55 protein-coding genes and 1 tRNA gene (1 of these 56 running past the window's edge) are annotated in these 55,697 nt (G+C 71.4%); 14 read left to right on the top strand and 42 right to left on the bottom strand.

Going from position 1 to position 55,697, the window contains the following annotated elements; translation table 11 throughout:
- Together FDA94_RS22940 and FDA94_RS22935 are read left to right on the top strand one after the other, a co-directional pair.
- A protein-coding gene (locus tag FDA94_RS22940; protein WP_137249148.1) for an ABC transporter ATP-binding protein crosses the window boundary here: on the top strand, positions 1–425 show its 3' portion. Its footprint begins 355 nt before the window's first position; only the last 425 of its 780 coding nucleotides appear in the window; its start codon lies beyond the left edge, outside the window; its stop codon occupies positions 423–425.
- 76 nt (positions 426–501) lie between these two features.
- Positions 502–927, top strand: a complete 426-nt coding sequence (locus tag FDA94_RS22935) for a hypothetical protein (RefSeq protein ID WP_137249147.1) — start codon at positions 502–504, stop codon at positions 925–927.
- Between the two features lie 158 nt (positions 928–1,085).
- Here the strand turns inward: FDA94_RS22935 and FDA94_RS22930 are convergent, their stop codons facing one another.
- Together FDA94_RS22930 and FDA94_RS22925 are read right to left on the bottom strand one after the other, a co-directional pair.
- A complete protein-coding gene (locus FDA94_RS22930) occupies positions 1,086–2,381 on the bottom strand; it encodes an ABC transporter substrate-binding protein (protein WP_137249146.1) in 1,296 nt (431 codons plus the stop codon).
- Between the two features lie 210 nt (positions 2,382–2,591).
- Positions 2,592–3,197: an ANTAR domain-containing response regulator gene (locus FDA94_RS22925; RefSeq protein WP_137249145.1), complete on the bottom strand. Its 606-nt coding sequence runs from the start codon at positions 3,195–3,197 to the stop codon at positions 2,592–2,594.
- Between the two features lie 36 nt (positions 3,198–3,233).
- On the opposite strand from FDA94_RS22925, the gene FDA94_RS22920 reads away from it, so the two are divergent.
- Positions 3,234–3,306: transfer RNA gene (locus FDA94_RS22920), tRNA-Leu, on the top strand.
- A complete protein-coding gene (locus FDA94_RS40005; RefSeq protein WP_212735453.1) occupies positions 3,282–3,536 on the top strand; it encodes a hypothetical protein in 255 nt (84 codons plus the stop codon). Before FDA94_RS22920 ends, FDA94_RS40005 begins: the two co-directional genes overlap by 25 nt.
- Positions 3,537–3,557: 21 nt before the next feature.
- Here FDA94_RS40005 and pyk read toward each other — a convergent pair whose 3' ends face one another.
- Entirely contained in the window at positions 3,558–4,994 is a 1,437-nt protein-coding gene (gene pyk / locus FDA94_RS22910; RefSeq protein WP_137249144.1) for a pyruvate kinase, read from the bottom strand.
- A 217-nt stretch (positions 4,995–5,211) separates the two neighbouring features.
- Between pyk and FDA94_RS22905 the strand changes: the two genes are divergently transcribed.
- The gene (locus tag FDA94_RS22905; protein WP_137249143.1) at positions 5,212–5,934 is read left to right on the top strand and encodes a hypothetical protein; all 723 of its coding nucleotides are present in this window, start codon (positions 5,212–5,214) and stop codon (positions 5,932–5,934) included.
- On the opposite strand, the gene FDA94_RS22900 is transcribed toward FDA94_RS22905, so the two are convergent.
- The 4 genes from FDA94_RS22900 to gltB all read right to left on the bottom strand — a co-directional run bounded on the left by FDA94_RS22900 (position 5,898) and on the right by gltB (position 14,083).
- Positions 5,898–6,287 carry a DUF2784 domain-containing protein gene (locus FDA94_RS22900; protein WP_137249142.1) on the bottom strand — a complete coding sequence of 130 codons (390 nt, stop codon included), beginning with the start codon at positions 6,285–6,287 and terminating at the stop codon, positions 5,898–5,900. The two genes, FDA94_RS22905 and FDA94_RS22900, sit on opposite strands and share 37 nt — an antisense overlap.
- Positions 6,288–6,345: 58 nt before the next feature.
- Complete coding sequence (locus tag FDA94_RS22895) at positions 6,346–7,938, bottom strand: S8 family peptidase (RefSeq protein ID WP_246060099.1); 1,593 nt, start codon at positions 7,936–7,938, stop codon at positions 6,346–6,348.
- Between the two features lie 166 nt (positions 7,939–8,104).
- A complete protein-coding gene (locus FDA94_RS22890) occupies positions 8,105–9,571 on the bottom strand; it encodes a glutamate synthase subunit beta (RefSeq protein ID WP_137249140.1) in 1,467 nt (488 codons plus the stop codon).
- A 12-nt stretch (positions 9,572–9,583) separates the two neighbouring features.
- Positions 9,584–14,083, bottom strand: a complete 4,500-nt coding sequence (gene gltB / locus FDA94_RS22885) for a glutamate synthase large subunit (RefSeq protein ID WP_137249139.1) — start codon at positions 14,081–14,083, stop codon at positions 9,584–9,586.
- 387 nt (positions 14,084–14,470) lie between these two features.
- Between gltB and FDA94_RS22880 the strand changes: the two genes are divergently transcribed.
- Entirely contained in the window at positions 14,471–15,646 is a 1,176-nt protein-coding gene (locus FDA94_RS22880; protein WP_246060107.1) for a bis-aminopropyl spermidine synthase family protein, read from the top strand.
- Here the strand turns inward: FDA94_RS22880 and FDA94_RS22875 are convergent.
- From FDA94_RS22875 to FDA94_RS22805, 15 genes are all read right to left on the bottom strand, one after another.
- Complete coding sequence (locus FDA94_RS22875; protein ID WP_137249137.1) at positions 15,611–16,180, bottom strand: hypothetical protein; 570 nt, start codon at positions 16,178–16,180, stop codon at positions 15,611–15,613. The two genes, FDA94_RS22880 and FDA94_RS22875, sit on opposite strands and share 36 nt — an antisense overlap.
- Before the next feature lie 90 nt (positions 16,181–16,270).
- Positions 16,271–17,077: a hypothetical protein gene (locus FDA94_RS22870; RefSeq protein ID WP_137249136.1), complete on the bottom strand. Its 807-nt coding sequence runs from the start codon at positions 17,075–17,077 to the stop codon at positions 16,271–16,273.
- Positions 17,074–17,790: a VIT1/CCC1 transporter family protein gene (locus tag FDA94_RS22865; protein ID WP_137249135.1), complete on the bottom strand. Its 717-nt coding sequence runs from the start codon at positions 17,788–17,790 to the stop codon at positions 17,074–17,076. The genes FDA94_RS22870 and FDA94_RS22865 overlap by 4 nt, the downstream gene beginning before the upstream one ends.
- Entirely contained in the window at positions 17,787–18,764 is a 978-nt protein-coding gene (gene lgt / locus FDA94_RS22860; protein ID WP_137249134.1) for a prolipoprotein diacylglyceryl transferase, read from the bottom strand. The genes FDA94_RS22865 and lgt overlap by 4 nt, the downstream gene beginning before the upstream one ends.
- 146 nt (positions 18,765–18,910) lie before the next feature.
- Positions 18,911–19,669, bottom strand: a complete 759-nt coding sequence (locus FDA94_RS22855) for a DsbA family protein (protein ID WP_137249133.1) — start codon at positions 19,667–19,669, stop codon at positions 18,911–18,913.
- Positions 19,669–20,193, bottom strand: coding sequence for a MauE/DoxX family redox-associated membrane protein (locus FDA94_RS22850; RefSeq protein WP_137249132.1), 525 nt, complete (start codon positions 20,191–20,193; stop codon positions 19,669–19,671). Before FDA94_RS22850 ends, FDA94_RS22855 begins: the two co-directional genes overlap by 1 nt.
- A 369-nt stretch (positions 20,194–20,562) precedes the next feature.
- Complete coding sequence (gene trpA / locus FDA94_RS22845; protein WP_137249131.1) at positions 20,563–21,357, bottom strand: tryptophan synthase subunit alpha; 795 nt, start codon at positions 21,355–21,357, stop codon at positions 20,563–20,565.
- A gap of 13 nt (positions 21,358–21,370) precedes the next feature.
- Positions 21,371–22,612, bottom strand: coding sequence for a tryptophan synthase subunit beta (gene trpB / locus FDA94_RS22840; protein ID WP_137249130.1), 1,242 nt, complete (start codon positions 22,610–22,612; stop codon positions 21,371–21,373).
- 14 nt (positions 22,613–22,626) lie between these two features.
- The gene (trpC, locus tag FDA94_RS22835; protein ID WP_137249129.1) at positions 22,627–23,439 is read right to left on the bottom strand and encodes an indole-3-glycerol phosphate synthase TrpC; all 813 of its coding nucleotides are present in this window, start codon (positions 23,437–23,439) and stop codon (positions 22,627–22,629) included.
- Between the two features lie 115 nt (positions 23,440–23,554).
- Positions 23,555–23,959: a DUF2752 domain-containing protein gene (locus FDA94_RS22830; RefSeq protein WP_137249128.1), complete on the bottom strand. Its 405-nt coding sequence runs from the start codon at positions 23,957–23,959 to the stop codon at positions 23,555–23,557.
- Between the two features lie 28 nt (positions 23,960–23,987).
- The gene (locus tag FDA94_RS22825; protein ID WP_137249127.1) at positions 23,988–24,590 is read right to left on the bottom strand and encodes a DUF4190 domain-containing protein; all 603 of its coding nucleotides are present in this window, start codon (positions 24,588–24,590) and stop codon (positions 23,988–23,990) included.
- Positions 24,591–24,656: 66 nt separating this feature from the next.
- Positions 24,657–25,190: a Trp biosynthesis-associated membrane protein gene (locus FDA94_RS22820; RefSeq protein WP_137249126.1), complete on the bottom strand. Its 534-nt coding sequence runs from the start codon at positions 25,188–25,190 to the stop codon at positions 24,657–24,659.
- A complete protein-coding gene (gene hisI / locus FDA94_RS22815; protein ID WP_137249125.1) occupies positions 25,187–25,537 on the bottom strand; it encodes a phosphoribosyl-AMP cyclohydrolase in 351 nt (116 codons plus the stop codon). The genes FDA94_RS22820 and hisI overlap by 4 nt, the downstream gene beginning before the upstream one ends.
- 57 nt (positions 25,538–25,594) lie before the next feature.
- A complete protein-coding gene (locus tag FDA94_RS22810) occupies positions 25,595–27,388 on the bottom strand; it encodes an ABC transporter ATP-binding protein (RefSeq protein ID WP_137249124.1) in 1,794 nt (597 codons plus the stop codon).
- Positions 27,385–29,154: an ABC transporter ATP-binding protein gene (locus FDA94_RS22805; protein ID WP_137249123.1), complete on the bottom strand. Its 1,770-nt coding sequence runs from the start codon at positions 29,152–29,154 to the stop codon at positions 27,385–27,387. Before FDA94_RS22805 ends, FDA94_RS22810 begins: the two co-directional genes overlap by 4 nt.
- Before the next feature lie 209 nt (positions 29,155–29,363).
- Between FDA94_RS22805 and FDA94_RS22800 the strand changes: the two genes are divergently transcribed.
- Positions 29,364–29,999, top strand: coding sequence for a TIGR03085 family metal-binding protein (locus FDA94_RS22800; protein ID WP_137249122.1), 636 nt, complete (start codon positions 29,364–29,366; stop codon positions 29,997–29,999).
- 19 nt (positions 30,000–30,018) lie between these two features.
- Here FDA94_RS22800 and FDA94_RS22795 read toward each other — a convergent pair whose 3' ends face one another.
- Genes FDA94_RS22795 through FDA94_RS22760 form a run of 8 tightly spaced genes read right to left on the bottom strand, consistent with a single transcriptional unit; the run spans position 30,019 to position 42,591 of the window.
- Positions 30,019–31,179, bottom strand: a complete 1,161-nt coding sequence (locus tag FDA94_RS22795) for a hypothetical protein (RefSeq protein WP_137249121.1) — start codon at positions 31,177–31,179, stop codon at positions 30,019–30,021.
- Complete coding sequence (locus FDA94_RS22790) at positions 31,176–36,188, bottom strand: NACHT N-terminal Helical domain 1-containing protein (protein WP_137249120.1); 5,013 nt, start codon at positions 36,186–36,188, stop codon at positions 31,176–31,178. The genes FDA94_RS22795 and FDA94_RS22790 overlap by 4 nt, the downstream gene beginning before the upstream one ends.
- Positions 36,185–37,966 (bottom strand): CHAT domain-containing protein, encoded by a 1,782-nt coding sequence (locus FDA94_RS22785; RefSeq protein ID WP_137249119.1) that lies wholly within the window; start codon positions 37,964–37,966, stop codon positions 36,185–36,187. Before FDA94_RS22785 ends, FDA94_RS22790 begins: the two co-directional genes overlap by 4 nt.
- On the bottom strand, positions 37,966–38,364 hold the full coding sequence (locus tag FDA94_RS22780; protein ID WP_137249118.1) for a hypothetical protein: 399 nt from the start codon (positions 38,362–38,364) through the stop codon (positions 37,966–37,968). Before FDA94_RS22780 ends, FDA94_RS22785 begins: the two co-directional genes overlap by 1 nt.
- A gap of 33 nt (positions 38,365–38,397) precedes the next feature.
- A complete protein-coding gene (locus FDA94_RS22775; protein WP_137249117.1) occupies positions 38,398–39,570 on the bottom strand; it encodes a class I SAM-dependent methyltransferase in 1,173 nt (390 codons plus the stop codon).
- Complete coding sequence (locus FDA94_RS22770; protein WP_137249116.1) at positions 39,567–40,763, bottom strand: SAM-dependent methyltransferase; 1,197 nt, start codon at positions 40,761–40,763, stop codon at positions 39,567–39,569. Before FDA94_RS22770 ends, FDA94_RS22775 begins: the two co-directional genes overlap by 4 nt.
- Complete coding sequence (locus tag FDA94_RS22765; RefSeq protein ID WP_246060098.1) at positions 40,760–41,377, bottom strand: DUF1365 domain-containing protein; 618 nt, start codon at positions 41,375–41,377, stop codon at positions 40,760–40,762. The genes FDA94_RS22770 and FDA94_RS22765 overlap by 4 nt, the downstream gene beginning before the upstream one ends.
- Positions 41,374–42,591 (bottom strand): NAD(P)/FAD-dependent oxidoreductase, encoded by a 1,218-nt coding sequence (locus FDA94_RS22760; RefSeq protein ID WP_246060097.1) that lies wholly within the window; start codon positions 42,589–42,591, stop codon positions 41,374–41,376. The genes FDA94_RS22765 and FDA94_RS22760 overlap by 4 nt, the downstream gene beginning before the upstream one ends.
- Before the next feature lie 176 nt (positions 42,592–42,767).
- On the opposite strand from FDA94_RS22760, the gene FDA94_RS39375 reads away from it, so the two are divergent.
- The 4 genes from FDA94_RS39375 (at position 42,768) to FDA94_RS22750 (ending at position 44,746) form a co-directional block, all read left to right on the top strand.
- Entirely contained in the window at positions 42,768–42,929 is a 162-nt protein-coding gene (locus FDA94_RS39375; protein WP_170991080.1) for a hypothetical protein, read from the top strand.
- A gap of 122 nt (positions 42,930–43,051) precedes the next feature.
- Complete coding sequence (locus FDA94_RS39370) at positions 43,052–43,216, top strand: hypothetical protein (RefSeq protein ID WP_169806250.1); 165 nt, start codon at positions 43,052–43,054, stop codon at positions 43,214–43,216.
- A gap of 107 nt (positions 43,217–43,323) precedes the next feature.
- Positions 43,324–44,160 (top strand): SDR family oxidoreductase, encoded by an 837-nt coding sequence (locus FDA94_RS22755; protein ID WP_137249113.1) that lies wholly within the window; start codon positions 43,324–43,326, stop codon positions 44,158–44,160.
- Positions 44,161–44,233: 73 nt separating this feature from the next.
- Positions 44,234–44,746: an RNA polymerase sigma factor gene (locus FDA94_RS22750; protein WP_212735452.1), complete on the top strand. Its 513-nt coding sequence runs from the start codon at positions 44,234–44,236 to the stop codon at positions 44,744–44,746.
- On the opposite strand, the gene FDA94_RS22745 is transcribed toward FDA94_RS22750, so the two are convergent.
- A complete protein-coding gene (locus FDA94_RS22745) occupies positions 44,741–45,373 on the bottom strand; it encodes a TetR/AcrR family transcriptional regulator (protein ID WP_212735451.1) in 633 nt (210 codons plus the stop codon). The two genes, FDA94_RS22750 and FDA94_RS22745, sit on opposite strands and share 6 nt — an antisense overlap.
- Before the next feature lie 52 nt (positions 45,374–45,425).
- On the opposite strand from FDA94_RS22745, the gene FDA94_RS22740 reads away from it, so the two are divergent.
- Positions 45,426–45,833, top strand: coding sequence for a RidA family protein (locus FDA94_RS22740; RefSeq protein ID WP_137249111.1), 408 nt, complete (start codon positions 45,426–45,428; stop codon positions 45,831–45,833).
- A 115-nt stretch (positions 45,834–45,948) separates the two neighbouring features.
- On the opposite strand, the gene hisF is transcribed toward FDA94_RS22740, so the two are convergent.
- Genes hisF through hisD form a run of 9 tightly spaced genes read right to left on the bottom strand, consistent with a single transcriptional unit; the run spans position 45,949 to position 51,906 of the window.
- Positions 45,949–46,719 (bottom strand): imidazole glycerol phosphate synthase subunit HisF, encoded by a 771-nt coding sequence (hisF, locus tag FDA94_RS22735; RefSeq protein ID WP_137249110.1) that lies wholly within the window; start codon positions 46,717–46,719, stop codon positions 45,949–45,951.
- Positions 46,716–47,099: a RidA family protein gene (locus FDA94_RS22730; protein WP_062330131.1), complete on the bottom strand. Its 384-nt coding sequence runs from the start codon at positions 47,097–47,099 to the stop codon at positions 46,716–46,718. The genes hisF and FDA94_RS22730 overlap by 4 nt, the downstream gene beginning before the upstream one ends.
- On the bottom strand, positions 47,096–47,818 hold the full coding sequence (gene priA, locus FDA94_RS22725; RefSeq protein WP_030450282.1) for a bifunctional 1-(5-phosphoribosyl)-5-((5-phosphoribosylamino)methylideneamino)imidazole-4-carboxamide isomerase/phosphoribosylanthranilate isomerase PriA: 723 nt from the start codon (positions 47,816–47,818) through the stop codon (positions 47,096–47,098). Before priA ends, FDA94_RS22730 begins: the two co-directional genes overlap by 4 nt.
- 4 nt (positions 47,819–47,822) lie before the next feature.
- Positions 47,823–48,158, bottom strand: coding sequence for a hypothetical protein (locus tag FDA94_RS22720; RefSeq protein ID WP_062330126.1), 336 nt, complete (start codon positions 48,156–48,158; stop codon positions 47,823–47,825).
- On the bottom strand, positions 48,155–48,793 hold the full coding sequence (gene hisH, locus FDA94_RS22715) for an imidazole glycerol phosphate synthase subunit HisH (protein ID WP_212735461.1): 639 nt from the start codon (positions 48,791–48,793) through the stop codon (positions 48,155–48,157). Before hisH ends, FDA94_RS22720 begins: the two co-directional genes overlap by 4 nt.
- Positions 48,790–48,942, bottom strand: coding sequence for a hypothetical protein (locus FDA94_RS39365; RefSeq protein WP_169806249.1), 153 nt, complete (start codon positions 48,940–48,942; stop codon positions 48,790–48,792). Before FDA94_RS39365 ends, hisH begins: the two co-directional genes overlap by 4 nt.
- Complete coding sequence (hisB, locus tag FDA94_RS22710; protein ID WP_137249108.1) at positions 48,939–49,529, bottom strand: imidazoleglycerol-phosphate dehydratase HisB; 591 nt, start codon at positions 49,527–49,529, stop codon at positions 48,939–48,941. The genes FDA94_RS39365 and hisB overlap by 4 nt, the downstream gene beginning before the upstream one ends.
- Positions 49,526–50,602, bottom strand: coding sequence for a histidinol-phosphate transaminase (locus FDA94_RS22705; RefSeq protein ID WP_137249107.1), 1,077 nt, complete (start codon positions 50,600–50,602; stop codon positions 49,526–49,528). The genes hisB and FDA94_RS22705 overlap by 4 nt, the downstream gene beginning before the upstream one ends.
- Complete coding sequence (gene hisD / locus FDA94_RS22700) at positions 50,602–51,906, bottom strand: histidinol dehydrogenase (protein WP_137249106.1); 1,305 nt, start codon at positions 51,904–51,906, stop codon at positions 50,602–50,604. Before hisD ends, FDA94_RS22705 begins: the two co-directional genes overlap by 1 nt.
- 115 nt (positions 51,907–52,021) lie before the next feature.
- Here hisD and FDA94_RS22695 point away from each other — a divergent pair, with 115 nt between their 5' ends.
- Entirely contained in the window at positions 52,022–53,602 is a 1,581-nt protein-coding gene (locus tag FDA94_RS22695; protein ID WP_170991079.1) for a dolichyl-phosphate-mannose--protein mannosyltransferase, read from the top strand.
- On the opposite strand, the gene FDA94_RS22690 is transcribed toward FDA94_RS22695, so the two are convergent.
- On the bottom strand, positions 53,575–54,027 hold the full coding sequence (locus tag FDA94_RS22690) for a hypothetical protein (protein ID WP_137249104.1): 453 nt from the start codon (positions 54,025–54,027) through the stop codon (positions 53,575–53,577). The genes FDA94_RS22695 and FDA94_RS22690 overlap by 28 nt on opposite strands.
- A 115-nt stretch (positions 54,028–54,142) precedes the next feature.
- Positions 54,143–55,393, bottom strand: coding sequence for a S8 family peptidase (locus FDA94_RS22685; RefSeq protein ID WP_137249103.1), 1,251 nt, complete (start codon positions 55,391–55,393; stop codon positions 54,143–54,145).
- A 99-nt stretch (positions 55,394–55,492) separates the two neighbouring features.
- On the opposite strand from FDA94_RS22685, the gene FDA94_RS22680 reads away from it, so the two are divergent.
- Positions 55,493–55,697: hypothetical protein (locus FDA94_RS22680; RefSeq protein ID WP_137249102.1), on the top strand; the 205-nt coding region annotated here is incomplete at its 3' end.

Here is a 55,697-nt window from a genome sequence, read left to right as displayed (position 1 = left end):
ACCTCGAGATGGGCGCCTTCCAGGTGCCCAAGAAGTTCAAGGAGCGCTTCGAGTTCGTCTGCGAGATCTTCCCGGCCCTCAAGGACCGGCGCAAGCAGCGGGCGGGCTCCCTGTCCGGCGGCGAGCGGCAGATGGTGGCCATGGGGCGCGCCCTCATGACCGAGCCCTCCGTCCTGCTCCTCGACGAGCCCTCCGCCGGTCTGTCGCCCAAGCTGCAGGACCTGGTCTTCATCCAGGCCCAGCAGATCAACCGGGCCGGGGTGACCGTGATCATGGTGGAGCAGAACGCGCGCCGCTGCCTGCAGATCTGTGACCGCGGCTACGTGCTCGACCAGGGCCGGAACGCCTACACCGCGTCCGGCAAGGACCTCATCAAGGACCCGAAGGTCATCGAGCTCTACCTGGGGACGCTGGCCCGCGCCTGACGTCCTCCTCCTCGAAAAGGCCACCGGGTCGTCCCGGTGGCCTTTTTCGCTTCCGTACAGAAACGGGGTTCCGCCCATGGCGCCCAGCCGTCTGCTCGCCCTGGCAGCCCTCGGGCTGCTGACCGCCTGCGCCTCCGCGCCGCCGCCGCCGAAGGCGGCCTCCACCGACATGTACGTGACCGGCGCCGACGCCGCCGACGACCCCTGCCGGCGGGTGGTCTCGGCGCTCGGCTTCGCCGAGCACGTCCTGAAGCCGGCCGGGCAGGAGGAGGCGCAGGAGTTCGGCGAGGGCATGCGCGGCCGGATCGCCTATGTGGAGGGCGTGATCCTCAGCTACGGGGAGAAGCTGCCGGCCGGGCTGGCGGAGCACACGGCGACCATGAAGCGGACGATCCGCGTGCTGGTCCCGGCCGCGACGCCGCACGAGAAGGCCGTGGCGGCGCTGAAGGAGTGGCGGGCGGCGGCCACGGCGATCGAGAAGGGCTGCGCCCAGGCGGGCTGAGGTCCGCGCGGCCCTGAGAGCGCCCATGAGGCCCGAATGCGGTTCGGTGGCGGGTGATACCTCACATTGCACTCATATCGCCGTAGCGGCCACGAGAAAGCCCCCGCCGTCCTTCCGGACGACGGGGGCTTCGGTCGCTACAGGCTGAGCGGGGAAGATCAGCTGTCGACCTTACCGGCGAGGTAGGTCTCGTTGGTGTACTTGTTGTCCTTGCCGTACTTGTAGATGCCGATCGTGGCCTCGGACGGGTCGCCCGCGTCCGAGAACTCGACCGGGCCGCTGACGCCGTCGTAGTCGATGTCAGTGCCGGCCTTCAGCAGGTCGAGGCAGGCCTTGTAGTCGGTGCACTTCGTGCCACCCTTGCTGACCGCGACCAGGTTCTTCGAGATGCCGGTGCCGGAGTCGTCCTTGCCCGCCTCGGCGGCCAGGGCGATCAGGATCGTGGCGTCGTAGGACTCGGGGGCGTAGCTGAAGTCCCGCAGGTCGGGGTTGGTCTTGAGCAGGTTCTCCTTGAACTTGCCCTCCGAGGCCGCGCCGGGCAGGGTGCCCTTGACGCCCTCGAGCAGACCCTCGGGGAAGTCGGCCGAGTAGTCGGCCAGGTTGCCGTCGACGAAGTAGATCTTGACCTTGTCCGGACCCAGACCCTGCTTCTCGAGCTCGGGGATGAGCTTCTTGGTCTCGTCGAACGAGATCAGCGCGATCGCGTCGGGGTTGGCTTCCTTGATCTTCGCCACGTCGGCCGAGAAGTCGGGCGCGGCCGGGTCGTAGGCGACCTCGCCGGCGATGGTGCCGCCGCCGCCCTCGACGGACTTCTTGACCTCGGCCGCGAGGCCGGTGCCGTAGGAGTCCTGGCGGTTCAGGATGGCGATGTTCTCGCCGCCGTCCTGGATCATCAGGTCGCCGAGAACACGGCCCTGCAGCACGTCGGACGGAGCCGTCCGGAAGTAGAAGCCCTTGTCGTTGTACGACGTGAACTCCGGCGAGGTGTTCGCGGGGGAGAACTGGACCACACCGGCGTTGACGATCTTGTCGATAACGGTGAGGGACACACCCGACGAAGCCGCACCGATGATCGCGTCGGCCTTCTGCTGCAGCAGCTTGTCAACGGACTGCGAAGCGATGTCCGTCTTCGCGTCACCGGAGTCGGCGTGGATCTTGGTCACCGGCTTCCCGAGGACACCGCCGGCGGCGTTGATCTCCGAGACGGCAAGGTCGACGCCGGCGAACTCCGGCGGGCCGAGGAAGGCCAGGTCACCAGTCTGGGGCAGGATCGAGCCGATGGTGAGGGTGCCGTCGCCCGCGGCCGCCGCCGTGGTGGCGGGAGCGGCGGCGGTCGTGGCCGGCGCCGAGGTGGCCGGCGCGGCCGTCTCCTCGCCACCACCACAGGCCGTCAGGGCAAGGCTGGCGGCCGCGGCGACTGCCAGCACCCGCCCCATGGGGGCAATGCGGATCATGAAGTGTCTCCTTCATCCATGCAACGGAACGCCGGGCTTAACCAGGACACCGTCCCGTTCGAATGCTGGAAACGTACATAACTCGCAGACGCCTTGCCAGGAAAGCGTCTGAACTGTGGACACTTGGATGCGGAGTCGTAATAAGTCCTCAACACACTGCGCCTCCGGCCCTGACCTGCGGGGTCGCGAGCCGGAGGGATCTTGGGCCGGTCAGGCCGACTTGTCGGGCGGCCCCGCGGCCTCGGTGACCACGATCTGGGCGACCTGTCGCATGCTGAGACGGCGGTCCATCGAGGCCTTCTGGATCCACCGGAAGGCCTGCGGTTCCGTCCATCCGTGCTGGGCCATGAGCAGGCCCTTCGCCCGCTCGACCAGCTTGCGGGTCTCCAGCCGGTCGGAGAGCGTCGTGACCTCCTTCTCCAGGGCCGCGATCTCCTCGTGGCGGCTGACCGCCATCTCGATGGCCGGCACCAGGTCGCCCTTGGTGAACGGCTTGACCAGGTAGGCCATCGCCCCCGCGTCTCTGGCCCGCTCGACCAGGTCGCGCTGCGAGAACGCCGTCAGGATCAGGCAGGGCGCGATGCGCTCCGACACGATCTGCTCGGCGGCCGAGATGCCGTCGAGGACGGGCATCTTCACATCGAGGATCACCAGATCCGGCCGGAGCTCGGTGGCGAGCTTCACGGCGCTCTCACCGTCACCGGCCTCGCCGACGACGGCGTAACCGTCCTCCTCCAGCATCTCCTTCAGGTCGAGGCGAATCAGGGCCTCGTCTTCCGCGATCACCACTCGCCGCTGCGTTCCACTCACGCACAAGAGGTTACCGACGTCCGCTAGATTGGGACCACGCACGCCCCGATAGACCAACGGCAGAGTCAATGGCCTCAAAATCCATCAAGTGTGGGTTCGAATCCCACTCGGGGCACCCTTTCGTCATGCCCTGATTCGCGCGGTGACCGCCGCCAGGCCAGCGGCCTGCCCCGCATCGAGGGTCGCCAGCGTGGCCCGTCGGTCGAGTACAGCCTGACCGGGCTCGGCGCCTCGCTGCTCACGCCGCTGTCCGCGCCGGCCGACTGGGCCCTGGCCCATCATGGCGAGATCGCCGCGGCGCGGGAGGCCGCCGGGAACGCCGAAAGGCCGCCACGTCGTACGTGACGGCCCTTCCGGATGAGCGGATCAGCCCAGGTTGGGGTGGGCCACGGCCGAACCGATGGTGTGGACGCGCAGGGCGTTCGTCGACCCGGGGTTGCCGGGAGGCGAGCCCGCCACGATGACGATCTTGTCGCCCTTCTCGAACGAGCCGAGGGCGAGCAGCGACGCCTCCACCTGACGCACCATGTCGTCGGTGTGGTGGACGAACGGCACCTCGAACGTCTCCACGCCCCACGTCAGCGCGAGCTGGCCGCGGACCACCGGGTTGGAGGTGAACGCGATCAGCGGGATCGGGCTGCGGTAGCGGGCCAGGCGGCGCGCGGTCTCGCCGGACATGGTGAAGGCGACCAGGGCCTTGGCCCCCACGATGGCGCCGACCTCGGCGGCGGCGCGGGCGATGGCGCCACCGGTCGACTCGGGGAGCCGGTCGAGGTTGTGGGTGGCGTGGAGGGTCGCGCCCTCGGCGGCGGTGGCGATGCGGGCCATCGTCGCGACGGACTCGATCGGGTAGTTGCCGACCGAGGTCTCGCCCGACAGCATGACCGCGTCGGCGCCGTCCATGACGGCGTAGGCGACGTCGGAGGTCTCGGCGCGGGTCGGCCGGGGTGCGGCCATCATCGAGTCGAGCATCTGGGTCGCCACGATGACCGGGTGGGCCTTCTCGCGGCAGAGCTCGATGATCCGGCGCTGCACGATCGGGACCTGCTCCAGCGGGAGCTCGACGCCCAGGTCGCCGCGGGCGACCATGACGCCGTCGAACCGGTCGACGATCGCCTCGAGGGCGTCGACCGCCTGCGGCTTCTCGATCTTGGCGATGAGGGGCAGGTGGACGCCCTCTTCCTCCATGATGCGGTGGACAATGTCGGCGTCCTCCGGCGACCGCACGAACGACAGCGCGATCATGTCGAAACCGGTGCGAAGGGCCCAGCGGAGGTCCGCCTCGTCCTTCTCGGTCAGGGCCGGGGCGCTGACGGCGACGCCCGGGAGGTTGAGGCCCTTGTTGTCGGAGATCATGCCGCCGATGACGACCCGGGTGGTCACCCGGGGGCCCTCGACCTTGTCGACCTCCAGGTGGAGACGGCCGTCGTCGACGAGGATGGTGTCTCCCGGCTTCACGTCGCCGGGCAGGCCATCGTAGGTGGTGGAGACCAGGTCGCGGTCTCCGGGGACGTCTTCGGTGGTGATCGTGATGATGTCACCGACGCCGAGGCGGACCGGGCCCGAGGCGAACTTGCCCACCCGGATCTTCGGCCCCTGGAGGTCGGCCAGCACGCCTACCGCGCGGCCGAGCTCCTCGGCCGCCTCCCGCACCCGGTCGAAGACCTCTTTGTGCAGCTCATGACTGCCGTGGGAGAGGTTGAAGCGGGCGACGTCCATGCCCGCGCTGATCAGCTCCCGCAGCCGTTCCGGGGACGAGGTGGCGGGACCTAGGGTACAGACGATCTTTGCTCGACGGCTCACGAGTCCTAGCCTAATTGGTCCAGACCACTTGAATGTGACGGCGCCCATAGCTGTGGCCAAATTGTCAATGACTTCACGCGATAGCCGACGTGTCCTAACCTGTCCCGCTATGGGGTGGTTCCGGAGGTTGGCTGCCGTCTTGACGCTGATGAGCGCCCTCGCGTGCGGTGGACAGGCTACCGAATCGACCGCGCCCCCTACCGGTGTTTCGGTCGCGTTGCAGCAATGGCGTTCGGATGTCGCGGTCCATCGCATCCAGGTCTCGGTCACCAACGCCGCCGACACGCCCCTGCACATCACCGACCTGCGGCTCGACTCGGGCTCGTTCGAGCCCTCCGCCCCGGTGCGGGTCGACACCACCCTGCCGAAGACGCCCCGGACCGACTTCCCGATCACCTACGGCCGGGCCCGCTGCGACGCCACCGCCATCCCGCCCGTCAAGCCGACCGACATCGTGGCCACGATGGCCGTGGGCGACGCCCCGCCGAAGGAGGTCCGCTTCCCGATCCCGGTCACCGACGGCCTGCTGACCCGGCTCGTGAAGTACGAGTGCGGCGAGTACATCCTGAAGCAGTCGGCCACGATCGCCTTCGGGACCTTCCGCAGGCAGGGCGACGACCTCAAGGGGGTGCTGACCGTCACGAGCACCCGTCCGGTGACCGTCGACGACGTCGACGGCACCACCCACTACGTCTTGGAGCCGGAGAAGAGGCGGCCCGTCGCCGAGGTCCCCGTGGGCACCACGGAGATCCCGGTCACGATCCGCCCCACCCGCTGCGACCCGCACGCCTTCGCGGAGGCCAAGCAGGCCTACCTGTTCCAGGTCTGGGGACACACCGAGGGCGGGGAGACGTACCGGATGATCGTCACCCCGCCCAAGGACGTCCAGGAGAGACTGCTCGGCTACGCGATCGACGTCTGCGACTTCCCCGCCACGTGACGGCGGTGGCGGACGACCGCGAAGCCGACCCACGAGATCACGATCAACGCGACGACCCCGACGCGGACCTCCGCGAGATACCGCGCCGGATAGACCACGCCCGTGATGTAGGTGTCGATGAACCCGCCGGGCTCCAGCAGGTGGGCGCCGGCCCGATCACGGGCCCAGTTCTCCAGGACCGTCAGCGGGCACTCGACCACCCCGGTGAGCTGGATCGCGCCCCACCCGGCGAACCCCAGGCTGGGCCAGATCAGGCGGGGCCACCACCAGGCCAGGAAACCGCCCAGGGCGATGTACGCGAGGACGAGGAAATGGACGACCATCACGGTTTGCCATAGAACGTGATAAATCATTTTTCGAACCTAAGAAGAGAACCGGAGGCCGGAATCCGTCCGGCTACTCATCTCCTCTCTAAGTACCCGCGATCGTGACCGCCTTCTGCGCGCTGATGATGCCGTTTCCGTAGAAGCCGTTCCGCGACGTTGAGCCCACGCAGGCGTGGGTCGTGTCGGCCGAGTAGCGGTAGTTGCCCGAGGCCGGGCAGCCGCGGTCGTAGGTGGAGGCGTAGAGCAGGCTCTCCAGCCGGGCCGGGTCGAGCTGCAGGCCGCCCTTGCCGGGCTTGCCGAACCGGGCCACCAGCAGCGCGGCGACCCCGGAGACGTGCGGGGCGGCCATCGAGGTGCCCTCGAGGTACTGGTAGTAGGAGCACGTGCCGTTCTTGCACTCCCGGACGACCGAGGAGGTCAGCGGCTGCCCCTTGGCGTCGATCGAGGTCGCGGCCCGGAGCGCGTTGCGGGGTGCGGCGGCCAGGATCTCACGGGCGGCCCCCTTGAGCGAGGTGCCGGTGTCGAGAGCGTCGCCGCCGGGGGCGGCCACGTCGGCCTGCTCGGCGCCGTAGTCGGAGTAGACGGCCTTGCGCTTGCTCGGGCCGACCGAGGTCACCGTGATCACGCCGGGGAGTTCGGCCGGGATGTTCAGGCAGGTGTTGTCGATCTTCCGGGACTTGGCCGCGCCCGACGGGTAGTCGGGGCTGCCGGTGTCCTGGGTCGGGTCGCCGAGGTCGGTGGAGCCGTTGCCGATGGCGCTGATCAGGGTCACGCCGCGGGCGCGGGCGTAGGCGACCGCGCGGGTCATGCCCGCGATGATGGCCTTCTGCTCCGACTGCTGGGCCGGGGTGTCGGCCGGGTTGGCCGGGCAGTTGAAGTTCCACGGGTCGACGTAGAACGACATGTTGACCACGTCGATGCCGTTGTCGGCGGCGTACTTCAGGGCGTCCATGGTCGGCTTGAGGAAGAAGTAGCCCGAGTCGGTGCCGGCCCGCAGGTTGACCAGCGACACGCCGGGCGCGACCCCGCCGATGCCGATGCCGTTGAGCGGCGAGGCGATCGTGCTGGCCACGTGGGTGCCGTGGCCGTCGTCGTCGTGGTCGGCCGGGTCCTTGCAGCCCTTGAACTCGCACGGGCCGTCGAAGTTCTTGCCCTTGGAGTCCTTCGGCCGGTCGGTGACGAAGTTGCGCGACAGCTTCCGGTTGAAGTTGGGCGCGATGTCCGGGTGCTTGCCGTCGATCCCGGTGTCGATGACTCCGACCAGCACCTTGTGGTTGCCGATCTGCTTCTTGTACGACCCCGACGCGGTCGCCCCGATCATCCGCATGTCCCACTGGCGGCCGGCGAGCGGCTCGTTCTTCACCGCCGCGCGGCGCGGCGCGGCGACGGGCGCGGCGACGGGTTTGGCGCGGGCGATCTCGCCGATCGGCTTGTCGGACATGACGCCCACGATCGACGGTCCCGACGGGATGCGGGCGGCGCGGGCCACCAGGTAACCGAGCTCGGCGTCGTCGGACAGCACGTCGCCGCCGGTCGCCTCGACGACGCCGGTCGCGGCGCCGCCCTGGCCGGGCGTGTAGAACACGAGGTAGTCGTGGGAGACGGCCGTCTCCTGGGAGGCCGCGCAGGCCGTGGTCAGCAGGGTCAGCGCCAACCCCGCGAATACTGCCTTACGCACCGGTCCTCCTCGATCTGGAACGTCCTGATCCTCGCGAACCCCTCCGGGCGTCCGCAACTCAACGCGCATCCCACAAAAGTAGATATTCCGGAATTGCCCTAAAGGATCGGCCCAAAAACGCAGAACGGCGCCCCCTGGAATACGCAGGGGGCGCCGTTTTGACGTACTAGACCAAAGGACGCGCCGTCGGCGGGATGGCTACCGGCAGGGCGGTCGCCCCGGTGAGGTAGTCGTCGACCGCGGCGGCGGCCGAGCGGCCCTCGGCGATGGCCCACACGATCAGCGACTGGCCGCGGCCCATGTCACCGGCCACGAAGACGCCCTCGACGCCCGAGTGGTAGGTGCGGTTGCGGGAGACGTTGCCGCGCGGGTCGTAGAACTCCCCGGCCGACAGCTCCGCCAGCTCGTCGAGCAGGCCGGCGTGCTGCGGGCCGACGAAGCCCATCGCCAGGGTGACCAGCTGGGCGGGCAGCTCGCGCTCGGTGCCGGGGATCGGCTTGAAGCCGGCCGCCGGGCCCTCGACGTCCACCACCCTGATCGCCTGGAGGTTGCCCTCGGCGTCCTTGACGAACTCGGTGGTGGAGACGGCGTAGACCCGCGCTCCCCCGCCGTCGGCGAGCTCCTCGTGGGCCGACTCCATCTTGAACAGCATGGGGAAGGTCGGCCACGGCTGCCCGGCCGGACGCGCCTCCGGCGGCATCGGCATGATCTCCAGCTGGGTCACCGAGAGGGCGCCCTGGCGGATCGCGGTGCCGATGCAGTCGGCGCCGGTGTCACCGCCGCCGATGACCACGACGTGCTTGCCGTTCGCGTTGATCTCCGAGTCGGCCAGCGCCTTGTTGGCCGGGGGCAGGTACTCCATCGCCTGGTAGACGCCCACCGCGTCGCGCCCGGTGACCGGCAGGTCGCGCCAGGCGGTGGCGCCGCCGGCCAGGACGATCGCGTCGAACTGCTCGCGCAGCTCGGCGGCGGTGACGTCGACGCCGACGTTGACGTTCGTGCGGAACTCGGTGCCCTCGGCCCGCATCTGGTCGAGGCGGCGGTCGATGTGCCGCTTCTCCATCTTGAACTCGGGGATGCCGTACCGGAGCAGCCCGCCGATGGCGTCGGCCCGCTCGAACACGACGACGTCGTGCCCGGCGCGGGTGAGCTGCTGGGCGGCGGCCAGGCCCGCCGGGCCCGAGCCGACGACCGCGACCTTCTTGCCGGTCTTGCTCACCGGGGGCTGGGGGGTGACCCAGCCCTCGGCGAAGGCGCGGTCGATGATCTCGACCTCGACCCGCTTGATCGCCACCGGGTCGGAGTTGATGCCGAGCACGCAGGCCGCCTCACACGGAGCCGGGCACAGGCGGCCGGTGAACTCGGGGAAGTTGTTGGTCGCGTGCAGCCGCTCGATCGCCTCGCGCCAGTCGTCGCGGTAGACCAGGTCGTTCCACTCGGGGATGAGGTTCCCGAGCGGGCAGCCGTTGTGACAGAACGGGATGCCGCAGTCCATGCAGCGCGCAGCCTGCTTGGTCAGCTTCTCCGGGGCGAAGTCGACGTAGACCTCGCGCCAGTCGCGGATCCGCACGTCCACCGGGCGGCGGGCGGGCAGCTCACGCTGATGGGTGAGAAACCCCTTCGGGTCGGCCATGTCGTTACCCCCTTATCCGTGAACCGCGGCCATGATGGCCTCGTCGATGTCGCGGCCCTCGGCCTCGGCCGTGGCCCTGGCGGTGAGCACCCGCTTGTAGTCGATCGGCATGATCTTGCCGAACCTGGCGGCGGCCGCCTCCCAGTCGGCGAGCAGGCCCTTGGCCACCGGCGAACCGGTCTCGGCCAGGTGCTTCTCGACCAGCTCGCGAAGGATCTCGGAGTCCTCGGCGCTGAGGGCCTCCAGCTCGACCATCTCGCGGTTGACCCGCTCGGGCTTGAGGTCCAGCACGTAGGCCACGCCGCCGGACATGCCGGCCGCGAAGTTGCGCCCGGTCGGCCCCAGGACGACGGCCCGGCCGCCGGTCATGTACTCGCACCCGTGGTCGCCCACGCCCTCGACGACGGCCGTGGCGCCGGAGTTGCGGACGCAGAACCGCTCGCCCACCACGCCCCGGATGAACGCCTCGCCGGAGGTCGCGCCGTAGAGGCCGACGTTGCCGGCGATGATCTGGCCGTCGAGCAGGTCGCTCGGCGGGGTGACCGTGATCCGGCCGCCCGACAGGCCCTTGCCGACGTAGTCGTTGGCGTCGCCGGTCAGCCGCAGCGTGATGCCCTTGGGCACGAACGCGCCGAACGAGTTGCCCGCCGAACCGGTGAAGCTCACGTCGATCGTGTTCTCCGGCAGGCCCGCCCCGCCCCACTTCTTGGTGACGTGGTGGCCGAGCATGGTGCCGACGGTCCGGTTGACGTTGCGGATCGGCAGCTCCAGCGTGACCTGCTGGCCGAACTCGATCGCGCCCTCGGCCAGCTGGATCAGCGTGTTGTCGAGCGCCTCGGCCAGGCCGTGGTCCTGCGCGACGACCTGCTTGCGCGGGGTGCCCTGCGGCAGCTCCGGCTGGTAGAGGATCGGCGACAGGTCCAGGCCCTGGGCCTTCCAGTGGGTCACGGCGGCCTCGGTGTCGAGCAGGTCGCTGCGGCCGATGACCTCGTCGAGCGAGCGGTAGCCCAGCTCGGCCAGGTACTCCCTGACCTCCTCGGCGATGAACTCGAAGTAGTTGACCACGAACTCCGGCTTGCCGGTGAAGCGCTTGCGCAGCTCGGGGTTCTGGGTGGCCACACCCACCGGGCAGGTGTCGAGGTGGCAGACGCGCATCATGACGCAGCCCGAGACCACCAGCGGAGCGGTGGCGAAGCCGTACTCCTCGGCGCCGAGCAGGGCGGCGATGATGACGTCGCGGCCGGTCTTGAGCTGGCCGTCGGCCTGCACCACGATCCGGTCGCGCAGGCCGTTGAGCAGCAGGGTCTGCTGGGTCTCGGCCAGGCCGAGCTCCCACGGGGTGCCCGCGTGCTTCAGCGAGGTCAGCGGAGAGGCGCCGGTGCCGCCGTCGTGACCGGAGATCAGCACGACGTCGGCGTGGGCCTTGGAGACGCCCGCCGCGACCGTGCCGACGCCGACCTCGGAGACCAGCTTCACGTGGATGCGGGCCTTCGGGTTGGCGTTCTTCAGGTCGTGGATGAGCTGCGCCAGGTCCTCGATCGAGTAGATGTCGTGGTGCGGCGGCGGCGAGATCAGGCCGACGCCCGGCGTGGAGTGCCGGGTCTTGGCGATCCACGGGTAGACCTTGTGGCCGGGCAGCTGGCCGCCCTCGCCGGGCTTGGCGCCCTGGGCCATCTTGATCTGCACGTCGTCGGCGTTGACCAGGTACTCCGAGGTCACGCCGAAGCGGCCGGAGGCCACCTGCTTGATCGCCGAGCGGCGGGTCGGGTCGTAGAGGCGCTCGGGGTCCTCGCCGCCCTCACCGGTGTTCGACTTGGCGCCGAGCCGGTTCATGGCGATGGCGAGGGTCTCGTGGGCCTCCATCGAGATGGAGCCGTAGGACATCGCGCCGGTGGAGAACCGCCGGACGATCTCGGAGACCGGCTCGACCTCGTCGATCGAGATGGGGCCGCCGGCCGCCGGGCGCAGCTTGAACAGGCCGCGCAGCGTCATCAGGGTCTCGGCCTGACCGTCGATCAGGTCGGTGTACTCCTTGAAGATCTCGTAACGCCGCGTGCGGGTGGCGTGCTGGAGCTTGAAGACGGTCGTCGGGTTGAACAGGTGGGGCTCGCCTTCGCGCCGCCACTGGTATTCGCCGCCGACCTCCAGGCGCCGGTGGGCGTTCTCGGCCCTCGGGTACGCCTTGGTGTGCCGCTGCAGCGCCTCCTTGGCCAGCACGTCGAACCCGACGCCGCCGAGCCGCGAGTTGGTGCCGGTGAAGCACTCGGCGATGACCTCGGCCCCGAGGCCCAGGGCCTCGAAGATCTGGGCGCCCGTGTACGACGCCACCGTGGACACGCCCATCTTGGACATGACCTTCAGGACGCCCTTGCCGTACGCCTTGATGAGGTTGCGGACCGCCTTGCGGCTGTCGGGGAACAGCTCCTCGACGGTCTCGATCGCCAGGTAGGGGTTGATCGCGCTGGCACCGTAGCCGATGAGCAGGGCCATGTGGTGGCACTCGCGCGCCTCGCCGGTCTCGATGACCAGGCCCACCCGGGTGCGGGACTTCTCCCGGATCAGGTGGTGGTGCACCGCGCCGGTCAGCAGCAGCGACGGGATCGGCGCCTTCTCGGCGTTCGACCCGCGGTCGGACAGCACGATGATGCGGGCGCCGTCGGCGATCGCCTGCGAGACCTCCTCGCGGATCTCCTGCAGCCGCCGGGTCAGCGCGTCGCCGCCCCCGCCGACGTGGAAGAGACCGGAGACGACGTGGGGCTGGAAGCCGGGCAGCGCGCCCTCGTCGTTGATGTGGACGATCTTGGCGAGCTCGTCGTTGTCGATCACCGGGTAGGGCAGCACCAGACGGCGGCAGGAGGCCGCGCCCGGCTCGAGCAGGTTGTGCTCGGGGCCGATGGTCGACTGCAGCGAGGTGACGAGCTCCTCGCGGATGGCGTCCAGCGGCGGATTGGTGACCTGCGCGAACAGCTGGCTGAAGTAGTCGAACAGCAGCCGCGGCTTGTCGCTCAGCGCGGCGACCGGGCTGTCGGTGCCCATCGACCCGATCGGCTCGGCGCCGGTCGCGGCCATCGGGGTGAGGATGATCCGCAGCTCTTCCTCGGTGTAGCCGAAGGTCTGCTGGCGCTTGACGAGGGCCTCGTGGGTGGGGTGCTCGTGCTCGCGCTCGGGCAGCTCCTCGAACCGCACCAGACCGGCGTGCAGCCACTCCTCGTAGGGCTCGGCGGCGGCCAGTTCGGCCTTGATCTCGTCGTCCTCGATGATCCGCCCCTGGGCGGTGTCGACGAGGAACATCTTGCCCGGCTGGAGACGGCCCTTGCGGACCACCTTCTCCTGCGGGATGTCGCTCAGCACGCCCGCCTCGGAGCCCAGGATGACCAGGCCGTCGTCGGTGACGTAGAACCGGCCGGGACGCAGGCCGTTGCGGTCGAGCACGGCGCCGACGACGGTGCCGTCGGAGAAGGAGATCGACGCGGGGCCGTCCCAGGCCTCCATCAGCGTGGAGTGGAACTCGTAGAAGGCCCGGCGGGCCGGGTCCATCTCCGTGTGGTTCTCCCACGCCTCCGGGATCATCATCAGCACGGCGTGCGGCAGCGAGCGCCCGCCGAGGTGCAGCAGCTCCAGCGTCTCGTCGAACGAGGCGGTGTCGGAGCCGTCGGGGTCGCAGATGGGGAACAGCCGCTCGAGGTCACCGGGGATGAGGCCGGTCTCCAGCATCGTCTCGCGGGCGCGCATCCAGTTGCGGTTGCCCTTGACGGTGTTGATCTCGCCGTTGTGGGCCACGTAGCGGTAGGGGTGCGACAGCGGCCACGACGGGAAGGTGTTGGTGGAGAAGCGCGAGTGCACCAGCGCGATGGCGGTGACGTAGCGCTCGTCCGACAGGTCGGGGAAGAAGGGCTCGACCTGCTGCGGGGTGAGCATGCCCTTGTAGACGGTGGTCCGGCTGGAGAGCGAGGCGAAGTAGACGTCGGCCTCGTGCTCGGCCCGCTTGCGGAAGGCGAAGGCGGCCCGGTCGAGCTCGATGCCCGACAGGTCGCCGGAGCTCACGAAGAGCTGCATGAAGTGGGGCATCACGGCGCGGGCGGTCGGCCCGGCGTGCCGCGTGTCGACGGGCACGTCGCGCCAGCCGAGGACCTTGACGTTCTCCTCGGTCGCGATCTCGTCGATCATCCGCAGGGCGGTCGCCCGGGCCTGCGCGTCGATGGGCAGGAAGGCGATGCCGGCGGCGTACTTCCCGGCCTCCGGGAGGTCGAAGGGGACGACCGCGCGGAAGAACGCGTCCGGGATCTGGGTCAGGATGCCGGCGCCGTCACCGGTGTCCGGTTCGCTCCCCCGAGCACCCCGGTGATCGAGGTTGATGAGCGCGGTCAGAGCCTTCTCGACGATGTCGTAGCTACGGCGGCCGTGGACGTCGGCCACCATGGCGACACCACAGGCGTCATGCTCGTACGAGGGGTCGTAAAGGCCCTGAGGCTCGGGAAGGTCCCCAGGACGGCCATGGCGGGCAGCAGGCATGAAATCACTCCCGTCGTCATCTTCTGCGTGGTGACAGAGGGACGACGCTGGCCCTGCTGCAGTTGTAGTGAGTAGAGGTTACCCCACCGTTTCCGGATGGCACCCGCCGGGCCCACTAAGGTTTCGCGTATGTCGATCGACGAGCTCTACGCGCGTGCCGGTGTGGACGGATGGCGGTTGCGAAAGGCTGTCTCTCTCCTGTCGGACGGACGCTGGTGGACGCTCGCCGATGTGGTCAGGGAGACGGCGACGTCCCGGAGGACGATCGAGGCGCTCATGCGCGTGCTCCCCCTTGAGCATCGCGATCAGCACGTCCGAATCCCAACTGAACAGGTCAAACTCTACAACATTTCGATATCGTCCTCTATTTCGGACCCGGTGTCTCACATGGTGGACGCCGAGGTGGTCGCGCGGATGGCCGCGCTCATCGCCGGAGCGCCGCGCGGACGGTCGGCCCTCGACCACGTGTCGGCCACCCCGGAAACCGTGGTCAGGCGCGCTCTGCTGCTCGGCTCGCGGTTCTGGCTGCCCGGTTCGCGGCTGCTCTGCGTGGGCGACCACGACCTCACCTCACTGGCGGTCCGTCTCATCCATCCCGACGTCGAGGTCATGGTCGTCGACGTCGACGACCGGATCCTGGCGTACATCGACGAGCAGGACCTCGGGGTGACCACCCGATGGGCCGATCTCCGGCTGGGCCTGCCCCCGTCGGCCCGGGGCTGGGCCGATCTGGCGATCACCGACCCGCCCTACACCCCCGACGGCGTCGGCCTGTTCGTCGCCCGGGGCCTCGAAGGCCTGCGCGACCGCGACGAGGGCCGCGTGCTGCTCGCCTACGGCGCGTCCGAGCGCACCCCCATGCTGGCCCTGAAGGTCCAGCACTCCCTGGCCGACCTGCAGCTGCTCAACGAGGCGATCTATCCCGACTTCAACCGCTACGACGGCGCCGAGGCCATCGGCAGCGCCGCCGACCTCTACGTCCTGCGCCCGACCACCAAGAGCTGGCCCGCCGTCGCCTCCCGCGTCGACCGCCTGGCCACCGCCATCTACACCCAGGGCCCGCAGGCGGTCGAATCGGCCAAGGCCGCGCCCCCGGAGCTGGGCGACTACGCCCCCGACCTGCTCGTGGGCGACTGGCCCCGCGATCTGCTCCCGGGCGTCCCCCGGGTCCGCCTCTCGACGTGGCTCGCCAAGCCCTACGCCGCGCAGGTCTCCCGGGTGGCCATCCACGCCCCCGGCCTGGAGGCCGCCCTCCCGCGCCTGGTGCTCGCCGCCCGCGACGCCGAGGTCCGCGTCTTCGGAACCGCCTCGCCCGTACGGCTCCCGCCCGCCCCCGACGCCGTCACCCGGCGGATCCTGGCCACCAGCCACGGCAAGGTCGCCAACGCCTGGCGCGAAGGCCTGGTCGCCGAACTGGGCCTGACGAAGAACCAGGCCAGGGCGCGCATCCCGGCCTGGGCCGGCGCGACCGCGCTCGAACTCCCGATGCACCGCCTGACCGGCCTGGCCGAGGCGGTCGCCCGCAGCCTAGAGGGCGAGGATCCGGGCCTGGACGAAGCGTGAGGCCAGGTCGAGGGCGGCCAGCGGTTCGGCCAGGTCGGGCCTCGCGTCGCCCTCGGCCGACACCCAGCTGACCGACACGAAGTGGCCCATCGCCCTGACCATCGCGGTGCCGGCCCGCTCGGAGGCCAGCGGCGTCAGGAACAGCTCCTCCTTGAACCGGTGCACCAGCGCGTCGGCCTGCGCCACGTCACCCAGGTTGAACACCGCCACCTGCCCGACCAGCTCGGGCCCCCGGAACAGCCCCCGCACCACCTGGGAGCACCCGTCGACGTCGGCGGACACCGCGACGGCGCAGTCGGCGCTCAGGGTGACCGACTCCTTCTTCATGACCCCGAGCGCCGGGGCCGGGAAGACCTCCTGCTCGGTCAGCGGCGCGGCGTCGACCCGCTGCTGTGCGATCGGCGCGTAGATCGCCGAGCTGATCTCGGCCCGGACGGTGCCCGGCCGGTCGACGCCGCCGGCGTCGGAGCACCCGGCCAGCGCCACCGCGAGCACCGGCACGGTCACCACGCGCATCTTCAGTCCCACCCTCACCGCACCATCATGACGGGGATCGGGGTGCGGGAGGGCGTGCATCTCGAAAGGCGGACACCGAGCGTGGGCAAGCGGTGACAGCGGCGGGGGTCAGCCGGCCGGGACCCCGGTCACCGCGACCACCCGCCGGTAGACGACCTTCTCCGCCTCGCGGACCGCGAGGCCGAGGGTCACCATGTCGTCGGTGTCTTCCGGGCGTTCACCGTCGGCGCGGCCGATCCAGACCAGGCCCAGGTAGTGGCCCATCGCGTGGCCGCTGGCCTCGGTGAAGCCGGTCAGCGCCGGCTGGGCAGAGGGCAGCGGCAGCAGCCAGCCGCCCCGGTAGAGGTTGGAGATCTGCCGGACCAGTTCGTCGGCGGCGGTCACCGACTCCAGGTTGAGCAGGGCGTACTGGGCGACGTAGCGGCCGTCGGCGCTGACGAACTGGGCGCGGGCGGCCTGGGTGCAGCCGGCCGTCGCCAGCGCCTCGGTCAGCGCCTCGCCCCAGACGACGCGGGCGCAGTCGGCGTCGAGCTGACGCTCGCCCAGCTTCAAAGTGATCTTGCCGGCCTTCAGCGTCTTGGTGGTGAAGACCTCTTCGACCGTCAGCGGCTTCGCGTCGGCGGCGCGGTCGGCGATCGGCGCGAACTGCTTCAGCGACGGCCACGCCCGGTAGGCCGCCGGCCGGGCCTGGCCCAGCGGCGAGCTCGACTGCAGCTCGGGCGTCGGGTCGTCGTCGAACGCCTCGACCACGAAGACCAGCAGGTACGCCATGAGCAGGATGCCGACGACGGTGGCCAGGACGGCGAGGACCTTCTGCTGGCCGCCGGTGAGCCCCATCTCGGCCAGCTTGACGCTGCCCCAGGTCTCGTCGGGCGCCGGACGGCGTTTGGCGCGGGAGGACTTGGCGGGGGTCACAGGCCGCTCGCTCCGATCAGCGACCCCAGTCCCCAGGTCAGCCCGGCGGCGACGCCGCCGACCAGGAGCTGGCGCAGACCGCTGAACCACCAGCTCCGCGCGGTCACCCGGGACACCAGGGCGCCCGCTCCGAAGAGCGCGACCATGGACAGCGCGGCCGACAGCCAGAGGTGGGTCACCCCGGCCATGTAGGGCACCAGCGGGATCACGGCGCCGACGGCGAACGACAGGAACGACGACAGCGCGGCGGTCACCGGCGACGGCAAATCGTCGGGCTTCACGCCCAGCTCGTTGAGGGTGTGCACTTCCAGGGCCTGTTCGGGGTTGCGGGAGATCTGCCGGGCCACCTCTGCGGCCAGGCCGGGGTCGACGCCGCGCCGTTCGTAGAGGGCGGCCAGCTCGGCCTCCTCCTCTTCGGGGTGGACGGCCATCTCGCGGCGCTCGACCGCGATCTCGGCCTGGGCCAGCTCACGCTGGCTCGCCACCGAGACGTACTCGCCTCCGGCCATCGAGAACGCCCCGGCGGCCAGGCCCGCGACACCCGCGAGCGCGATCACGCGGGTGTCGGCCGTGCCGCCCGCCACGCCGGCGATGAGCGCGAAGTTCGACACCAGGCCGTCCATCGCGCCGAACACCGCCGGGCGCAGCCAGCCACCCGTGACGTCGCGGTGACTGTGGTGGGTGGAGAGTTCCGGGCCGACGGCGCCGGTCATCTCTGACCGGCCTCCTCGGCCTTCTCCGTCTTGTCGTCGGGGGCGGCCTCATCGGGCTCGCCGGTCTCGCGGGCCTCGTTCTCGTGGTCGTCGGCCTGGTCGTGGAGGTGGGCCGGGTCGGCCTCGGCGCCCTCGGCCACCGGCGGGACCTCGCCGTCGGGGACGATGATCTCCTCGGTGGTCTTGTTCCTGGTCAGCCAGAAGTAGGCCAGCGCGCCGAGGAACAGCACGATCGACGTCCACTGGTTGAGGCGCATGCCGAGGATCTCGTGGGCCGGGTCGACCCGCATGCCCTCGATCCAGAAGCGGCCCAGGGTGTAGCCCATGATGTAGAGGGCGAACAGACGGCCGTGGCGGAGACTGAAGCGCCGGTCGATCAGGAGGAGCACACCCGCCACCGCGAGGGTCCAGACGAACTCGTAGAGGAACGCCGGGTGGTAGGTCAGCGCGCCGGGCACGGTGCCGGGGCGGCCGGGCTCGATCTCCAGGCACCACGCGTAGTCGCAGGGACCGCCGAAGAGCTCCTGGTTGAAGTAGTTGCCCCACCGGCCGATGCCCTGGGCGATCAGGATGCCGGGCGCGACGACGTCGGCGACGGCCGAGAGCGAGATGCCGCGCCGGCGGCAGGCGATCCAGACGCCGACCCCGCCGAGCGCGACCGCCCCCCAGATGCCGAGGCCGCCCTTCCAGATGAAGAAGATGTGATACCACGGGTTCTCCGCGTCAGCTCCGAAATAGAGCTGGTTGTCGGTGATGACGTGGTAGAGCCGGCCGCCGACCAGGCCGAAGGGGACCGCCCAGACGGCCAGGTCGGTGATCGTGCCGGGAAGGCCGCCGCGGGCGCGCCAGCGGCGCTCGCCGAGCCAGACGGCGAAGACGACGCCCAGCACGATGCAGAGCGCATAGGCCCGGATGGGAAGGGGTCCGAGGTACCAGACCCCCTGCGACGGGCTCGGGATCGAGGCGAGGGGCATGTCACAGGACGTTACCGCCTCCGAGGCGCACTCGCGCACCCTCGTCACCAATGAGCCCGTCTCAGGTTGATCACCCCATCCTCAAGCGAGACGCGGACGGCCGAAGGCCGGCTGCGGCTCGCGCGGAATCTGCCGTGGAGCAGGCGTCACTTGCCCGCCGCGAGCACGGCCTGGCGCAGCTTGTTCGGCACGAAGGCGACGTTGGAGTCGAGGTCCTTGCCGTTCAGCTTGAGCGTGGGCGTGCCGGTGATCTTCTCGGTCCGGATGACCTTGTCGGACTGGGTGAGCTGGGTCTGGGCGTACTTCTGGGAGGTCACGCACTTCTCCCAGTCGGGCGCCGTGATGCCCGCCTCCTTGCCCCACGCGACCAGGTCGGTCAGCGCGAAGCCCTCGACGGTCTCCGACGGCTGCTCCTTGAAGAGCCGGTCGTGGAAGGCCGGCCACGTCGCCCCGTCGGTGACGCAGCGGGAGGCCGCCCCGGCGCGGACCGAGTTGGACTTGGTCGGCTCCATCGAGAAGATCGTGATCGGGTGGAAGACGACCTTGGCCTTGCCCTCGGAGGCCAGGTTCTTGATCGTCGGCCCCGACGACTCCTCCAGCGCCTTGCAGGCCGGGCACTGGAAGTCCTCATAGACGTCGAGCACCGGCGCGGTCACCCCCGGCCGGGCCATGGTGACCGTTCCGTCGGCGTTGACCGTGGTCGGGGCCAGTTTGGCGGCCGCCGTCTGCTTCTCGGCGGTGTCACGGGCGGCGGCGTACCAGGCGCCGCCGCCGATGGCCAGGACGGCGATGGTCGCGATGGTGACCATCGTGGCGAGGCGGCGGTGGCGGTCCTTCCTGCGGTCGGCCTGCCGCAGCGCGGCGATCCGTTCCCTGGCCGTCGCCTCGCGCGCACCTTTGCCCATCAGTGGTTCTCCTTCACTTCATCCAAGTGATCACTCGCACCGGGCTCGTGATCGCCGGACTCCTCCTCGGCGGCTGGGCGGGGGGCCAGGCCCAGGGGCGTGTCGAGCGCGAACCGGCCGGGGGTGAACCAGGCGATCCAGCCCGCCAGCACCACCAGCCCGAAGTCGCGCACCAGCTCCCAGAAGTACGAGGGCTCCTGTCCCTCGGCGAGCGGCCCGCCGCCGCCGAAGCAGCCGCAGTCGATGCGCAGCCCCCGCGCCCACGCCGAGGCGATGCCGATGACGAAGGCGACCATGAGCAGCCCCGCGCCGACCGCCGACAGGCGGGTGAGCAGGCCAAGGACAAGGAGCACTCCGACGACGATCTCCAGCACGGGCAGGCCGTATCCGACGGCCGTGGCGATCCGGTCCGGCAGTAGTTCGTAGGCGCGCACGGCCTGCACCGACAGAGCGGGGGCGCCGACCTTCAGCCACCCCGCGACGATCAGCACGCCGGCGAGCACGAGCCGGGCGACGGTCGTCACCCAGGGTACAACCACAGATGCACTGAGTGACGAACTCGGGCCGCGACGATGCGTTGACACGGAGACTCCTCCCAGGTCCCGGGGCCGCCTACACGGCCACCGGTCCCGAACCTATTGGAGTCCACCTCACCATGACCTCGATAAACACCTGGTAAGGCGAAACCTGGAGGCGGGTATGGGGAGGGCTGCCCGGGTAAATCCCGGGCTCTTTCCTCCGTTACGGCTCCGCCCACCACGGCGCCGCCCGCCGCCCGAACCGCCGCCGCAACCGGCGCCACCCGGCCGCGCCCGCCGTCGCCGCGACGTCCCGCGAACGCAAACGGCCGGCCACCTGATGGTGACCGGCCGTTCGGGTGGGCAAAGGAAGATCTAGCGGCGGACGCCCTCCGCCAGTTCGGCGGCGAGTTCGCGGACGGCTCGCAGGCCCTCCTGCTCGTTCGGCGCGTCGAGCAGGCGGCGGATGAAGGCCGAGCCCACGATCACGCCGTCGGCGTAGGCGGCGACCTCGGCGGCCTGGGCGCCGGTGCCGACGCCGAGACCGACGCAGACCGGGACCTTCGCGTGGGGGCGGGTGCGCTCGACCAGCCCGGCGGCGGCCGCGCCGACCGACTCGCGGGCGCCGGTGACGCCCATCAGCGAGGCGGCGTAGACGAAGCCGGTGCAGCACTCCGTCACGATCGCGATGCGCTCCTCGGTCGAGCTCGGCGCGACCAGGAAGACCGTGTCGATGCCGGCCGACGCGCTCGCCTCGCGCCACGGGCCCGCCTCTTCGGGGGTGAGGTCGGGGGTGATGGTCCCGACTCCCCCCGCGTTGGCCAGGTCGCGGGCGAAGCGGTCGGCGCCGTAGCGGTCGATCGGGTTCCAGTAGGTCATGACGAGGGTCGCCGCGCCCGACTTGGCCACGCCCTCGACCGTGCGCATCACGTCGGCGATGCGGGTGCCGTTCTCGAGCGCCCGGTGGACCGCGTCTTGGATGGTCGGGCCGTCCATCAGCGGGTCGGAATAGGGCAGGCCGATCTCGATCACGTCGCACCCGGCCTCGACCATGGCGGTCGCGGCGGCGATGGCGCCGTCGATCGTGGGGAACCCGGCGGGCAGGTAGCCCACCAGCGCGGCGCGGTTCTCCGCGCGGGCCTTCTCGAAGACCGTGGCAAGTGTCGTCATGGCTGGCTTCCGGCTACAGGTTGAAGTATTTCATCGCGGTCCCCATGTCCTTGTCACCACGACCGGACAGGTTGACCAGGATCGTGGCGTCGGGACCGAGGTCGCGGCCCAGCTTGAGCGCGCCGGCCAGGGCGTGGGAGGACTCGATGGCCGGGATGATGCCTTCGGTGCGGGCGAGCAGGGCGAACGCGTCCATCGCCTCGGCGTCGGTGATGCCGTGGTAGGTGGCGCGGCCGCTGTCCTTGAGCCAGGCGTGCTCCGGGCCGACGCCCGGGTAGTCGAGGCCCGCCGAGATGGAGTGGGACTCGATGGTCTGGCCCTCGTCGTCCTGCAGGACGTAGGTGCGGCTGCCGTGCAGGACGCCGATCGAACCCGCCGTCAGCGTGAGGGCGTGTTCGCCGGTCTCCAGGCCCCGGCCCCCGGCCTCGTAGCCGTGGAGCTGGACGCCCTCGTCTTCGATGAAGGCGTGCATGATGCCGATGGCGTTGGAGCCGCCGCCGACGGCGGCGCAGATCGCGTCGGGCAGCTTGCCGGTCAGTTCGAGGACCTGGCGGCGGGCTTCGACGCCGATGATGCGGGCGAAGTCGCGGACGATGCCGGGGAACGGATAGGGGCCGGCGACCGTGCCGAACAGGTAGTGGGTGGAGTCGACGTTGGTGACCCAGTCGCGGAACGCCTCGTTGATGGCGTCTTTCAGCGTCTGGCTGCCGTTGGTGACGGGCACCACCCGGGCGCCGAGCAGCTTCATGCGGGCCACGTTGAGGGCCTGCCGCTCGCAGTCGACGGCGCCCATGTAGATGACGCACTCGAGACCCATCAGGGCGGCGGCGGTCGCGGTGGCGACGCCGTGCTGGCCCGCGCCGGTCTCGGCGATGACGCGGCTCTTGCCCAGACGCTTGGTCAGCAGGGCCTGGCCGAGCACGTTGTTGATCTTGTGGGCGCCCGTGTGGGTCAGGTCTTCACGCTTGAGGAGGATGCGGGCGCCGCCCGCCTGCTCGGCGAACCGGGGCACGTCGGTGATCGTCGTCGGACGGCCGGCGTAGGTGCGCAGCAGGTGGTCGAACTCGCGGATGAAGGCCAGGTCGGTGCGGGCCTTCTCGTATTCGGCGGCCACCTCGTCGAGGGCCGGGATCAGCGCCTCGGGCACGAAACGCCCGCCGAACACGCCGAACTTGCCCCGCTCGCTCACGTCGCCGGCGGAACCGGCGCCGGTGAAGTCGGCGGGGGTGATGAGGGTGCCCTCAGAGATGGACATGGACGAGTCTCCGGTCACGACTGCCGTTCTTGGCGGGACGAAGGGTGGGCGCCCGCGGTGACCAGGTCGTTCACCGCCGAACGCGGGTCTTTGCCGGTCACGAGGCTCTCGCCGACCAGCACCGCGTCGGCGCCGGCGCGGGCGTAGGCGAGCAGGTCGTGCGGGCCGCGAACACCCGACTCGGCGACCCGGATGACGCCCTCGGGCACCTTCGGGGCGAGCCTGGCGAAGACCTCGCGGTCGACCTCGAGCGTGCGCAGGTCGCGGGCGTTGATGCCGATGAGCTTGGCGCCCGCGTCGACCGCGCGCTCCAGTTCCTCTTCGGTGTGCACCTCGACCAGCGGGACCAGCCCGATCGACTCGGCCCGCTCGATCAGCGAGACCAGGGCGTTCTGGTCGAGCGACACCACCATCAGCAGGGCCAGGTCGGCGCCGTAGGCGCGGGCCTCCCACAGCTGGTAGGCGGTGACGATGAAGTCTTTGCGCAGGATCGGGATGTCCACGGCGGCGCGTACGGCCGCGAGGTCTTCCAGGCTCCCGCCGAAGCGCCGGCGCTCGGTCAGCACGCTGATCACGTGGGCGCCGCCGGCCTCGTAGTCGACGGCCAGCGCCGCCGGGTCGGCGATCGCGGCCAGCGCCCCCTTGGACGGGCTCGACCGCTTGACCTCGGCGATGACCGAGACGCGGTCGGCCTTCAGGGCTCCGTAGACGTCACGCGGAGTGGGTGCGCGCCGGGCGCGTTCCTTGAGCTCATCGATCGACACGGCCTTCTGCCGCTCGGCGAGGTCTTCGCGGACGCCCTCGAGAATGTCGTCGAGAACCGTCATCGGACCTCACCGCCCTTGCTGGCTCGTTCGCTCACGTGCTCCGGATCCCTCCAGGTCGACTGCGTCCTGCCGATGGTATCGGCCTTGCCGACGTCGGCCCGCCATCGGGTGCCGGTCACGGAGCCAGAAAAGCGCCGTACGGCGTATTGCGTACAACCCCGAACAACAAGGCCAGCGCGACGAACGACCAGACGGCCACGGGTGCCGTCAGGCGGGTCCGCAACGGCCTCCCCCGCCAGGCGGACGAGAGCCACTTCGCCCACAGGTACACCAGGAACGGTGCGACCGCAACGAACAGCGGGTTGAACGACAACGCGCCGCCCACATCGAGCCGGGTCAGCGCGTGGACCGCCCGCAGCCCGCCGCACCCCGGACAGTAGAAACCGCTGACCAGCAGGAACGGACACGGCGGATAGTGGCCGGGCCGCGACGGGTCGACGACCGCGACGAATGCGGCCGCCGCCGCGAGCAGGCCGCCGACGGAGGCCGGCAGCGTGACCGCGGCGGTTCTGGAGGTCATCGCCCCAGGGTAGATCAGCCCGGGTGGATCAGGAGGTGGGGAACTCCGTGGGCCAGTTCTCCAGGCTCTTGCCGTACTCCTGGGTGGCCTCGGCGAGGCCGACCAGGGTGAGGAGGGCGGCGCCGAAGATCAGCCAGAGGATCACCCACAGGCCGATGGTGATGTAGGAGGTCACCAGGCCGGCCACCGCGAGGCCGTGGCCGTCTTCGCCGCTGCTCTTGATGCGGCTCAGCGACATGTGGCCGAAGATCACGCCCAGGATCGCGGTCAGGCCGCAGAAGACCAGGCCGATCAGGCCCATCACGAGCGAGGCGACCGCCAGGCCGTTGGTGGGCCGGGGGGCGGCGTAGCCGTAGCCCGGCTGCGCGTAGCCCTGGTCGTAGCCGGGCTGCTGGTAGCCCTGCTGATAACCCTGCTGGTATTGCTGACCGTAGCCGTAGTCGGGCTGGCCGTAGCCCCCGGCGGGCTGCGTGTTCTGCGTGCCGTAACCGGGCTGGCCGTAGCCGGGCTGCTGGGGGTAGCCGGGCTGCTGCGGATAGCCGCCGCCCTGGCCGTAGTCCGGCTGCTGACCGTAACCCGGGTAGTCGTTGCCCGGATCCCCCGTGTCGCCGGGCTGGTTCCCGTAAGTCATGCGACGACTGTAGCGACGGGTGCCGACATCCCCATCAAATCAGGGCAACCTGAGGACAAGTTGTAATCAGGTGGGATCGTCTCCGCGATCGATGGCATCCCACATCGACCGCTCCGAGGCGGGCTTCCCTCGGTCGGTGCGGTCGTACCGGGACGACATGCCCGGCCAGGTCCCGCCCGCGACCGCCGCCCACAGACCGCCCGCGATCAGCAGCAACCCGCCCAGGCCGGTGATCCAGGGCCACACGGTGACCTGGACGGACGCGCCGGGCAGATCGGCCGACTCCAGCAGCAGGACGTCGTCGAACACCCGCGTCACCCCGACCACGACCGCTCCCCCGCAGATCGCCACCAGCACCCCGACGACCTGCCGGAAGACGCCCTTGGTGGCGAGCACGGCCACGCATCCCGCCAGCGCCGCCAGCACCACCGGCGTGATCACCGGCGCGACCTCCGCGCCGGGGACGTCGTGGACGGCCTCCGGGTTGGCCGGCCCGGAGGGCGCGAGCAGCTGCGCCCACACCCGGCCGCCCGCGAGCAGGGCGATCGCCCCGGCGACCGCGCTGAGGACCAGCCAGGCGTAGAGCGCGCGGCGGTTCATGAACCCTCGATCACCGGAAGCACGTCGTCATCGAAGCAGGTGCGGGTGCCGGTGTGGCAGGCGGGGCCGCGCTGGTCGACCTTGAGCAGGATGGTGTCGCCGTCGCAGTCGAGCGCGGCGTGCCTGACGAACTGCACGTTGCCCGAGGTCTCGCCCTTGACCCAGTATTCGCCCCGGCTGCGCGACCAGTAGGTGGCCCGGCCGGTGGTGAGCGTGCGGTGCAGCGCCTCGTCGTCCATCCACGCGAGCATCAGCACCTCACCGGTGTCGTGCTGCTGGACGACGGCGGGCACCAGCCCGTCGCCGCTCCGCTTGAGCCGGTCTGCGATCTTCGGGTCCAGGGACATATGACCATTCTGCCGCAGCGACCAGCGACAACGGCAAATCCATGATCGACACGCGCGCTAGCTGCGGGTGGCGCCGGCCCACGAGGCGTGCAGGTCGGCGTAGACGCCCGGCTCCTTGAGCAGGTCGGCGTGGGAGCCGCGCTGCACGATCTCGCCACGGTCGAAGACGAGCACCTCGTCGGCCGCCTCCGCCGTCGACAGGCGGTGGGCGATCGAGACGGCCGTGCGGCCCCGGGTGACGCCGTCGAGGGCGCGGGCGATGCGGACCTCGGTGGCCGGGTCGACCGCCGAGGTCGCCTCGTCGAGCAGGAGCAGGTCGGGGTCGGCGAGGTAGGCCCTGGCCAGGGCGACCAGCTGGCGTTCGCCCGCCGACAGTGACTCGCCGCGCTGGCCGACCGCCGTCTGCAGCCCGCCGGGCAGGCCGTCGAGCCAGTCGGCCAGGCCGAGCGCGGCCAGCGCCTCGGCGATCTCGTCGTCGGTGGCGCCCGGACGGCCGAAGCGGATGTTCTCGGCCAGGGTCGAGTCGAACAGGAAGCCGTCCTGCGGGACCATCACGATGCGCTCGCGCAGCGACGAGAAACGCAGATCGCGCAGGTCGACGCCGTCGACCGTGACGCGGCCCTCGACGGGGTCCATCAGGCGGGTGAGCAGCTTGGCGAAGGTGGTCTTGCCCGAGCCGGTCTCGCCCACCACGGCCACCCGGCGGCGCGGCGGGATGACGACGTCGACCCCGCGCAGGACGGGCGGCCCGTCGGGGTAGGCGTAGCCGACGTTCTCGAACGCCACGGTGATCGGGCCGCGCGGCAGGGTGACGCCCTCGTCGCCCGGGTCGGCGACGTCGGCCGGGGTGTCGAGGACGCTCAGCACGCGACGCCAGCCGGCGATGGCGTTCTGGGCCTCGTTGAGCACCTCGGTCGCGGTCTGCAGCGGCGCGATGAACAGGGTGATCAGGAACAGGAACGCGACCAGGCGCCCCGGGGTGATCGACCCGCCCACGCCGAGCAGCACGCCGACGACGACCACCCCGGCGATGGCGATCGAGGCGACCAGCTCGGTGATCGGGAAGGTGAAGCCGATGATCTTCTGGGCGCGGGTCTGCGCGGCCCGCTGGGCGTCGACGGCGGCGTCGATGCGGGTCGCCGTGCGCTCCTCGGCGCCGTGGGCGCGGATCACCGCGCTGCCGACGACCGACTCGCTGATCGCGGCGAGGGTGTCGCCGGTGCGCTCGCGGACGGTCAGGTAGTTGCGGGCGACGAGCCGCTGGAACCTCGGCAGCGCGAAGACCAGCGGCAGGAACAGCCCCCATACGAGCAGGGTGAGCTGCCAGGAGTAGACGGCCATCAGCACGGTCGCGATCACCAGCTGGCCGCTCGCCACGATGATCAGCAGGCCGCCCCACTGCATGAAGGTGCTGATCTGGTCGACGTCGCCGGTCACCCGCGACACCAGGGCGCCCCGGCGCTCGGTGTTCTGGGTCAGCACCGACAGGTCGTGGACGTGGCGGAACGCCTTGCCGCGCAGCGTCGCCAGGCCCGACTCGGTGGCCCGGTAGAGCCGCACGTTCATCGCGTAGCCCGCCACCGCGGTCAGCAGGATCGCGCCCGCGCAGGCCAGCACGGCGTTGCGGATGAACGGCAGATCGGGCGAGGCGCCGCTGAGCCCCTGGTCGATGACCTGCTGGATGGCGATCGGGACGATCACCTTGCCGACGGTGGCCAGGATCGCCAGCGCGAGGGTGACCCCGAGGCCGCGGCGGAACTCCGGCGACAGCCGCAGGCCGTGGCGGATGGTCTCGAGCGCGCCGCGCTCGACGTTCTGAAGCGTCTGGGTCGTCACGGTGTTGGTCGTCACGGGGCGACGGTCTCCTCTTCGAGGGCCGCGTTCTCGGCCTCCTGGCGTTCGTAGGCGGTCACGAGCTCGCGGTAGCCGGCGCAGCGGGCCAGCAGGACCTCGTGGGGGCCGTGGTCGGCGACGGTGCCGTTCTCGATGTAGACGACGTCGTCGGCCAGCGAGATCGTGGCCATGCGGTAGGCGATCACGATGACGGTGGCGTGCTGGTCACGCAGGCCGAACAGGATGCGCTTCTCGACCTGCGGGTCGACGCTGGAGGTGGCGTCGTCGAGGATGAGCAGCCGAGGTTCGCGGGCCAGCGCGCGGGCCAGGGCGAGCCGCTGGCGCTGGCCGCCCGACAGAGTGGTGCCGCGCTCGCCGACCTTGGTGTCGAGGGCCTCGGGCAGGGCGCTGACGAACCCGTCGGCCTGGGCCAGCCGCAGGGCGGCCCAGACCTTCTCGTCGGCGACGTCGGCGCCGAGCGTGATGTTGCCCCGGACGGTGTCGTCGAACAGGAACGTCTGCTGCGGGACCAGGGAGACCGCGCCGCTCACGCCGTCGCGCTCGATCTCGCGCAGGTCGACGCCGTCGATCGCGACCACGCCCTCGTCGGGGTCGACCAGGCGGGCCAGCAACTGGGTCAACGTGGACTTGCCGGAGCCGGTGGGGCCGACCACGGCGACCGTGCGGCCCGGCTGGACGGTGAAGCCGACCTCGCGCAGCACCGGCACGCCGGGCTCGTAGGCGAAGGAGACGCCGGCCACGGCCACCTCGGCGGGCCGGTCGGCCGGCAGCCGGACCGAACCGTAGACCATGGAGCCCTCCGCGCCCAGCACCTCCTGCACCCGGGTCCAGCCCACGACCGAGCGGGGTAGTTCGCCCAGCACCCACCCGAGCGCCCGCACGGGGAAGGAGAGCAGCGTGAACAGGTAGGACACCTGGATCAGCTCACCGGCGGTGACGTCGCCGGAGGCCAGGCGGTAGGAGCCGAACAGCAGCACGGCGAGCACGCCGAGGGTCGGCAGCGCCTCCAGCAGCGGGTCGAACAGGCCGCGCACCCGGCCGGCCGCGATGTTGGCGTCGCGCAGCGCGGCGGCCCTGTCGTCGAACCGGGCCGCCTCGGCGTCTTCGCGGCCGAGGGTCTTGACCACGAGCGCGCCCTCGAAGCTCTCGTGGGCGACCTCGGACACCGCCGCCCGCAGCTCCTGCGCCCGCGTCGCGAGCGGCGTGAGCCTGCGCTGGTAGACGAGGTTCAGCAGGGCGATCGCCGGAAAGATCAGGAAGCCGACCACGGCGAGCACGGGGTCGGTCAGCACGATGGCGACCGCCGCCGCGACGAGCATGACGATCACGCCGACCGCCATCGGCAGCGGCGCGAGCGGCCCCCAGGCGGCCTCGGCGTCGGAGCTGGCGTTGGACAGCAGCTGCCCGGTCGGATGACGGTGGTGCCACGACAGCGGCAGGCGGAGGAACTGCCGCCCCAGCGACCGCCGGAAATGCGCCTGCATGCGGTATTGGTGGATGCCGGCCATGATGCGCCGGCCCATCACCCCCAGCGCCTTGAACACCGCGACCCCGACGATCAGCGTGGCCGCCAGCGCCAGCGTGCCCCCGGTGGCGTGGCCGTCGCGGAAGGCAGGCAGCACCGCGTTCTCGGTCGCCCAGCCCAGCGCCCACGACGACAGGACGGTCGTCACGCCGTAGACGGCGCTGGCCAGGACGGCGCCCGTGAAGATCTTCGGCTCGGTCCTGACGGCGTGACCGATGACGCGGAACCCCTTGCGCATGACCGCGGATGACACCTTGTCGGGCACTCGGGGGTTCCTTCCGTTCGGTGGTTCGAGCTCCGACCATACAAACGATGGCCGACAGTTCGGATCGGGCCAAGGTCTGACCACAGGGCGGGCCCATAGGCGTAGGGCCGGGAAAGCCCACGTGGGGAAATCACGACGATCACCGCTCTTATTCCCGGCGGGCGGGTGCTTAGGGTTGAGCCATGAGCTACGCCCGCGCGGAACGTGCCGCCATCACCGAACTTCTCGACGATCTGGGCCCGTTCGCCCCCACCCTGTGCGAGGGGTGGGAGACCGCCGACCTCGCCGCCCACCTCGTCGTCCGGGAACGGCGCATCGACGCCGCCGCCGGGATAGCGGTGAAGTTCCTGGCGCCCTACACGCGCAACGTCCAGGAGCAGGTCCGGGCCCGCCCCTACGCGGAAGTGGTGAACGAAGTCCGCCAGGGCCCGCCCCGCTGGACGCCCTACGGCCTGATCCCCGGCCTCGACTCGGCGGTGAACACGATCGAGTTCTTCGTCCACCACGAAGACGTGCGCCGCGCCCAGGCGGGCTGGGAACCCCGCGAACTCCCCGCCGACCTCGACGACCTGCTGTGGAAGCGGGTCGCCGCCGGAGCCCGGGTGTTCTTCCGCAAGTCGCCCGTGGGCGTGGTGCTGCGCCGGGCGGGAACGGGCCAGAAGGCGGGGGCGAAGATGTCCGACCCGGCCGTGGTGGTCACCGGGCCCGCACAGGAGCTGCTGCTGTTCGCGTTCGGCCGCCAGGACCACGCGCGGGTGGCGCTCGACGGGGAGCCGTGGGCGGTGGAGAAGCTGATGGGGGCCCGGCTGGGCATGTGAAGCAGGCCCCCTGTTCTGGTCAGAGGAGCAGGCCGAGGATGGCCTCGCCGGCTTCGCGGCCGCGTTCCGCCGCCGCCTGCGGCGTCGTGGCGGCGCGGACTCCGGCCGTGATCTTCCGGTGCGCGGCGTGGACGACACGGTCCGTCGTGCCGGCTTTCTGGTACGTCTCGGGGTCGCGGGCGAAGGCCAGGGCGGCCGAGGAGAGCAGGGTGCGCACGTTCGACCGGGGGTCGGGAGCCATGCGCAGGAGCAGCGCGCTCGCCTGGCGGTCGGCCAGGTCGCGGTCGAAGGTGAGGATCTCGTCGAGGCGGCGGCCGCCCAGTTGGGGATAGGGGCCCGCCACCAGGGCCGCCGCCACCTCTGCGGCCTCCGTCGCGCGGCCGCCGTCCAAGACCGCTCGAACCACGTCGAGGCGGGTCTCCGGAGGCGGGTACGCCCCCGCGCCGGTGCCGCCCGATCCGGTGTCGAGGAAGTCGGACAGGGCGCTCAGGTAGCCGGGTCCGGTGGCGAGGGCTGCGTACACGTCGGCGAAGACCTCTCCGAGCCAGCGCCGCCATTCGGGGCGTGCTCCGGCGATCGACGTCTGGAGCGTCGGGGTCAGGTCGAGGTCGGTTTCGACCAGGTGACCCACTTCGTGGGCGATGACCAGGGCGTCGGGGAGATGGCGGAGGTGGAACCACGGGACGCCGATCAGCGGGACGGGGAGGCGCTCCACGACCCGGCGGAGGCTGCCCGGAGGTTTCGCGATCAGCTCGGTGGCGTAGTCGGCGCCACGGGCGATGGAGAACGGTTCCGCCGACCGGTCCAGGAAGACGAGCGGGGGTTCCTTCCGCCGGGGGGCGTACGTCCGGACCGGTTCGTAGCACTCCCAGGCGAGCTCGTCGGCGACCGTCAGGTAGTCGGCGAAGACGTCGGCCAGGCGGAGGGCGAACTTGGCGCGGAAGTAGTCGAGAACGTCGTGGGTGCGGATCAGGAGGTGTTCCGTCGCCGTCCACGGATCGCCGGAGTCCGCCCTGGCGGTGAGGTGGTCGACGGCGACCTGGAGGGCGGCGGTGATGGCGCCGATCTGGGTGTGGTGCTTCTCCAGCCGGGCGCCCGGGGCCGACAGCGAGCGCCAGGCGGCGAGTTCGGCCTCCAGACCGGCGATCTTGGCGTGCAGTTCGATCGCGCGGCGGGTCATCGGAACCCGGGCATGCCGGCGGGGCGCACGTTGGAGAACAGCGCCGTGGCCGCGAAGGCGTAGGCGTCGTCCTCCGAGGCGATCTCGTGGCTCTGGATCCGCTGCCACAGTCCGGGCGTCGACGACCCCGCCGACACGGCGAAGGCCACGTCGGTGATCGCCACCGAACGGGTCAGGCCGGGGGCGGGGCCGATGGCCAGGACGGTGACGGGAAACGTGACGCGCACGATCTCCTGGGCGAACCGGTTGCGGAGGGAGAGTTGCCGGGGGAACTCGGCGCGGTTGGCCGGGGCCAGGACGTCGAGCACGACGAGAGGCGGGTTGCCGCGCAGCCGCCGGAGCACCTCGTGCAGGGCGTCGGGCTCGATCCCGTCGTCGTCGCCGAGGAAGGACAGCGCCGGGACGCCCCTGGCGGTGTCCATGACGCCGGCGACGTGGAGCACGCCGATCTCGCGCCGGCCGAGCGCCTCCAGCGGAGTCCGGGATTCGGCCGGGAGGTCACGGTTCCGGTAGAGCTCGGCGACCTTCAGCGAACCGGGCAGCCCCCGCGTCCTGGCCGCAAGCACCAGATCAGGTTCGATGACGTGTACGACCGGTTCCCGGCGACCCGGCGGCTCCTCGACCGGCACGAGCCCGCGCGGCGTTCGATAGACGCACCTGACTCGGGGATGGCGGCCCAGCGTGCGGCCGCCCCAGCCGAGCAGTTCCCACGGCGCGCCACCGGCGTAGCCGTCCAGGCGGACGTCGAGGGGTTCCGGGGAGTCCTCCAGCCGGCCCTCGAGCCCGGGGAGCAACCGGTCGCCCAGGCCGTTCGTGGCCTCGTGAACCGTCCAGTCATCGCCGACGGGCTGAAGCCCGCCGAGGGGCACGACGATTTCTGGTTCGTGATCCGGCGACTCGTCATCGAACCGGTGCCAGTCCAGCCCGTCCGAGTCGGCAGCGGCCGAGTCCGATCGGGCTTCGTCGTCGGCCTCGAGGTCCGGGCTGTGGGTGGTCGGGGGTCCGTAGGCGATGGTCTCGGTAGGGGTGGGTGGGGTCGCCTGGAGTTCTGCGACTTGTCCCAGGTCCCGCCACACCGACATCGCGCGCAGCCGGTGTTCGCGGTCGGGCAGGCCCTGCGAGGCGGCGAGATCGGCACGGGTCTGCCAGAGCGTGCCGTGCCAGCGCATGGGACGGTCGCCCATGAGTTCCCCGGCCCGGTCGAGCCGCGAGGACGTCTTCCACTCCGGGTCGACGGGCAGGCGGCGCCGGGCGAGTTCGACGAGGAAGGCGCCCGTCAGGTCCGGGCCGCCCTCGATCTCCGGGGGTTCCCACTCACCGGCGATCGCGGGCCCGATGCGGTTCTTCGCCCGGATCCAGTCGAGCCACGCGACGACGTCGGAGCTCGCGAGGCCGAAGACCGCTTCGTCGAGCAGCACGGCGGCGTCCGCTGAGCGACCGGCCACGCGCGCCACCTCCACCGCGAGCAGGTCGAGGCAGGCCCGGTCCTCCCGCTGCCACTCGGCTCGCTCGGCCAGCCACGGATCGAGGACCGCCTCCGACAGATCCACGGGAAGACGGCATTTCCGCAGCTCCCGTAGCGATTCGAGGCGGAGGCCGAGGTCGTCGATCAGCCGGACGTACCGAATGAGCCGGCCACCCATGGGCTGGCCGACCTGGAGCCCGGTCACGGCCGCCTTCGCCTGGGCCACGGGGTCGGACGATCCCTTGGCCGTCCGCCAGGCGATGGAGACCGCGTCGTCGTCCCTGGCCTGGGCGAGCCGGATGTCCGCCCAGAGCGGGTCGGGGTGCAGGACGTCGTCGAGGATCTCGCCGAGCATCCGTTCGGCGGCCACGACGTCTCCGGCCACGTCGAGGTGGAGCCGCGCCGTCTCCCGGGTGAGGGCCTTGCGGTCGGCCCCCAGCGTGGCGGCGCGGCGGGCGTGCGTGAGGGCGTCGAGCGCGACCTCGTACTCCATCAGGTCGCCCAGGGCGCGGGCCATCACGATCGCCGACGAGGCGTGATCGGTGGAGATCCGGCCGGTCAGCAGGCGGACGGCGGCGGCCGGGCGGCGGAGCGCGATCATGGCCTCGGCGGTGACGAGCAACCGGTCGCGCTCTCCACCGGTCGCGATCCCGGGCGGAGGTGCCTCCGGGAACACGTCGAGCGCGCTCCCCGGCCGGCCCCGCTGGAGCAGGACTCGGGCCAGCTCCGGCAGGTCGCCCGACTCCATCAGGTATCGGGCCGCCTCGTTGACGTCGCCGCCCCCCACGGCGATGTCCCGGCCCAGCAAACGGGCCGTGAACTCCAGGCCCCGCAGGTCGTCCCGTTCCTCCGCCCGCGCGTACACCTGCCGCAGTTCCTCCTGGTCGGCGGAGGCGGCCCGGACGAGGTCGACCTCTGCGGCGGTGTCCTCGTCGAGGTCCTCGCCGGCGATCATCGCCAGTTCCGCCTCGGCCTCCTCGTGGCGGTCGCGGGCCAGGTGCACCATCGCCGTCAGGGCGTGGTGCATCGGGGAGGGCTCCCCCAGTTGTCCCGCCTCCGCGAGGGCGCTCTCGGCCCTGTTCCAGTGCGCGCCGGAGGCGCCGGGCGAAAGGTCGCGCCGGGCGGCCTCGATCGCGGCCCGCGCCTGCTCGATGAGGGCCGCGTAGCGGACGTCGTCGTCCTTCGCGTAGATCAGCAGGTCGTCGGCGAGTTCCCCGGCGTGGTCGGCGCGGCCGGTGTCCCAGGCCTCGGTGATCAGGGCCCGCCACCTCGGCAGGGCGGCCGTCCCCCGGTGCTGGAAGGCGTGGTAGACCGCCTCGGCCGACCAGCGGGCCCAGTGTTCCCGGGCGGCGCGGCGGGTGTAGTGGGCCTCGGCCGACGCGTGCAGGACGGCGAAAACGGGATGGTCGCGGAGGAGGTCGCGGACCGGGTCGCGCAGGTTCTCGTGGAAGACGAGCCGGCCGTCGTCGGTGGGCTGGACCCAGGAGGTCGCGCCCGCGTAGGTCGTCAGTTCCTCCCACAGGGCCGCCGGGGCGGGCGGTGGCGGGCCGGGGAGGAAGATCTTGGTCTTGCGGTCGGGGCGGGCGTCCTCGGCCGGGTCGTCGAGGACCTTGTCGTCGCGCAGACCCGCCTCCAGGTGGGGCCACAGCACGTCGGTGACGAACTCGGCGTCGAGGTGGCGGGGCAGCACGGCGTAGCGGAGCAGCCAGCGCAGCCGGTCGTCGGGGATGCGTTCCAGGATGCGGTCGAGGCAGTAGAGCAGGGCGGGTTCGCGGGCTTCCTCCACCTCCCGGGCGGTCAGCTCCGGGTTGGCCTCGGCGAGGTCGCCGTACATGGCGAGGGCGAAGGGCAGGCCGCCCGCGCGGCGGACCATGGCGTCGATCAGGTCGGGCCGGGTCAGGCCGCGGCGTTCGGTCAGATAGCGGGCGGCCAGGTCGTCGTCGAACGGGGGCACCTCGACGATCTCGGCGTCGGGGAAGGCGTCGGCGAATCCGGGGAGGCGGTCGCGCAGGTCGTACCGGCCGGAGAGGACGACCCGCCCGGAGAGGCGGGCGAGCGTCTCGACGAAGGGACGCGGGTCGGCGGCGGGTCTGAGCACGATCTCTTCGAGGGTGTCGAACACGACCACGTGGTCGGGCAGGTCGGTGGCGAAGAACCGGCGGGTGACATCGGCCCCGTCGGCGGCCGCGGCCTCGACCTCGGAGAGCAGCGCGGTGTTGGGCACGGCGGCGCGGCTCAGCACCCGCCGCCACCGGTCGTGGTCGCGCAGCAGGTCGAAGAAGGGCGCGCCGGGGATCTGGGGCGACAGCTGCGCGGCGATCTCCAGCAACACCAGCCACGGATGACGGACCGCGTTGACCGGGTCGACGGCGTCGAGGTCGATCCGCGCGCACGGCACGTGAGGCCACTGGGTGAGACACCGGCGGGCCGCGAACCACCGCAGCAGCATCGTCTTGCCCATGCCGCCGGGCGCGTGCAGGTGGACCACCCTGGCGTCACCGGTCAGCACTCGCTCCAGGGCGTCTCTGTGCAGGTAGCGGCCGGTCTGGCGGTATTCCGTGGCGTGGGCGGTGCGGGCCGCCAGCCGGGCCTGGTAGGTGGCGTGCGTCTCCGCGATGAGGGGGCTGACGCCGATCAGGTCGGGTGCGGCGAGGACGTCGAGCGCGTCCTGGCAGGCGACCAGGTCGAAGGCCGTGTCGGCGCGCCGGTAGAGCACGCGGAAGGCCGCGACGGCCCCGCCGGGTGAGACCAGCGCGGTCAGGCGCAGTTCCTCCAGCTCGTCGTCGACCTCGTCGGCGATCCGCCTGGCCGTCTCGCGCATCGCGTCGGGGATGCCCTCTCCCATGACCCGCGCCTCGTCGATCCACCACCGCGACCACGCCGTCTCCCTGAGCGCCGGGTCGAGCCGGTACTGTCCCGAGCCGGGCAGCCGCCGGAACCGCCCGGTCGCCGCCATCTCGGCCAGCGAGGGACCGTCGCCGCGCAGCACCGCGTCGTAGAGGGTCTCGTCGAACCGTCCCGGCAGCGCGCACCGCATCAGCGCGCCCCGGACCCCGGACGGCAACGCGGCGAACAGCAACGTCGCGAGATCGGTCAGCCGTTCGGCGATCGTGTTCTGCTGCCGGACCAGCTCCCTCAGCAAGCCGGGACGGTGGAGCGGCAGCGAGCGGGCGGTCTGGACCAGGACGGCGCAGCACTCCCGGCGGAGCCCGAAGTAGAACTCCGCCATCGGCTCGGGCAGGTCGGAGGAGAGGTCGGGCAGCCCTCGGTCGAGCTCGTCGGCGTCCTCGCCGGAGAGGCGGCCGCGCAGCGACTCCCGCACGGCGTCGATCGCCGCCAGGTGGCCGGGGCCGGGTTCCCTCGGCAGCGCCGACTCGATCCGGCGGGCCACCGGTTCGGCCATCCGGCCGGCGAGCCGGCGGACGTAGCCCGCCAGCAGCGCGCCCTCCTCCTTCCGGGCCAGCGCCTCGGCGTCGCCGCCGGCCCACAGCCCCAGGGCGCCCGAGACCACGGTCGCGGCGAGCGCCTCCACCTGGGCGCTCACGGCCGGCCCGCCGCGATCATGGTGTGGAACATGTGCAGGTGGGACGGCATGAACACCGGCGTGTTGTCCCGGGCCCACTCCGAGGCGTCCTTCCAGCCGCCCTGGTAGGGCCGGTTGGCACGGGCGCCGAACTCGCGGAAGATCTCCTCGGTGCGGTCCCGGTCCCACGGCTCGACCGTGAGCCGCTGCGCGCGGTCGGCGAACGCGCCCAGCACCCGTTCGTCGTCCTCCGCGACGATCACCGACACCCCGTTCAGCCGGCCCTCCGCGACCGGCAGGAGCAGGCCGGGCACCAGGGTGTCGCCCAGCTCCGGGACGAGCGCCAGATGGTCGAGGGCGATCGTCACCCGCCCGGTCTCGGCCAGCAACGCGCGCAGCCCTTCGAACAGCGCCTCGCGCAGTTGCGGCTCCGCCTCGTTGGCCGCCTCCCACGGACCCCGGTCGTCCGGCTGGAAGGGCCCCGCAGGAGGCCGCAGGCCCCGTCTCAGGTGGACGAGATGGTGCCGGAACCTCTCGGCCCCGGCCAGCGGCGGCAGGGCGTCGGCCACCGCGCGGACCACGTCGAGCCACGGCACGTTGCGCCCGTCTCGGAGGGCTCCTGCGTCCACGTACAGGGCCGTGCAGCCGCGCAGCCGCCACGTGAACACGCACGAGCGGACGAGCGACGACTTGCCCACCTCGGGCCCGCCACCGACGAGCAGCGCCCGGTAGGGCGGCGCGTCGGAGTCGACCCCGCCCCACAACCGCCAGCGTTCGGCGGCCCGGTCGACCGCCATCGCCACCCCCGCATAGAGTTCGGCCAGGTGGAGCGCCGTGTCGGGGTCGACGCCGAGACTCCACGGCAGGACGTCCTCGGGCGCGTGCCCGACCACCAGCGACGGCGCCTCCCATTCGGACAGGCCCTCCCGGAACATGACCGTGCGGGCGGCCCGCACCGCCTCGCCGACCGTCGCGCCCGACGCGAGCGACTCGTAGAGGTTCTCGGCGAACACCACCGCCGGGGCGGACGCGACGTCGCCGCGCATCGTCACCACGGCGGCGGCGCCGAAGGCGTCGGCGAGCTCCCAGATGGAGGCGGAGGGACCGTAGGCGGTCCGGCACGCGTTGAGCACGACCAGCCGGGGCGGCTCGGTGATCGCGTTGACGATCCGGTCGGCGGTGACGCCGACGGCGCCCGAGGGGCCGTTGAACTCCAGCATCGGCAGCCCTTCCAGCGGATCGACCCCGCTGTGGCCGACGAAGTGCAGGACGTGCGGCCGCATGTCGTCCATGCGCTCGAAGAACTCCCGGGGCGTCGGCTGGTCGAGCACCTCGACGTGCCAGGCGCCGTGGCGGGCGCGCAGCGACCGTCTGATCGCGTCGGCCTCCTCGCGGGCGAGCAGCGCGGGATCGTCGGTGTTGCCGAGCACGATGAGCAGCCGGATCGGCACCAGCACATCCGGGCGGGTGGCGGGCAGCGGTCGTCCGCGCGCCCAGCAGGCCCCCTCGGCGAGGAACGGCCGCCGCCCGTCGGGAGCGATCATCGACTCCCAGGGCAGCGCCCGTAACTCCTCCTCGCCGATGTCCAGGTAGACGGCCCGGGAGGCGGCCAGCGACGGGTCGTGGACCAGGTCGTGGAGCGCCCGGCCCAGTGAGCGCCGGCCCTGGGGCGACGCGTCACCGGTGAGGGCGGACAGCCGGGCCGGGTCGATGTGCCGGAGCAGCCGTTCTCCGGCGTCGTCGACGAGCACGACCGGATAACCGGACGCGCTCCTCGGGCCGACCCGGACGACACTCATCACGCGTTAGGGAACAGCCTTCGGGCCAGCGCCGCAAGGTCCGACTCGGCCTCCATCGCCGGCTCCCGGCTGCCCCGCCGCGCGCTCTGCTCCTCCGACGCCAGCACCGCCGACGCCAGCGCCCGCCCGTTGGCCGCGTCGGTCTCCGCCGCCGACGCCCGTTCCTGCGCCGCGGCGACCTCCTGCACGGCGGCCGACGACCGTCCGACGGCGGTTCCGAAGAGCACCCCGGCCGCCGCGAACACCAGCGCCTCCAGCCCTTGGAGCAGGAACACGAGCCGGTCCCACTGCGGGTCGTCGCGCAGCAGCACGAGGACCACGAGGGCGGCGACGAACAGGACGATGAGCCCCACACCTAACCAGATCTGCAGCTTGGTGGGCCCTTGGTTCTCCGGCATGTCATCTCGACGCGTTACGCATGTGCCGGGTTGTCACGAAGGGCGGCCCACGGTGATCTGGTGGACGGACATGCGTCCCGACTCGAAGGCCAGCCCGCCGCCGACCAGATAGAGCCGCCACACCCGGGCGACCTCCTCCCCCACCAGGGCCACCGCCTCCCCGTAGTGGGACTCGAAGGTGTCGTACCAGGCCCGGACGGTCTTCGCGTAGTCCTCCCGCATGCCCTCGACGTGCAGCACCTCGAAGCCGGCCTCCTCGAACATGGCGACGGTCCGGCCGACGGGGCGCATGTGCATGTCGGGCGCGATGTAGCGCTCGATGAACGGGCCGCCGCCGGGGGCGTTGGCGCCGCGTGACATCTGCTGGACGACGACGCGGCCGCCGGGACGTACCAGGCCGAACAGGGTCGAGGCGTAGACGGGGTAGTTCTCCTCGCCGACGTGTTCGCCCATCTCGATCGAGGAGATCGCGTCGTAGGGGCCGTCGGAGACGTCGCGGTAGTCCTGCAGCCGCACCTCGCCGCCGCGTGCCCGGACGAAGGCCTGCTGCTCGGCGGCGATCGTGACGCCGACCGACTCGGCGCCGTATTCGGCCGCGTGCAGCACCATCGAGCCCCAGCCGCAGCCGACGTCGAGGTGCCGCATCCCCGGCTGGAGGCCGAGCTTGGCGCACACGAGGTCGAGTTTGCGGCGCTGAGCCCGGGCGAGGTCGTCGCCGGGCGCCCACTTGGCGCACGAGTAGGCCATCGAGGGGTCGAGGATCAGCGAGTAGAAGTCGTTGGACAGGTCGTAGTGGTGCGCGATGGCGTCGCGGTCGCGGCCTCGGGTGTGCAGGCGGCCCCGCAGCCGCGCCTCGCTCAGGGGGATCGGCGGGCGCGGGCCCGCGACGCCGAGCCCGAGGAGGGTACGCGCCCCGCGCGCCAGCTCGGCCATCCCGGGACCGCCGGAGGCGGCGGCCCACACCCGCCGGAACCCGTCGGCCAGATCGCCCTCGACGTCGAGATGGCCGCTGACGTAGGCCCTGGCGAGCCCGAGTTCGCCGGGGGCCCACAGCAGGTGCCGCAGCGCCAGGGGCGATCTCAGCACCACGACGGGCGCGTCTTCGGGACCGGCGAACCCGCCGTCCCAGGTCCGCAGCCCGACGGGCAGCGCGCCTCCGAACAGCCCGGCGACCGTGTCGGCCAACCGGCTCGCGACGAGCGTCACGAACGACCCCTTTCCAGAACGAACTGCCGCACGTTCAGATAGCCCGACCGGAAACCGGCCTCCGAATAAGCCAGATAGAAGATCCACATCCGGTGGAAGAACTCGTCGAAGCCGAGCCGCGAGATCTCCGCCCGCCGCGAGCAGTAGCGCTCCCGCCACAGCCGCAGCGTCTCGGCGTAGTCGCCGCCCATCTCGTGGCGCCCGGCGATCCGCAGCGGCCCGAGGTTCTGCTCGATGGCCGTGACGCTCGGCAGCAGCCCGCCCGGGAAGATGTACTTCTGGATCCACGTGTACGTGTGCCGCGAGGCCACCATCCGGTCGTGCGGCATCGTGATCGCCTGGAGCCCCACCCGCCCGCCGGGGGCCAGCAGCCGGTCGAGAGTGGCGAAGAAGACCGGCCAGTATCGCTCGCCCACCGCCTCGATCATCTCCACGCTGACCACCGCGTCGTACGACCCCGCGGCCTCCCGGTAGTCGCACAGCTCCACCGCGACCCGGTCGGACAGCCCGGCGGCGGCCACCCGCTCCAGGGCGAAGGCCCGCTGCTCGGCCGAGACGGTGATCGTCCGGACCGTGGCCCCGCGCATCGCGGCCCGGATCGCCAGCGCGCCCCAGCCGGTCCCGATCTCCATCACCGTCGACCCCGGCCCGACCCGGGTCTCGTCGAGCAGCCGGTCGATCTTGGCGCGCTGGGCCTCCTCCAGGTTCTCCCAGGTGGCCTCCCCGTGGAACAGCGCGGAGGAGTAGGTCATGGACGGGTCGAGGAACTCCGCGAACAGGTCGTTCGACAGGTCGTAGTGCCGCTGGACGTTCCTCCGGGCGTTCTCCACGGTCCCCTCTTCCGACCGGGGGTGCCGCCGCGCCCACACGCCGCGCAACCGCTGCAGCGGGGCCGGGACCAGCGACGCCAGCTGCGTCGCCATCACGGTCAGCACCCCGGCCAGGTCGTCGGCCTCCCAGTCGCCCGCCATGTAGGCCTCGCCGAAGCCGATCAGCCCATCGGCGCCCACCCGGGAGAAGAAGTCCTCCGCCCGCACCACCCGCATGAGGGGGCCGGAGGGATCGCCGAGCATCTCGCCGTCGGGCATCCGGACCCGCAACGGCAACCGCGTCACCGCGTTGCGGAACAACTGCCGGACCGCCCTCACCCGCAGGGGCGATCGTGGGGGCGTGAGGGCGATGGCGTGCGTCATGACGTTTCTCTCTTTCGGGGTACGACGGGCAGCCCACGGAGGTAGAGGGCGATGCCCTGACGCCGGATCCGCGCCCCCACCAGCAGGGGCGCCATCCGCAGCCGGTTGCGCAACGTCGGCGCCACCCGCCGGCCGCGCACCGTCGCCACGAACGGCCTGCCCTCGGGACGGTGCAGCGTCACCGCGAGGTCGAGCCGGTCGCCGGGGCGCGGCAGCCGGAGCGTGTAGCGGCCGTCGACGGGGTGGAAGGGCGAGACGTAGAACTCCTTGTCCGTCTCGGCGCGGCCGTGGGCGTCGGGGCGGAGCAGGTAGCGGTGGCGTCCGCCGTAGGTGTTGCGGACCTCGGCGACCACCACGCCGGTGTCGCACCAGTAGACGCTCAGGGGGTTGAAGACGTAGCCGAGGGTGCGCCGCCCGGCGAGCATGACGACCGTGCCCGCGCGTTCGCCGTGGCCGGCCAGGAACGCGTCGAGCTCCTCGCGGGCGTCCGGGTCGAAGCCGCGCGGCGGGTCGTCGAGGTCCACGAGCCACAGGTAGCCGTCGTAGGTGAACGCGTGACGCAGCGGCGAGGAACGCACGTGGGTGATGGAGCAGCGATACAGGGCGGGTGTCACCAGCGTGCCCCCAGGTTCTCGGCGGCCGTCAGCCCGGACCGGCAGCCGTCCTCGTGGAAACCCCATCCGTGGTACGCCCCCGCGAACGCCACCCGGCCGTCCGACAGCGCCGGCAGCAGCTTCTGCAGGGCGACCGTCTCGGGGGTGTAGACGGGGTGTTCGTAGTCCATCCGGGCGATGACGTGTTCGGCGGGCACGTCGTCGCCGAGGGTGACCAGATAGCGGGTTCCGGTCGGCAGCCGCTGGAGGCGGGTCATGTCGTAGGAGACGCGTACGGAAGAGGGCTCTGCGGCGCAGCCGGACATGCGGTAGTTCCACGACGCCCGCGCGCCCCCGGCGCGGGGCAGCGCGCTCGCGTCGGTGTGCAGCACCGCCGGGTTCCGGGAGTAGGCGAAACCGCCCAGCACTCGCCGCTCCACGTCGGTGGGGGCGGCCAGCAGGGCGAGGGCCTGCCCGGGGTGGGTGGCGACCACCGCCGCGTCGTAGGAGGCGGTCTCGTCGCCGTCGTCGCGGATCTCGACCGCGTCGGCGTGCCGCCTCAGTTCCCGTACGGGAGTCGCGGTGCGCACCGCCGTGAGCCCCTTGGCCACCTTCTCCACATAGGTCCGGCTGCCCCCGGTGACGGTCCGCCAGACCGGGCTGCCCGAGACGCTGAGCATCCCGTGGTTGGCCAGAAACGTGAACAGGTAGCGCGCCGGATAGCGCAGGGCGGTCGCGGGCGCGCACGACCACACGGCCGCCACGAGAGGGGTGAGGAAGTGCCGCGTGAAGTAGGCCGGGAAGTGCCGGGCGACCTCGCCGAGGGTGCGCTCGTCGTCGGTCTCCAGGAGCGCGCGGGCCGTCCGGTGGAACCGGGGCACGTCGGCCAGCAGCCGCAGGTAGGCCGCCGAGGGCCGGCGGGCCAGGAGACCGGTGAGGCCCTTGCCGCCGGCGTATTCGAGGCCGCAGCCGTCGCAGCGCACCGACATGCTCATGTCCGACTCCTGCGTGGCCACCCCCAGCTCCCGGAACAACCGCGTCAGGTGGGGATAGGTGCGGTCGTTGTGGACGATGAACCCGCTGTCGACCGCCAGCCCCGCCACGTCGTGGGTGTGGGCGTGCCCACCGAGCCGGTCGTCGGCCTCGTAGAGCGTCACGTCGTGTGTGGAACGCAGCACGTGCGCGGCGGTGAGCCCCGCCACGCCGCTGCCGATGACCGCTACCCTCCGGCGCACCTGACCTCCCTTTATGAGCTTCTTCGGAGCTCGGGGGCCTTTGGTTTGGCGCGAACGGGAGTTTTTCGCGTGCCCCGTGGGGGAAGCGGGCCGGATCTTACGATCGTGCCAAACCTCACGCGCGGTCCCGGCCGATGGGGCAGAGTGATGGCACTGAACACGGTTGGAGCTCCGCCATGAACGCCAAGAAGTTACTCACGTACGCCGCCATCGCCTTCGTGATCTTCTATCTGTTCACCCAGCCCCAGGGGGCGGCCGGCGCCGTGCGCGGCGTGTTCGACGCGATCGGCGACGGGGCCCAATCGCTCGCCCTGTTCTTCAACTCACTCTTTGCCTGAACCGGGGTGTGCCGTGACCGTGGTCGGGCGTGCCGGAAGGTCCTCCTCTCTATCCGGCTAGTTATGATCACTGATGTCGCCGGGTAGAAAAATCCGGGACACATACCGCAGGAGGCCCCCCAATGCAGGTCAAGAAAGTGCTCACGTACGCAGGCATTGCGTTCGTGGCCTTCTACCTCTGGACTCAGCCGTCAGCCGCGGCCGGCGCTGTCAGGGGAGTGTTTGACGGTGTCACTTCCGGCGCCAACTCGCTGGCCACCTTCTTCAACGGCGTGCTCAACCAGTAGCGCCGTCCGCGGTTCCCTCGTTTCCGGCGCCCACGGATGATCATCTAAAGGGGGGCTTCGGCGCGCGCTGACCGGGCGTCCGGACTCTCCCATGCGAAACTGGTCTGATGAGTGACCTGATCGCGGTGACCGGGGCGACCGGCGGGCTCGGCGGGCGGATCGCCCGGCGACTGGCTCAGGCCGGAGTCCGGCAGCGGCTGGTCGTTCGCGACCCGTCCCGCGCTCCCCGGCTCGACGGCGCGGAGATCGCCCAGGCGCCCTACGAAGACCCGTCCGCGTTCGCGGCGGCCCTCGACGGCGCCGGGGTCCTCATGTTGATCTCGGCGACCGAACATCCCGACCGCGTCGCCCTCCACACGGCGGCGGTCGACGCGGCGGTGGCGGCGGGCGTTCCCCGCATCGTCTACACCTCGTTCCTCGGAGCGGGGCCCGAGTGCACGTTCACCTTCGGCCGAGACCACTGGCACACCGAACGGCACATCGAAGAGACCGGAGTGGGTTTCACCTTCCTCCGAGACAGCCTCTACCTCGACTTCCTCGAGAACATGATCGGCGACGACGGCGTCATCCGCGGCCCCGCGGGCGAAGGCCGCTTCGCCCCGGTGGCCCGCGCCGACGTCGCCGCGGTGGCCGCCACGATCCTCCAGGACCCGGCCGACCACCAGGGCGTCACCTACGACCTGACGGGCCCCGACCTCCTCACCATGACCGACATCGCCCGCATCCTGTCCGAGGCGCGAGGCTCGTCGGTCACCTTCGAGAACGAGACCCTCGACGAGGCCTACGCCTCCCGCGAGCGTTACGGTGCGCCGGAGTGGGCGGTGGCTGGGTGGGTGACGTCGTATGCGGCGGTCGGGGCGGGTGAACTCGATGTGGTGACCGACCACGTAGAGAAGGTGACGGGGCATCCCCCACTGACCTTGACCCAGGTGCTGCGCGCCTGAGGCGAGACGGCCGGCGACTCATGTGCGGCAGGCAGACGCCTCCTGGCAACGCGGAGGCCGATCCGGACGCTGAATGACCGAAGGCATGCGGCGGCGGCTCACCGGCCTCAGAACATTCGGCACCTCAAGGTGCGACGGCATCTCGTCTCCTGCGGACAACCCTTCCAACATCTGTCTGCGCCGCAACCGGCCGGGGCCCTACCAGATCCAGGCGGCGATCAACGCCGTCCACAGTGACGCCCCCACCGACTGGCGGCAGGTGGTGCGGCTCTACGACCGGCACATCGCCCTGGCCCCCACGCCCGTGCTGGCCCTGCACCGCGCCGTCGCCGTGGCCGAGGTCGACGGCCCGTCGGCGGCGCTGGGCCTCCTCGACGACCTGGACCTCGACGGCCACCACCTGTTCCACGCCGTCCGGGCCGACCTGCTGCGCCGCCTGGGCCGAAGCGAGGAGGCCCTCGGCGCGTACGAGGCGGCGCTGGCCCGGACGGACAATCCGGCCGAGCGCGAGGTCCTGCGACGGCGGCTGGCCCAGGTCCGGCCCTCGGAGAGGCGCCCCCACCAGGGCCGCTCTCTTCGATCATGAAAGCCGGACCCCGGCCGGAGGAGTCTGCTCCCACCCGTGCCCGACCGACCGGCGACATCTGGAGGGATCGTCTCCCGCGCTGATGAACAGAGCGGTCAGCATGGGTACGGCGTGGGCGAGCGCCTGGTGCGGCAGGGGGCCCGTGGCGACAAGTGACGCGAGCCCGTGCCCGATCGCCCAGCTCTGTGTCGCCAGTTCCAGTGGAACGACGTCGTCACGGAAGCGACCGGCTGTCTTGGCCCGTTCGACGGCCCGGACGAGGCCGTGCAGAGCCTCATCCGCAGCGTCGGCGTCTTCGAGTTCGAAACCCGCGTCGAACATGACGCGGTAGAGGTCGGGGTTCTCCAGGGCGTTGGACAGATAGGCGGCCCCCAGGGCGGCGAGGTCTCGCACCGGATCCGCGGACATCGAGACGGCCGCGAGTTTGGTCGCCAGGCGGGTGAAGCCCTCCTGTCGCAGCGCCTTCCACAGGCCGTCCATGCTGCCGAAGTAGGTGTAGACGGCCATCGTCGACACGCCGGTTCCGGCGACCAGCGTGCGGAGCGTGACGGGTTCCCGGGCTCGAAGCATCTGTGCGGCCCGGTCCAGCAGCAGGGAGCGGACCGCCGGATCTCTCGTCCTCGCCATGGCGCCAGAATACATAGCATCGCTATGCTTTCAGGAACGCGAAGGAGGGGTCATGAGCGTGATTCTGGTCAATCCCGATGGATTGCCGAAGCCCGATGTCTACCGGCAGCTGTCGATCGCGACCGGATCGAAGCTGGTGTTCCTCGCGGGTCAGGTCGCCCGCGACGCCGATGGCCGACCGGTCGGCGAAGGAGATCTCGCCGCCCAGGTCGAACAGGCCTACCTCAACATCGGCACCGCCCTGGCCGAGATCGGCGGCTCCTTCGACGACGTGGCGAAGCTGACCATCTACGTCGTCGACTGGAGTCCCGAGAAGATGCCACTGCTGGGTGAGGGGGTGGGCCGGGCGGCGGCGAAGCTGGGGATCGACCCGGTCAAACCGATCACACTGCTGGGCGTCGCGGCGCTGGGCGAGCCAGACCTCCTGGTCGAGGTCGAAGCCACTGCGGTCATCGACTGATCAGAGGCTCCTCTAGCACGTCCAGGCCGCCGACGAGGGCGACATCGTGCGCGCCCGGCGCCGTGCCCAAGAGGGCCGGGCGTCGTCGGCACGACGCCCGGCCCTCCACGATGCCCTACCTGACGGGGTGGCCCGCCTCGCGCAGCGTGTTCTTCACGTCGCCGATCTTCAGTTCGCCGAAGTGGAAGACGCTCGCCGCCAGGACCGCGTCGGCGCCCGCCTCGATCGCCGGTGGGAAGTCCTCGAGCGTCCCTGCCCCGCCCGAGGCGATCACCGGTACCGTCACGGCGGCCCGTACGGCCTTGATCATCTCGATGTCGTAGCCGTCTTTGGTGCCGTCGCCGTCCATCGAGTTCAGCAGGATCTCGCCCACGCCGAGTTCCTGGCCCCGGGCGGCCCATTCGACCGCGTCGATGCCGGTTCCCCTGCGGCCTCCGTGGGTGGTCACCTCGAAGCCCGACGGGGTCGGCGGGCCGTCGACGACACGGCGGGCGTCGACGGACAGGACGATGCACTGCGAGCCGAACCGCCAGGCCGCCTCGCGGAGGAACTCCGGCCGGGCGATGGCGGCGGTGTTGATGCCGACCTTGTCGGCGCCGGCCCGCAGGAGTCGGTCGACGTCGTCGTTGGTCCGGACTCCCCCGCCGACGGTCAGCGGGATGAAGACCTGCTCGGCCGTCCGCCGGACCACGTCGTACATGGTCGAGCGGTCGGAGCTGGAGGCGGTGATGTCGAGGAAGGTCAGTTCGTCGGCGCCCTCGGCGTCGTAGCGCCTGGCCAGTTCGACCGGGTCGCCGGCGTCGCGCAGGTTCTCGAAGTTGACGCCCTTGACGACCCGGCCCGCGTCGACGTCCAGGCACGGGATCACGCGCACGGCCACGGTCATGACCGGTAGGCCTCCACTTCCACCTCGACCAGCATGCGCGGGTCGATCAGGCCGGCCACGCGCACCGACGTGCAGGCCGGGCGGACCTCGCCGAACAGCTCGCCGTGGGCCTCGCCGACGGCGTCGAAGTCGTCCTGGCTGACGACGAACAGCCGCGTGCGCACCACGTCGGTGACCGACGCGCCGGCCTTCTCCAGCGCGTCGAGGGCCACGCCGAAGGCGGTCAGGGTCTGCTGGTAGGCGTCGCCGACGTGCTGGACCTCACCGCCGATGGTGGCGGTGCAGCCGGAGACCAAGACGTGGTTCCCGGCGACGACGGCGCGCGAGTATCCGTAGCGTTCCTCCCACGGACCGCCCGAGGAGATGCGGGTGGGTGTCATGCCCTCACCGCCGCGAGCGCCTCTTCGAGTGTGAACGCCTGGGCGTAGAGGGCCTTGCCGACGATGGCGCCCTCGACGCCGAGGCCGACCAGGCCGTTCAGGGCGCGGAGATCGTCGAGGCTGGAGACGCCGCCGCTGGCGATGACCGGCTTGTCGGTACGGGCGCACACCTCGCGCAGCAGGTCGAGGTTGGGGCCGCGGAGGGTGCCGTCCTTGGTCACGTCGGTGACGACGTAGCGGGGGCAGCCGTCGGCCTCCAGGCGGTCGAGGACCTCCCAGAGGTCACCGCCCTCCTGGGTCCAGCCGCGGGCGGCCAGGGTGGTGCCGCGGACGTCGAGGCCGACGGCGATGCGGTCGCCGTACTCGGCGATGATCTTGGAGCACCACGAGGGGTTCTCCAGGGCGGCGGTGCCGATGTTGACGCGGCGGCAGCCGGTGGCGAGGGCGGCCTCGAGAGAGGCGTCGTCGCGGATGCCGCCGGACAGCTCCACCTGGACGTCGAGCTTGGCGACGACCTCGGCGAGCAGTTCACGGTTCGAACCACGGCCGAACGCGGCGTCGAGGTCCACCAGGTGGATCCATTCGGCGCCGGCGTCCTGCCAGGCGAGGGCGGCGGCGAGCGGGTCGCCGTACGAGGTCTCCGAGCCCGCCTCGCCTTGCACCAGGCGGACCGCCTGGCCGTCGGCCACGTCCACGGCGGGCAGCAACACGAGTGACATCTGTTCAGGACCTCCGGTCGAAGAGAACGGTGACGAGCACCGGGACGATCAGGATGGACAGGCCCAGCACCGCGAGCCGCGCCATCATGTCGAGCGTGAGCCAGGCGATGACCTGGACCAGCAGGAACAGGACGAGCATGGCCGCGTTCTGGGCGCGGCGGCGCCGGGCCAGCACGCCGCCCTGCCGGGCCACTCTGACCGGCTTGGGCAGCACGGCCGTGATCCGGCCGCGCAGTTCCCGCCGCCTGGCCGTCTTGGCCTCGCGGCGGGCCCGTTCCTCCGCCAGGCGGGCCTTCTCGGCCTCCCTCTCGGCCCGGCGTCTGGCCCGCTCCTTGCTCATGAGAGGGTGTTCAGCCAGTTCTGGAGCAGCGTCGCCCCGGCGTCGCCGGACTTCTCCGGGTGGAACTGGGTGGCCATGAGCGGGCCGTTCTCGGCGGCGGCGACGAACGACACCCCGTGAGTGGCCCAGGTGACCAGCGGCGCCTTGAACCCCTCGTCGTGCGGGACGAGTTCCCACTCCCGCACGCCGTAGGAGTGGACGAAGTAGAAGCGGGTGCCGGCGTCGAGGCCGGCGAACAGGACCGAGTCGCCGGGCGCGGTGACCGTGTTCCACCCCATGTGGGGCAGCACGGGCGCGTCGAGGCGCTCGACCGTGCCGGGCCACTCGCCGCAGCCCTCGGTGTGGACGCCGTGCTCGACGCCCTTCTCGAACAGGATCTGCATGCCGACGCAGATCCCGAGCACCGGCCGGCCGCCGGCCAGCCGCCGGGCGACGATCTGCTCGCCGCGCACGCCCCGCAGGCCGGTCATGCAGGCCGCGAAGGCCCCCACGCCGGGCACCACGAGACCGTCGCAGTTCAGCGCCTCGTCGAAGTCGGCGGTCACCGTGACGTCGGCGCCGACGCGCGCCAGGGCGCGCTCGGCCGACCGCAGGTTCCCCGAGCCGTAGTCGAGGACGACGACGTTCTTCTTCACTGCCACCACATCACTCCCGCCGTCAGGGCCAGCGCGGACAGCGCGCCGGTCACCACCGCGGCCAGCTTCAGTTTCTGCTTGGCGAAGGAGACCACCCCGCCGATCAGGAAGAGGCCGATGAAGATCATGGCGCTGGAGGAGAAGTTCACAGCACGCCCTTGGTGCTGGGCACCCCGGACGCCCGGGGGTCGAGTTCGGTGGCCGCGCGCAGTGCCCGCGCCAGGGCCTTGAACTGCGCCTCGACGATGTGGTGGGCGTTGCGGCCGTAGGGGACGCGGACGTGCAGGCAGATCGAGGCCGAGGCGACGATCGACTCCAGGATGTGGCGGGTCATCGTGGTGTCGTAGTCGGGCCCGATCATCGGGGCCATGTTCTCGGGCTCGCTGTGCACGAGGTAGGGCCGGCCCGAGAGGTCGACGGTGACCTCGGCGAGCGACTCGTCGAGCGGGCAGGACGCGCTGCCGAACCGCCGGATGCCCGACTTGTCGCCCAGCGCCTGCTTGAGCGCGGCGCCCAGCGCGATCGCGGTGTCCTCGATCGTGTGGTGGGCGTCGATGTGCAGGTCGCCCTCGGTCTTGACGGTCAGGTCGAACAGGCCGTGCTTGCCGAGCTGGTTGAGCATGTGGTCGAAGAACCCGACACCGGTGGCGATGTCGCACTCGCCGGTGCCGTCGAGGCCGATCTCGACCAGGACGGACGTTTCCTTCGTCGTGCGTTCGATGCGCCCGACCCTCATGAGAGGACCCCTTCCAGGGCGGCCCGGAAGGCCGCCATCTCGTCACTCGTGCCGATCGATACGCGCAGCCACCCGGCAGGCCCGGTCTCGCGGATCAGAACCCCGCGGTCGAGTACGCCCTCCCACACCGCGTGACGATCCGGAAACTTACCGAATAGCACGAAATTGGCGTCGGAGTCAGCCACGGACAGGCCACGTTGCCGTAGCCAGGTCACGGTCGCGTCGCGCTCCTGCCGCAGCGCCTCGACCGTGCCGAGGAGTTCGCCGCGGTGGGCCAGCGCGACCCGGGCCGCGGCCTGGGTCAGCGTCGAGAGGTGGTAGGGCAGCCGCACCAGCAGCAGCGCGTCGATCACCGCCGGGTCGGCGGCCAGGTAGCCCACCCGCGCCCCGGCCATCGCGAACGCCTTCGACATGGTCCGCGTGACGATCAGCCGCGGGTGCTCGGGCAGCAGCGACAGCGCCGACGGGGTGCCGGTGCGGGCGAACTCGAAGTAGGCCTCGTCGACGATCACCATGCCCGGCGCGGCGGCCAGCACCCGCTCGATCACCGGGAGCGGCAGGGCGGTGCCGGTCGGGTTGTTGGGCGAGGTCAGGAAGACCACGTCGGGCCGGTGCTCCTCGATGAGGGCGACCGCGCGGTCGGGGTCGAGCGAGAAGTCCTCTTCCCGGCCGCCCTCGATCCAGCGGGTGCTGGTGCCGGCGGCGATGATCGGGTGCATCGAGTAGGACGGCTCGAAGCCGATCGCCGACCGCCCGGGGCCGCCGAACGCCTGGAGGGTCTGCTGCAGGATCTCGTTGGACCCGTTGGCGGCCCACAGCTGACCGGCGGTCAGGCCGTGACCGAGGTAGTCGGCCAGGTCTTTGCGCAGCTCGACCGCGTCGCGGTCGGGGTAGCGGTTGAGGCTCGCGGCGCCCTGCCGGACCGCCCTGGCCAGGTCGTCGAGCAGCGCCTCGGACGGCGCGTAGGGGTTCTCGTTGGTGTTGAGCTGCACCGCCACGTTGAGCTGGGGCGCACCGTAGGGGTGCTTGCCGCGCAGGTCGTCGCGGATGGGCAGGTCGTCGAGCGTGGTCATCAGCTGGGAATCTCCCAATCGAACCGGGCGCGGATCGCGGCGCCGTGGCCGGGCAGGTCTTCGGCGTCGGCCAGCGCGCACACCAGCGGCGCGGCCTCGGCGAGCGCCTCGCGGCTGTAGTCGACGACGTGCACGCCCTTGAGGAACGTCTGCACCGACAGGCCCGAGGAGTGACAGGCGCAGCCGCCCGTCGGCAGCACGTGGTTCGACCCGGCCATGTAGTCGCCGAGCGAGACGGGCGCGTGCGCCCCCACGAAGACGGCGCCGGCGTTCCTGATCCGGGACGCCACCTGGGCGGCGTCGGCGGTCTGGATCTCCAGGTGCTCGGCGGCGTAGGCGTCGACGACCTTGATCCCGTCGTCGATCGAGGAGACCAGGACGATGCCCGACTGCCTGCCGGCCAGCGCCTCGGTGATCCGCTCGGTGTGCTTGGTGCGGGCCACCTGGGCCTTGAGCTCGACCTCGACCGCGTCGGCCAGCTCGGCCGAGTCGGTCACCAGGACGGCGGCGGCCAGGGTGTCGTGCTCGGCCTGCGAGATCAGGTCGGCGGCGACGTGGACGGGGTCGGCGGTGGCGTCGGCGAGGATCGCGATCTCGGTCGGACCGGCCTCGGAGTCGATGCCGATGCGGCCCTTGAGCAGCCGCTTGGCCGCCGCGACCCAGATGTTGCCCGGCCCGGTGACCATCGAGGCGGCGGGGCAGTCCTCGGTGCCGTACGCGAACATCGCGACCGACTGGGCCCCGCCGACGGCGTAGACCTCGTCGACCCCGAGCAGCGCGCAGGCCGCCAGGATCGTCGGGTGGGGCAGCCCGTCGGGCTTCTGGGGCGGTGAGGCCACCGCCATCGAGGGCACCCCGGCCTCCTGGGCGGGCACCACGTTCATGATCACACTGGACGGGTAGACGGCCAGGCCGCCGGGCGCGTAGAGGCCGACGCGGTCGACCGGGATCCAGCGCTCGGTGACGGTGCCGCCCGGGACGACCGTCGTGGTGACGTCGGTCCGGCGCTGGTCGCGGTGGACCAGGCGGGTGCGGCGGATGGCCTCTTCGAGGGCGGCGCGGACCTTCGGGTCGAGCGTCTCCAGGGCCTTCTTCAGGGCCTCAAGGGGGACGCGGGCCGTGGGGAGGTCGAAGCCGTCGAACCGATGGGTCAGCTCCCGAACGCCCTCCGCGCCTTGATGGCGCACCTTCTCGCAGATGGGCCGCACCTTCTCGAGGGCGGTCTCCACGTCGAGCTCGGCGCGGGGCAGCACGTCGCGCAGGTTCCCCGGCAGGGGCCCGCGCAGGTCGATACGGGAAATCACCCGAACAGTCTACGGACGGCCGGTCCCGAATCCCGCGATGTCCATCATGCGGACATTCGGGGCACTGGTCACAAAAGTAATCAGTGGAGCGATCCTATCCTTTGCCGTCAATAGGATGAGGCGGGTGACCACGATCTCCCCGCCCCTCCCGGTCCCGGCGCGCGACCGCCTCGTGCCGCCGCAGCCCGGCAGCGTGCTGTGGGGATGGCTGGCGCCGTTGATCGTCACGGTGTTCGGCGGAATCCTGCGGTTCGTGAACCTCGGCCGGCCGCACGAGGTCATGTTCGACGAGACCTACTACGCCAAAGAGGCGCTGTCGCTGCTGCGGTTCGGCGTCGAGACCAAGAGCGTCGAGAAGCCCGACCCGGCCCTGCTGGCGGGCGGCGACGGGGTGTTCCGGACCTGCGCGCGGGTCGCCGAGTGCGGCGACTACGTGGTGCATCCGCCGCTCGGCAAGTGGATGATCGCGCTCGGCGAGTGGATCTGGGGGATCAACCCGTTCGGCTGGCGGTTCATGGCCGCGCTGGTCGGGACGCTGTCGATCCTGATCCTGGCCCGCACCGCCCGGCGGATGACCCGCTCGACGCTGCTGGGCTGCCTCGCCGGTCTCCTGCTGGCTGTCGACGGCATGCACATGGTCATGTCGCGGGCCGCGCTGCTCGACATCTTCCTGTCGTTCTGGCTGGTGGCCGCGTTCGCCTGCCTGGTCACCGACCGCGACGACATGCGGGCCAGGCTGGCCGAGTGGCACGCGCGGGCGATCCCCGGCGACTTCGGGCCCCATCTGGGCCGGCGGCCGTGGCGGCTGCTGGCCGGGCTGGCGCTGGGGGCGGCGACGGCCACCAAGTGGACGGGTGCGTTCTTCGTCGTCGGGTTCCTGGTGCTGTCGCTGTTCTGGGACGCCGGGGCGCGGCGCTCGATCGGGCTGCGCAAGCCCTATCGCGGGTCGTGGAAGCGGGATCTGCCGCTCGGCGTGGCCTGGATGTGGGTCGTGCCGGTCGTGGTCTATGTGGTGTCGTACACGGGATGGTTCGCCAGTGAGCGCGGGTGGGGGCGCAACTGGGCGCAGGCCACCGACCACGGGTGGGTGTTCTTCCTGTTCGACTCGATCAGGTCGCTGGTCTCCTACCAGCTCCAGGCGCTGTCGTTCCACACCGGGCTGGCCGCCGGCCACAGTTACGCCAGCGAGCCGTGGCAGTGGCCGCTGCAGTACCGGCCGGTGCTGCTGCACTACAGCTCGCCGCAGGGCTGCGGGGCCGATTCGTGCTCGTCGGCGATCTACGCGGCGGGCACCCCGATCCTGTGGTTCGCGGGGCTGGCGGCGATGGTCGCGATGCTGTCGTGGTACACCGCGACGCGCGACTGGCGGGCCGGGGCGGTGCTGCTCGGCTACGCCACCGGCTGGATCCCGTGGTTCTACTACGCCATCGCCGACAACCGGACGATGTACCAGTTCTACGCGCTGCCGATGGTGCCGTTCATGATCCTGGCGCTGACCCTGGTCGCCGGTCTGGCGCTCGGCAGGCGCGGCGCGAGCCCGGCCCGCCGGTCGCGGGGCGCGGTCGCGGTCGGCGTGTTCGGGCTGCTGGTGCTGGCCAACTTCGCCTGGCTGCAGCCGATTCTGACCGGCGACACGCTCCCCTACGAGGGCTGGCGGGCGCGGCTGCTCTATTCGTCGTGGGTGCCGCCCCAGTAGATCGGGGTGGTCACCACGTTCAGCCCGCCGCCCCGGAAGTGGAGCCGGAACCGGCCGGGCGGGATCGGGGAGATCCGGAACCCGCCCACCTCGTCGACCGGCAGGCCCGGTCCCGGCCCGGCGCCGGTCACGACGCGGACCTCTCCTTCGGCCGGCGGGTCGAGCTGGCCCAGCAGGGCGTCGCCGCTGACGCCGAGCTCGATCACCAGGCCCGACGCGGTCTGGAACGCCAGGTCGCGCAGCGCGGCCACCTCGTCGGCCCGGACCAGCGGCCCGGCCGCGCCCAGCGAGCTGAGCTCGGCGAGTTCGGCGTCGACCAGCCGCCAGGTGTAGATCGCCTGCCCCATCTCGACCAGCCCGGGAGGCACCGGGTCGGCGGCGCGCAGCGCGGCCGCGAGTTCCTCCATGAGGGCGTCGTCACGCATGGCTCTCTCCTCCCTCGTGCCGCAGACGGGCCGCAAAGCGAGAAGCGGCCGGTCGAAGGCCGGCTGTGGCTCGCGCCATGAATCTGCCTCATGGACACAGCGGCCCGTCTGGACACTACAGGCTGAGCTCGGCGAGCACCTCGTCAGCGGATTCGGCCACGATGAGGTCGGCCGCCGCACGGGCCGAGATGTTCTGCGCGACCGCGCGGGCGGCGATCTCGCCGACCACGGCGGCGCAGGCGAAGGAGGTGCCGCTCCAGATGGCGTACCCGTTGAACTGCAGTTTGTCCTGTACGGCCACCTCGCCGTTCAGGAGCCGCTCGACCACGTCGACCTCGCCGGTGAGGTAGGTGCTGGTCACCGCGAGGCCGTCGGCCAGCACGTTGACCCACGGGACCTTCGGGCTGAACTCGGCGCCCCGGGCGCCCACGGCGACGACGTCGGCGCAGGCGGCCGGCCACACCGGGGTGACCTCGGTGATCCGGGCGGCCCGCCGCCGCGGCGTGGGACGGCCGTGGTTGCCGGCCGCCGCGACCAGCACGATCGCGGGTGAGAGCCGCTGCACGGCCCGCTCCAGCACGGTCGGCGGCCGGTTGTCGTGGGTGGTGCAGCCGAACGACAGGTTGAGCACCCGCACGTCGGTCTTGAGGAAGCCCACCATGGCCTTGGCCACCGCCCACGAGGAGACCTCGACGCCCCGGTTGTCGAGGATCGACCGCATGACCAGGACCGCGTCCGGGGCGTGCTTGAGGATCACGCCCGCGACGAAGGTGGCGTGGCCGACCGGCGAAGGGTGCGGCGCGGCGCCCGTATAGATGTCCTTGGCCGAGGCGAGGAAGCGCCCCTCCAGGTCGGGGTGCGGCACGATCTTGGAGTCGAGGATGCCGACGTGCGGCCCTACGCCGGGCGCGGTCATCCGGGCCAGGTCGGCCTGGACGGCCGGGGCCAGTTCGTCGGGCCGGCCGCCGCCGGTGTAGGGCGAGCCCTGGACGCCGTCGAGCAGCCGGTTCTTGGCCATCGGGGGCGACCAGCCGTCGTACCTCTCCTCGAAGGAGGTGCGGAGGGCGTACAGGAGGAGGTCGAGGGCCGGGATCGGGTCGGCGGGGTCGTACTCCCCCTGCCGCGACCGGCGGACGCCCTCCAGGAAGCCGCCGACGAGAGCCTGCTCGATGGCCGCCAGGTCGGGCAGCTCGCAGAGGGTGAGGCCCAGTTCGGGGCTGGTGTCGATCTCCTCCCAGGTGTGACCGGTGAGGTCGGTGAGGCGGTTCAGGACCAGTGTCTGATATCGCCGGTCGACGACCAGCTGGTCGACCTTCCAGGCCTCGGTGTCGCTTCGGTAGACGCCGCCCGGGTCGGTGAAAGGCATGGGAACTCCCTCGCGTGATTCGCCACTTCCGATTGATGAGCGGGCACTCACCCGTTTGATACATCCCGCGCGGAAATCAGGAGTGGAAAACTGCGACGGGTGACGACGACCCAGGATCCGGCGCGGGCCGCGCTCATGCTCGCCGAGGCCGATCCGGGGCGGGCGGTGATCGTCGCGGCCGAGGTGGCGGCGCGCGCCCGCGAGCGGCGCGACCTGGCCGCCCAGTCGAGGGCCGAACGCGCGCTGGGCATCGCGGCCGTCCACCTCGACGACCTGGCGACCGCCGCACGGCACCTGCGGGCGG

Source organism: Herbidospora galbida (assembly GCF_005233835.1).
Classification (GTDB): domain Bacteria; phylum Actinomycetota; class Actinomycetes; order Streptosporangiales; family Streptosporangiaceae; genus Herbidospora; species Herbidospora galbida.
The sequence above is the reverse complement of the archived record's forward strand: the minus strand, read 5'-3'. Positions and strand labels throughout refer to the sequence as shown.

Excerpts from the sequence above, each read along its gene's own strand:
- FDA94_RS22935 (WP_137249147.1), top strand. The coding sequence starts at position 502 with ATGGCGCCCAGCCGTCTGCTCGCCCTGGCAGCCCTCGGGCTGCTGACC.
- FDA94_RS22930 (WP_137249146.1), bottom strand. The coding sequence starts at position 2,381 with ATGATCCGCATTGCCCCCATGGGGCGGGTGCTGGCAGTCGCCGCGGCC.
- FDA94_RS22900 (WP_137249142.1), bottom strand. The coding sequence starts at position 6,287 with ATGATTTATCACGTTCTATGGCAAACCGTGATGGTCGTCCATTTCCTC.
- FDA94_RS22890 (WP_137249140.1), bottom strand. The coding sequence starts at position 9,571 with ATGGCCGACCCGAAGGGGTTTCTCACCCATCAGCGTGAGCTGCCCGCC.
- gltB (WP_137249139.1), bottom strand. The coding sequence starts at position 14,083 with ATGCCTGCTGCCCGCCATGGCCGTCCTGGGGACCTTCCCGAGCCTCAG.
- FDA94_RS22880 (WP_246060107.1), top strand. The coding sequence starts at position 14,471 with ATGGTGGACGCCGAGGTGGTCGCGCGGATGGCCGCGCTCATCGCCGGA.
- FDA94_RS22865 (WP_137249135.1), bottom strand. The coding sequence starts at position 17,790 with ATGACCGGCGCCGTCGGCCCGGAACTCTCCACCCACCACAGTCACCGC.
- lgt (WP_137249134.1), bottom strand. The coding sequence starts at position 18,764 with ATGCCCCTCGCCTCGATCCCGAGCCCGTCGCAGGGGGTCTGGTACCTC.
- FDA94_RS22855 (WP_137249133.1), bottom strand. The coding sequence starts at position 19,669 with ATGGGCAAAGGTGCGCGCGAGGCGACGGCCAGGGAACGGATCGCCGCG.
- trpA (WP_137249131.1), bottom strand. The coding sequence starts at position 21,357 with ATGACGACACTTGCCACGGTCTTCGAGAAGGCCCGCGCGGAGAACCGC.
- trpB (WP_137249130.1), bottom strand. The coding sequence starts at position 22,612 with ATGTCCATCTCTGAGGGCACCCTCATCACCCCCGCCGACTTCACCGGC.
- trpC (WP_137249129.1), bottom strand. The coding sequence starts at position 23,439 with ATGACGGTTCTCGACGACATTCTCGAGGGCGTCCGCGAAGACCTCGCC.
- FDA94_RS22830 (WP_137249128.1), bottom strand. The coding sequence starts at position 23,959 with ATGACCTCCAGAACCGCCGCGGTCACGCTGCCGGCCTCCGTCGGCGGC.
- FDA94_RS22825 (WP_137249127.1), bottom strand. The coding sequence starts at position 24,590 with ATGACTTACGGGAACCAGCCCGGCGACACGGGGGATCCGGGCAACGAC.
- FDA94_RS22820 (WP_137249126.1), bottom strand. The coding sequence starts at position 25,190 with ATGAACCGCCGCGCGCTCTACGCCTGGCTGGTCCTCAGCGCGGTCGCC.
- hisI (WP_137249125.1), bottom strand. The coding sequence starts at position 25,537 with ATGTCCCTGGACCCGAAGATCGCAGACCGGCTCAAGCGGAGCGGCGAC.
- FDA94_RS22805 (WP_137249123.1), bottom strand. The coding sequence starts at position 29,154 with ATGCGCAAGGGGTTCCGCGTCATCGGTCACGCCGTCAGGACCGAGCCG.
- FDA94_RS22800 (WP_137249122.1), top strand. The coding sequence starts at position 29,364 with ATGAGCTACGCCCGCGCGGAACGTGCCGCCATCACCGAACTTCTCGAC.
- FDA94_RS22795 (WP_137249121.1), bottom strand. The coding sequence starts at position 31,179 with ATGACCCGCCGCGCGATCGAACTGCACGCCAAGATCGCCGGTCTGGAG.
- FDA94_RS22785 (WP_137249119.1), bottom strand. The coding sequence starts at position 37,966 with ATGAGTGTCGTCCGGGTCGGCCCGAGGAGCGCGTCCGGTTATCCGGTC.
- FDA94_RS22780 (WP_137249118.1), bottom strand. The coding sequence starts at position 38,364 with ATGCCGGAGAACCAAGGGCCCACCAAGCTGCAGATCTGGTTAGGTGTG.
- FDA94_RS22770 (WP_137249116.1), bottom strand. The coding sequence starts at position 40,763 with ATGACGCACGCCATCGCCCTCACGCCCCCACGATCGCCCCTGCGGGTG.
- FDA94_RS39375 (WP_170991080.1), top strand. The coding sequence starts at position 42,768 with ATGAACGCCAAGAAGTTACTCACGTACGCCGCCATCGCCTTCGTGATC.
- FDA94_RS39370 (WP_169806250.1), top strand. The coding sequence starts at position 43,052 with ATGCAGGTCAAGAAAGTGCTCACGTACGCAGGCATTGCGTTCGTGGCC.
- FDA94_RS22755 (WP_137249113.1), top strand. The coding sequence starts at position 43,324 with ATGAGTGACCTGATCGCGGTGACCGGGGCGACCGGCGGGCTCGGCGGG.
- FDA94_RS22750 (WP_212735452.1), top strand. The coding sequence starts at position 44,234 with ATGACCGAAGGCATGCGGCGGCGGCTCACCGGCCTCAGAACATTCGGC.
- FDA94_RS22745 (WP_212735451.1), bottom strand. The coding sequence starts at position 45,373 with ATGGCGAGGACGAGAGATCCGGCGGTCCGCTCCCTGCTGCTGGACCGG.
- FDA94_RS22740 (WP_137249111.1), top strand. The coding sequence starts at position 45,426 with ATGAGCGTGATTCTGGTCAATCCCGATGGATTGCCGAAGCCCGATGTC.
- hisF (WP_137249110.1), bottom strand. The coding sequence starts at position 46,719 with ATGACCGTGGCCGTGCGCGTGATCCCGTGCCTGGACGTCGACGCGGGC.
- FDA94_RS22730 (WP_062330131.1), bottom strand. The coding sequence starts at position 47,099 with ATGACACCCACCCGCATCTCCTCGGGCGGTCCGTGGGAGGAACGCTAC.
- priA (WP_030450282.1), bottom strand. The coding sequence starts at position 47,818 with ATGTCACTCGTGTTGCTGCCCGCCGTGGACGTGGCCGACGGCCAGGCG.
- FDA94_RS22720 (WP_062330126.1), bottom strand. The coding sequence starts at position 48,158 with ATGAGCAAGGAGCGGGCCAGACGCCGGGCCGAGAGGGAGGCCGAGAAG.
- hisB (WP_137249108.1), bottom strand. The coding sequence starts at position 49,529 with ATGAGGGTCGGGCGCATCGAACGCACGACGAAGGAAACGTCCGTCCTG.
- FDA94_RS22705 (WP_137249107.1), bottom strand. The coding sequence starts at position 50,602 with ATGACCACGCTCGACGACCTGCCCATCCGCGACGACCTGCGCGGCAAG.
- FDA94_RS22695 (WP_170991079.1), top strand. The coding sequence starts at position 52,022 with ATGAGGCGGGTGACCACGATCTCCCCGCCCCTCCCGGTCCCGGCGCGC.
- FDA94_RS22690 (WP_137249104.1), bottom strand. The coding sequence starts at position 54,027 with ATGCGTGACGACGCCCTCATGGAGGAACTCGCGGCCGCGCTGCGCGCC.
- FDA94_RS22685 (WP_137249103.1), bottom strand. The coding sequence starts at position 55,393 with ATGCCTTTCACCGACCCGGGCGGCGTCTACCGAAGCGACACCGAGGCC.